The 56,472-nt window shown below is 69.8% G+C and carries 58 protein-coding genes (1 of these 58 only partly in view); 19 read left to right on the top strand and 39 right to left on the bottom strand.

The features are described from left to right. On the top strand, positions 1-285 hold the final stretch of the coding sequence (locus FB561_RS23950) for a hypothetical protein (protein WP_145810447.1). The gene continues 720 nt to the left of window position 1, outside the view; the window shows 285 of its 1,005 coding nt (coding positions 721-1,005); the start codon falls outside the window, past its left edge; its stop codon occupies positions 283-285. A gap of 1,258 nt (positions 286-1,543) precedes the next feature. Continuing rightward, positions 1,544-1,864, top strand: a complete 321-nt coding sequence (locus tag FB561_RS23940) for a Fe-S cluster assembly protein HesB (protein WP_145810442.1) — start codon at positions 1,544-1,546, stop codon at positions 1,862-1,864. Positions 1,865-2,133: 269 nt separating this feature from the next. Here FB561_RS23940 and FB561_RS23935 read toward each other — a convergent pair whose 3' ends face one another. Then, the gene (locus FB561_RS23935) at positions 2,134-3,930 is read right to left on the bottom strand and encodes an ABC transporter ATP-binding protein (RefSeq protein WP_145810440.1); all 1,797 of its coding nucleotides are present in this window, start codon (positions 3,928-3,930) and stop codon (positions 2,134-2,136) included. Further along, on the bottom strand, positions 3,927-5,780 hold the full coding sequence (locus FB561_RS23930; RefSeq protein WP_145810439.1) for an ABC transporter ATP-binding protein: 1,854 nt from the start codon (positions 5,778-5,780) through the stop codon (positions 3,927-3,929). Before FB561_RS23930 ends, FB561_RS23935 begins: the two co-directional genes overlap by 4 nt. Before the next feature lie 104 nt (positions 5,781-5,884). Here FB561_RS23930 and FB561_RS23925 point away from each other — a divergent pair, with 104 nt between their 5' ends. Then, entirely contained in the window at positions 5,885-6,526 is a 642-nt protein-coding gene (locus tag FB561_RS23925; RefSeq protein ID WP_145810437.1) for a TIGR03085 family metal-binding protein, read from the top strand. A gap of 43 nt (positions 6,527-6,569) precedes the next feature. Here the strand turns inward: FB561_RS23925 and FB561_RS23920 are convergent, their stop codons facing one another. The 4 genes from FB561_RS23920 to FB561_RS23905 all read right to left on the bottom strand — a co-directional run bounded on the left by FB561_RS23920 (position 6,570) and on the right by FB561_RS23905 (position 11,588). After that, positions 6,570-7,187 carry a DedA family protein gene (locus FB561_RS23920; RefSeq protein WP_145810435.1) on the bottom strand — a complete coding sequence of 206 codons (618 nt, stop codon included), beginning with the start codon at positions 7,185-7,187 and terminating at the stop codon, positions 6,570-6,572. Continuing rightward, entirely contained in the window at positions 7,184-7,951 is a 768-nt protein-coding gene (locus FB561_RS23915) for an MBL fold metallo-hydrolase (RefSeq protein WP_145810433.1), read from the bottom strand. The genes FB561_RS23920 and FB561_RS23915 overlap by 4 nt, the downstream gene beginning before the upstream one ends. A 3-nt stretch (positions 7,952-7,954) precedes the next feature. Continuing rightward, positions 7,955-10,129 carry an alkaline phosphatase family protein gene (locus tag FB561_RS23910; protein WP_238335012.1) on the bottom strand — a complete coding sequence of 725 codons (2,175 nt, stop codon included), beginning with the start codon at positions 10,127-10,129 and terminating at the stop codon, positions 7,955-7,957. A gap of 151 nt (positions 10,130-10,280) precedes the next feature. Then, positions 10,281-11,588 carry a family 43 glycosylhydrolase gene (locus FB561_RS23905; protein ID WP_145810431.1) on the bottom strand — a complete coding sequence of 436 codons (1,308 nt, stop codon included), beginning with the start codon at positions 11,586-11,588 and terminating at the stop codon, positions 10,281-10,283. Between the two features lie 161 nt (positions 11,589-11,749). On the opposite strand from FB561_RS23905, the gene dacB reads away from it, so the two are divergent. Together dacB and FB561_RS23895 are read left to right on the top strand one after the other, a co-directional pair. Further along, complete coding sequence (dacB, locus tag FB561_RS23900) at positions 11,750-13,321, top strand: D-alanyl-D-alanine carboxypeptidase/D-alanyl-D-alanine endopeptidase (protein ID WP_238335011.1); 1,572 nt, start codon at positions 11,750-11,752, stop codon at positions 13,319-13,321. A 57-nt stretch (positions 13,322-13,378) separates the two neighbouring features. Then, positions 13,379-14,329 carry a GNAT family N-acetyltransferase gene (locus tag FB561_RS23895; RefSeq protein WP_145810429.1) on the top strand — a complete coding sequence of 317 codons (951 nt, stop codon included), beginning with the start codon at positions 13,379-13,381 and terminating at the stop codon, positions 14,327-14,329. A gap of 45 nt (positions 14,330-14,374) precedes the next feature. On the opposite strand, the gene FB561_RS23890 is transcribed toward FB561_RS23895, so the two are convergent. Further along, entirely contained in the window at positions 14,375-14,971 is a 597-nt protein-coding gene (locus FB561_RS23890; protein WP_145810427.1) for a hypothetical protein, read from the bottom strand. Continuing rightward, positions 14,964-15,479 carry an RNA polymerase sigma factor gene (locus FB561_RS23885; protein WP_170284750.1) on the bottom strand — a complete coding sequence of 172 codons (516 nt, stop codon included), beginning with the start codon at positions 15,477-15,479 and terminating at the stop codon, positions 14,964-14,966. The genes FB561_RS23890 and FB561_RS23885 overlap by 8 nt, the downstream gene beginning before the upstream one ends. Positions 15,480-15,620: 141 nt before the next feature. Here FB561_RS23885 and FB561_RS23880 point away from each other — a divergent pair, with 141 nt between their 5' ends. Both FB561_RS23880 and FB561_RS23875 read left to right on the top strand, forming a co-directional pair. Further along, a complete protein-coding gene (locus FB561_RS23880) occupies positions 15,621-16,208 on the top strand; it encodes an ArsR family transcriptional regulator (RefSeq protein ID WP_145810424.1) in 588 nt (195 codons plus the stop codon). A 16-nt stretch (positions 16,209-16,224) separates the two neighbouring features. Next, positions 16,225-17,493 (top strand): MFS transporter, encoded by a 1,269-nt coding sequence (locus FB561_RS23875; protein WP_145810421.1) that lies wholly within the window; start codon positions 16,225-16,227, stop codon positions 17,491-17,493. 51 nt (positions 17,494-17,544) lie between these two features. Here the strand turns inward: FB561_RS23875 and FB561_RS23870 are convergent, their stop codons facing one another. The 9 genes from FB561_RS23870 to priA form a co-directional block, all read right to left on the bottom strand. Beyond that, on the bottom strand, positions 17,545-19,125 hold the full coding sequence (locus tag FB561_RS23870) for an MDR family MFS transporter (protein ID WP_145810419.1): 1,581 nt from the start codon (positions 19,123-19,125) through the stop codon (positions 17,545-17,547). Next, positions 19,125-19,634: a MarR family winged helix-turn-helix transcriptional regulator gene (locus tag FB561_RS23865; protein ID WP_145810417.1), complete on the bottom strand. Its 510-nt coding sequence runs from the start codon at positions 19,632-19,634 to the stop codon at positions 19,125-19,127. The genes FB561_RS23870 and FB561_RS23865 overlap by 1 nt, the downstream gene beginning before the upstream one ends. A 389-nt stretch (positions 19,635-20,023) precedes the next feature. Continuing rightward, positions 20,024-20,575, bottom strand: a complete 552-nt coding sequence (locus FB561_RS23860; protein WP_145810415.1) for a MarR family winged helix-turn-helix transcriptional regulator — start codon at positions 20,573-20,575, stop codon at positions 20,024-20,026. A gap of 5 nt (positions 20,576-20,580) precedes the next feature. Then, entirely contained in the window at positions 20,581-21,342 is a 762-nt protein-coding gene (gene hisF / locus FB561_RS23855) for an imidazole glycerol phosphate synthase subunit HisF (protein ID WP_145810414.1), read from the bottom strand. A 499-nt stretch (positions 21,343-21,841) separates the two neighbouring features. Next, the gene (locus FB561_RS23850) at positions 21,842-22,774 is read right to left on the bottom strand and encodes a lysophospholipid acyltransferase family protein (protein ID WP_145810412.1); all 933 of its coding nucleotides are present in this window, start codon (positions 22,772-22,774) and stop codon (positions 21,842-21,844) included. Continuing rightward, the gene (larAH, locus tag FB561_RS23845; RefSeq protein WP_238335010.1) at positions 22,774-24,327 is read right to left on the bottom strand and encodes an NPN-dependent hydroxyacid isomerase, LarAH14/15/16 family; all 1,554 of its coding nucleotides are present in this window, start codon (positions 24,325-24,327) and stop codon (positions 22,774-22,776) included. The genes FB561_RS23850 and larAH overlap by 1 nt, the downstream gene beginning before the upstream one ends. Before the next feature lie 63 nt (positions 24,328-24,390). Next, positions 24,391-25,584, bottom strand: a complete 1,194-nt coding sequence (locus FB561_RS23840) for a zinc-dependent alcohol dehydrogenase (RefSeq protein WP_202880905.1) — start codon at positions 25,582-25,584, stop codon at positions 24,391-24,393. Beyond that, positions 25,584-27,875: an HAD-IB family hydrolase gene (locus FB561_RS23835; RefSeq protein WP_145810406.1), complete on the bottom strand. Its 2,292-nt coding sequence runs from the start codon at positions 27,873-27,875 to the stop codon at positions 25,584-25,586. The genes FB561_RS23840 and FB561_RS23835 overlap by 1 nt, the downstream gene beginning before the upstream one ends. After that, complete coding sequence (gene priA, locus FB561_RS23830; RefSeq protein ID WP_145810404.1) at positions 27,872-28,609, bottom strand: bifunctional 1-(5-phosphoribosyl)-5-((5-phosphoribosylamino)methylideneamino)imidazole-4-carboxamide isomerase/phosphoribosylanthranilate isomerase PriA; 738 nt, start codon at positions 28,607-28,609, stop codon at positions 27,872-27,874. The genes FB561_RS23835 and priA overlap by 4 nt, the downstream gene beginning before the upstream one ends. A 123-nt stretch (positions 28,610-28,732) precedes the next feature. Here priA and FB561_RS23825 point away from each other — a divergent pair, with 123 nt between their 5' ends. Beyond that, positions 28,733-29,851 (top strand): cytochrome P450, encoded by a 1,119-nt coding sequence (locus tag FB561_RS23825; RefSeq protein WP_145810402.1) that lies wholly within the window; start codon positions 28,733-28,735, stop codon positions 29,849-29,851. Here the strand turns inward: FB561_RS23825 and FB561_RS23820 are convergent. The 4 genes from FB561_RS23820 to FB561_RS23805 all read right to left on the bottom strand — a co-directional run bounded on the left by FB561_RS23820 (position 29,829) and on the right by FB561_RS23805 (position 32,984). Then, a complete protein-coding gene (locus FB561_RS23820; protein ID WP_145810400.1) occupies positions 29,829-30,596 on the bottom strand; it encodes a class I SAM-dependent methyltransferase in 768 nt (255 codons plus the stop codon). The genes FB561_RS23825 and FB561_RS23820 overlap by 23 nt on opposite strands. Positions 30,597-30,606: 10 nt before the next feature. Next, positions 30,607-31,128, bottom strand: a complete 522-nt coding sequence (locus FB561_RS23815; protein ID WP_145810397.1) for a hypothetical protein — start codon at positions 31,126-31,128, stop codon at positions 30,607-30,609. Positions 31,129-31,194: 66 nt separating this feature from the next. Beyond that, positions 31,195-31,869, bottom strand: a complete 675-nt coding sequence (locus FB561_RS23810) for a slipin family protein (protein WP_145810395.1) — start codon at positions 31,867-31,869, stop codon at positions 31,195-31,197. A gap of 338 nt (positions 31,870-32,207) precedes the next feature. After that, positions 32,208-32,984, bottom strand: coding sequence for a sulfite exporter TauE/SafE family protein (locus FB561_RS23805; RefSeq protein ID WP_145810393.1), 777 nt, complete (start codon positions 32,982-32,984; stop codon positions 32,208-32,210). A 172-nt stretch (positions 32,985-33,156) separates the two neighbouring features. Between FB561_RS23805 and FB561_RS23800 the strand changes: the two genes are divergently transcribed. Then, the gene (locus tag FB561_RS23800) at positions 33,157-33,960 is read left to right on the top strand and encodes a GNAT family N-acetyltransferase (protein WP_145810390.1); all 804 of its coding nucleotides are present in this window, start codon (positions 33,157-33,159) and stop codon (positions 33,958-33,960) included. Between the two features lie 376 nt (positions 33,961-34,336). Here the strand turns inward: FB561_RS23800 and FB561_RS23795 are convergent, their stop codons facing one another. The 8 genes from FB561_RS23795 to FB561_RS23760 form a co-directional block, all read right to left on the bottom strand. After that, the gene (locus FB561_RS23795) at positions 34,337-36,100 is read right to left on the bottom strand and encodes a proline--tRNA ligase (RefSeq protein WP_145810388.1); all 1,764 of its coding nucleotides are present in this window, start codon (positions 36,098-36,100) and stop codon (positions 34,337-34,339) included. Positions 36,101-36,231: 131 nt separating this feature from the next. Beyond that, positions 36,232-36,597: a DoxX family protein gene (locus FB561_RS23790; RefSeq protein ID WP_145810386.1), complete on the bottom strand. Its 366-nt coding sequence runs from the start codon at positions 36,595-36,597 to the stop codon at positions 36,232-36,234. Positions 36,598-36,609: 12 nt separating this feature from the next. Then, complete coding sequence (locus FB561_RS23785) at positions 36,610-37,923, bottom strand: M14 family zinc carboxypeptidase (protein WP_145810385.1); 1,314 nt, start codon at positions 37,921-37,923, stop codon at positions 36,610-36,612. Between the two features lie 91 nt (positions 37,924-38,014). Then, complete coding sequence (locus FB561_RS23780; protein ID WP_145810384.1) at positions 38,015-38,839, bottom strand: GNAT family N-acetyltransferase; 825 nt, start codon at positions 38,837-38,839, stop codon at positions 38,015-38,017. 27 nt (positions 38,840-38,866) lie between these two features. After that, complete coding sequence (locus FB561_RS23775) at positions 38,867-40,111, bottom strand: MFS transporter (RefSeq protein ID WP_170284749.1); 1,245 nt, start codon at positions 40,109-40,111, stop codon at positions 38,867-38,869. 18 nt (positions 40,112-40,129) lie between these two features. Then, positions 40,130-40,618 carry a GNAT family N-acetyltransferase gene (locus FB561_RS23770; protein WP_145810382.1) on the bottom strand — a complete coding sequence of 163 codons (489 nt, stop codon included), beginning with the start codon at positions 40,616-40,618 and terminating at the stop codon, positions 40,130-40,132. Further along, positions 40,615-41,265 carry a VOC family protein gene (locus tag FB561_RS23765; protein ID WP_145810380.1) on the bottom strand — a complete coding sequence of 217 codons (651 nt, stop codon included), beginning with the start codon at positions 41,263-41,265 and terminating at the stop codon, positions 40,615-40,617. Before FB561_RS23765 ends, FB561_RS23770 begins: the two co-directional genes overlap by 4 nt. Continuing rightward, complete coding sequence (locus FB561_RS23760; protein ID WP_145810378.1) at positions 41,262-41,426, bottom strand: ribbon-helix-helix domain-containing protein; 165 nt, start codon at positions 41,424-41,426, stop codon at positions 41,262-41,264. Before FB561_RS23760 ends, FB561_RS23765 begins: the two co-directional genes overlap by 4 nt. A 60-nt stretch (positions 41,427-41,486) precedes the next feature. Between FB561_RS23760 and FB561_RS23755 the strand changes: the two genes are divergently transcribed. Next, a complete protein-coding gene (locus tag FB561_RS23755) occupies positions 41,487-41,858 on the top strand; it encodes a VOC family protein (RefSeq protein WP_170284748.1) in 372 nt (123 codons plus the stop codon). Positions 41,859-42,019: 161 nt separating this feature from the next. Here the strand turns inward: FB561_RS23755 and FB561_RS23750 are convergent, their stop codons facing one another. Then, the gene (locus tag FB561_RS23750) at positions 42,020-42,643 is read right to left on the bottom strand and encodes a CGNR zinc finger domain-containing protein (protein WP_145810374.1); all 624 of its coding nucleotides are present in this window, start codon (positions 42,641-42,643) and stop codon (positions 42,020-42,022) included. Between the two features lie 61 nt (positions 42,644-42,704). On the opposite strand from FB561_RS23750, the gene FB561_RS23745 reads away from it, so the two are divergent. Both FB561_RS23745 and FB561_RS23740 read left to right on the top strand, forming a co-directional pair. Then, complete coding sequence (locus FB561_RS23745; protein ID WP_170284747.1) at positions 42,705-43,070, top strand: nuclear transport factor 2 family protein; 366 nt, start codon at positions 42,705-42,707, stop codon at positions 43,068-43,070. Further along, entirely contained in the window at positions 43,070-43,480 is a 411-nt protein-coding gene (locus FB561_RS23740; RefSeq protein WP_145810371.1) for an SRPBCC domain-containing protein, read from the top strand. Before FB561_RS23745 ends, FB561_RS23740 begins: the two co-directional genes overlap by 1 nt. 3 nt (positions 43,481-43,483) lie before the next feature. Here FB561_RS23740 and trxA read toward each other — a convergent pair whose 3' ends face one another. The 8 genes from trxA to dxr form a co-directional block, all read right to left on the bottom strand. Further along, positions 43,484-43,819: a thioredoxin gene (gene trxA / locus FB561_RS23735; protein ID WP_145810369.1), complete on the bottom strand. Its 336-nt coding sequence runs from the start codon at positions 43,817-43,819 to the stop codon at positions 43,484-43,486. Next, positions 43,816-44,184, bottom strand: coding sequence for a MerR family transcriptional regulator (locus FB561_RS23730; RefSeq protein ID WP_145810366.1), 369 nt, complete (start codon positions 44,182-44,184; stop codon positions 43,816-43,818). Before FB561_RS23730 ends, trxA begins: the two co-directional genes overlap by 4 nt. A 60-nt stretch (positions 44,185-44,244) precedes the next feature. Then, entirely contained in the window at positions 44,245-44,793 is a 549-nt protein-coding gene (locus FB561_RS23725) for a nucleosidase (RefSeq protein ID WP_145810364.1), read from the bottom strand. A gap of 29 nt (positions 44,794-44,822) precedes the next feature. Further along, the gene (locus FB561_RS23720) at positions 44,823-45,245 is read right to left on the bottom strand and encodes a PIN domain nuclease (protein WP_145810362.1); all 423 of its coding nucleotides are present in this window, start codon (positions 45,243-45,245) and stop codon (positions 44,823-44,825) included. Further along, a complete protein-coding gene (locus FB561_RS23715; RefSeq protein WP_145810360.1) occupies positions 45,242-45,496 on the bottom strand; it encodes a type II toxin-antitoxin system VapB family antitoxin in 255 nt (84 codons plus the stop codon). The genes FB561_RS23720 and FB561_RS23715 overlap by 4 nt, the downstream gene beginning before the upstream one ends. A gap of 93 nt (positions 45,497-45,589) precedes the next feature. Next, positions 45,590-46,741, bottom strand: a complete 1,152-nt coding sequence (gene ispG / locus FB561_RS23710) for a flavodoxin-dependent (E)-4-hydroxy-3-methylbut-2-enyl-diphosphate synthase (protein WP_145810358.1) — start codon at positions 46,739-46,741, stop codon at positions 45,590-45,592. 25 nt (positions 46,742-46,766) lie between these two features. After that, positions 46,767-48,077 (bottom strand): M50 family metallopeptidase, encoded by a 1,311-nt coding sequence (locus tag FB561_RS23705; RefSeq protein WP_145810357.1) that lies wholly within the window; start codon positions 48,075-48,077, stop codon positions 46,767-46,769. Beyond that, positions 48,074-49,285 carry a 1-deoxy-D-xylulose-5-phosphate reductoisomerase gene (dxr, locus tag FB561_RS23700; protein ID WP_145810355.1) on the bottom strand — a complete coding sequence of 404 codons (1,212 nt, stop codon included), beginning with the start codon at positions 49,283-49,285 and terminating at the stop codon, positions 48,074-48,076. The genes FB561_RS23705 and dxr overlap by 4 nt, the downstream gene beginning before the upstream one ends. Before the next feature lie 109 nt (positions 49,286-49,394). Here dxr and FB561_RS23695 point away from each other — a divergent pair, with 109 nt between their 5' ends. From FB561_RS23695 to FB561_RS23665, 7 genes are all read left to right on the top strand, one after another. Continuing rightward, positions 49,395-50,153, top strand: coding sequence for a type 1 glutamine amidotransferase (locus FB561_RS23695; RefSeq protein WP_145810353.1), 759 nt, complete (start codon positions 49,395-49,397; stop codon positions 50,151-50,153). After that, a complete protein-coding gene (locus tag FB561_RS23690; RefSeq protein WP_145810351.1) occupies positions 50,150-50,728 on the top strand; it encodes a DUF1707 SHOCT-like domain-containing protein in 579 nt (192 codons plus the stop codon). The genes FB561_RS23695 and FB561_RS23690 overlap by 4 nt, the downstream gene beginning before the upstream one ends. A 101-nt stretch (positions 50,729-50,829) precedes the next feature. Further along, positions 50,830-51,993: an acyl-CoA dehydrogenase family protein gene (locus tag FB561_RS23685; protein WP_145810349.1), complete on the top strand. Its 1,164-nt coding sequence runs from the start codon at positions 50,830-50,832 to the stop codon at positions 51,991-51,993. 112 nt (positions 51,994-52,105) lie between these two features. Further along, complete coding sequence (locus FB561_RS23680; RefSeq protein ID WP_145810347.1) at positions 52,106-52,465, top strand: ArsR/SmtB family transcription factor; 360 nt, start codon at positions 52,106-52,108, stop codon at positions 52,463-52,465. Position 52,466: 1 nt separating this feature from the next. Then, complete coding sequence (locus tag FB561_RS23675) at positions 52,467-52,958, top strand: SRPBCC domain-containing protein (RefSeq protein ID WP_145810345.1); 492 nt, start codon at positions 52,467-52,469, stop codon at positions 52,956-52,958. An 81-nt stretch (positions 52,959-53,039) separates the two neighbouring features. After that, positions 53,040-53,711 (top strand): dihydrofolate reductase family protein, encoded by a 672-nt coding sequence (locus FB561_RS23670; protein WP_145810343.1) that lies wholly within the window; start codon positions 53,040-53,042, stop codon positions 53,709-53,711. A 97-nt stretch (positions 53,712-53,808) separates the two neighbouring features. Beyond that, positions 53,809-54,105 (top strand): DUF6458 family protein, encoded by a 297-nt coding sequence (locus FB561_RS23665; RefSeq protein WP_145810340.1) that lies wholly within the window; start codon positions 53,809-53,811, stop codon positions 54,103-54,105. Between the two features lie 77 nt (positions 54,106-54,182). Here the strand turns inward: FB561_RS23665 and rny are convergent, their stop codons facing one another. Next, positions 54,183-55,934: a ribonuclease Y gene (gene rny, locus FB561_RS23660; RefSeq protein WP_145810337.1), complete on the bottom strand. Its 1,752-nt coding sequence runs from the start codon at positions 55,932-55,934 to the stop codon at positions 54,183-54,185. Between the last annotated feature and the right edge of the window lie 538 nt (positions 55,935-56,472).

The following is a 56,472-nucleotide window of genomic DNA, read 5'->3' as shown; positions in this document are numbered from 1 at the left end:
GACTTCTGGTGGCCCCAGTTCCGCACCATCGCCGAGGCGGACGGCCTGGCGAAGTACGAAGCCGAGACCGCACCCGAAAGACGAGCCCTCCTCCGCCGCGCCCATCTCCGCGACCAACGCCTCGCCGACCTCGGCGTGGAACTCCTCCACTTCGGCTGGGAAGACCTCGTCAACGAACCCCACCACCTCGTCCACCGCCTCAAAGCAGCCTTCACCCGAGGCCAGAACCGCCCCGACCCCCAACCCCACTGGACCACCGCACCCCCACCCGTCCCCCGCCCCTAGCTCCTCACCTACCCCGCCCATAGCCCGACCTCCACGCGTAGCTCTTTATCTCCACGCAGCTCGCCGCCTCCACACGAGTCCGCCAACGTCCGTCCAACCCAGCCGCGTAGCTCTCCACCCTCGGGCCACCTCCCAGAGACCACCCGCACCCGACACCTCCCTCGCGCCGCTCGTCCCTCGGCCCGCCAACCCCGGCCCCGCTCGTCCCTCGGTCCGCGCATCCCCCGGCCCCGCCCGTCCCTCGGCCCTCGCATCCCTCGGCCCCGCTCGTCCCTCGGCCCGCGCATCCAGCGGCCCGCTCCCCCCGGCCCGCCCGGCCGACGCTCCGCTTGCCCCAATCGACTTTGTGCACGCACCACACACCACCAGCAGCCCACCGCAACCAGCACGCGCACAAAGTCGCCGACCAACGCGACCTCGTGCACCCACCGACCACGACGTACACGCTCACCTGACCGAGACGTACACAAGGTCCACCAGCCGGCCGGGGATGCCGACCGAGCCCCGGGGCAGCAAGACGCCCAAGCGAGGAGCGACTTTGTGCACACGCCGCCCAGCGCCAATGGCCCCTAGCGACCAATCGGCGCACAAGGTCGCAGGCCGGCGCGACTTTGTGCGGCCACCGACCGCGGGGTACGCGATCACGTGGCTGATGGGCGCACAAAGACCGACCGCACCGGCGGGCATCGCGCTGCCGGAAACACCGTTCGACGGACAGTCCCCGCTGCCGGCCTCGTCGCCGCATGAGGCCTTCAGTCGCGCAGGTGACCACGTCGTTGGCGGGGCGTCCGCCCGCTTCAGGAGTGACTTTGTGCGCGTACTGGTCAGTGGCTGGGGTGGTGCGGTGGCTGGAGTGCACGAAGTCGGCTGGGGCGCGGGAGCGGTGGTTGGCGTGCGCACAAAGTCGGCTGGGGCGCGGGAGCGGTGGTTGGCGTGCGCACAAAGTCGGCTGGGGCGCGGGAGCGGTGGTTGGCGTGTGCACAAAGTCACTCGGGGCGGTCTCAGGTGGTCCGGGGGCGGGCCGTGGAGCGGGGCCCGGATGGCGTGAGACGCGGGGTGGATGGGTCGGTGATGCGGGGTGGATGGGTTGGTGATGCGGGGTGGATGGGTCGGTGATGCGGGGTGGGGTTGGGGTGAGGCCGGGGCGGGTTCAGTGCGTTCGGACCGGGCTGTGTCGAGGGTTGGGATGGGGACGTTTGGGGGTTGGGGGATCGGGCACGGGGCTGGCTCACCGTGTTGATCGATACGAGGAGTAGTTGTGCTGACGTTGACGGAGAACGCGACTCTGGTGATCAAGAGCATCACGGGCGTCGACGGGGCGCCGGAAGGAGCTGGGGTGCGGATCTCGCAGGAGAATCCGGCCGACCCGGCGCTGGCGGTGACCACGACCGAGGCGCCGAAGCCGGGCGACCAGGTGGTCGAGGAGGCCGGGGCCCGGGTGTTCCTGGAGCAGAACGCCGCCCAGACCCTGGACGACAAGATCCTGGACGCGGCGGTGGACGACAAGGGTGGTGTCGAGTTCCTCCTCGTGCCGCAGCCCGGCGCCGGTCAGGAGAACGGAGCCGCACCGACTCCGTGAGTTCGGCCTGACGTGACCGCGCGGCGCCGCCGGGCGGTTACTCCGTGGTGATGCCTTGAGCAATCGCTGCGTGATGGCGTGAAGCGTTCGGCGCAGCTGGGTTCCTAGTTGCACAGGCTGGGCGCGCTGCCTCACCAGTGCGCCCTTGCGAGGCTGACAGGCGGGTCGGGGCCCCTTTCCTCCCTCCCCGGCCCGCCTGTTGCCTGTCCGCTCTCAGCCCGCACAACGCCGGGCTCCGCGGTCAACCCGCACAACGCCGGGCTCAGATGTCAACCCGCGGAGCGCTGGGCGATCCAGGATGCGTGGAGTCTGGTGTAGACGCCGCCCTGGTTGACCAGGTCGGCGTGCGTACCTCTCTCGACGACCCGGCCCTGGTCGAACACGAGCACCTCGTCGGCGGCCTCGGCCGTGGACAGCCGGTGCGCGATCGTGACCGACGTACGCCCTGCCATCAGCCGTTCGAGGGCGGCGTTCACGCGGACCTCGGTGCCCGGGTCGACCGCGGAGGTGGCCTCGTCGAGGACCAGCAGATCCGGGTCGGCGATGTTCGCGCGGACCAGGGCGACCAGCTGCCGTTCGCCGGCCGACAGAGACTCGCCGCGCTGGCCGACCGGGGAGTTCAGGCCGTCGGGCAGTGACTCCAGCCAATCGGTCAGGCCGAGCGACTCGAACGCGGTGAGCAACTCCTCGTCGGTCACCTCGGGCCGGCCGAAGCGGACGTTCTCGGCCAGCGTCGAGTCGAACAGGTACCCGTCCTGCGGCACCATCACGACGCGTTCCCGCAACGAGCTGAACGCGATCCGCCGGGCATCGACTCCGTCCAGCAGCACCGCCCCCGTACTCGGATCCATCAACCGGGTCAGCAGCTTCGCGAACGTGGTCTTGCCCGAACCCGTCTCCCCGACCACGGCGACGCGGCGATGGGGTTCGAGCCGGACGTCGACCTCTCGCAGGACGAGCTCGCCCTCCGGGTACGCGAAGTGCACGTCGTCGAACTCGACCGTGATCGGGCCGCGGTCCTGCACCGTCCCGTCCTTGCCCGGGTCGACCACGTCGGCCGGGGTCGCGATCACCCCGAGGACGCGGCGCCAGCCGGCGAAGGCGCTCTGCGCGTCGGTGAGGACCTGGGTCGCGATCTGCACCGGGTCGGAGAACAACGCGACCAGGAACATGAAGGCCAGGATCTCGCCGAGCGTCGCGTTACCGTCCACACCGAGCAGGACGCCGGCCGTGAGGACGCCCGCGTTCGCCAGGCCCGCGGCGAGACCGCCGATCGAGAAGGTGATCCCGGTGATCGCCTGGGCCCGGGTCGCGGTCCGGCGGTAGTCCTCGATCGAGGCGTCGATCCGCTGCTGGGTGCGCCGCTCGATCGCGTACGCCCGGACCACCTGCGCGCCGACGACCGGCTCGGCGATCGCGGACAGCATCTCGCCGACCTTCGCCCGGACCACGCCGTACGCGGCGGACATCTTGCGCTGCAGGAACCGCAGACTGGCGAACAACGGCACGAAGCACAGCAGGACGACCAGGGCGAGCTGCCAGGAGTAGATGAACATCACCACGGTCGCCAGCAGCATCTGCCCGAGGCTGACCAGGAAGATGAACCCGCCGAACTGCAGGAACTGCGACACCGTGTCGACATCCGACGTCACCCGGCTGACCAGCGCACCCCGGCGCTCGGTGCTCTGGGTCAGCACCGGCAGGTCGTGGACGTGCCGGAACGCCTTGATCCGCATCGTCGCCAGGCCGCTCTCGGAGTTGATCGCGAGCCGCACGGTGGTGAGATACGAGGCGACGCCGGTGACCAGGATCCCGGCCACGCAGGCCAGGCACATCCAGGCGACGAACGCCATGTCCGGGCCGCCGGGACCCGACAGCCCCTTGTCGATGGTCTGCTGGACCGCGATCGGGATGACGATCCGGCCGGCCGTCATGGTCAGCGCGAGCAGGCCGGTGACGACCCAGCCGCGGCCGAGTTCGGGCGAGACCCGCAGGCCCTGCCGTAGCGTCTCCATCCCACCGGCGTCGTCACCGTGGTCGAGCCGGGTGGCCTCTGCGGCGCTCACGCGGACGCTCCTTCCGAGTCGAGGTCGTCGAGTTCGGCGGCCAGGTCGGCCTCCTCCTCGCGGCGGGCCGCGTCCTTCTCGTACGCGTCGACGAGATCGCGGTACGCCGGGGTGGACCGCTGCAGGTCGAGGTGGGTCCCCTGCGCCGCGATCCGGCCCTCGTCGACGAACAGCACCTCGTCGGCGAGCGAGATGGTCGCCTTCCGGTACGCGATCACCAGGACGGTCGTGGCCGCGTCCTCGCCCTGGACCGCGCTGCGCAGGCCGGCCAGGATCCGGGCCTCGACCTGCGGGTCCACGGCGCTGGTCGCGTCGTCGAGGATGAGCAGCCGTGGCCGCCGGACCAGGGCCCGGGCGAGCGCGATCCGCTGCCGCTGGCCGCCGGACAGCGACGTACCGCGCTCCCCCACCTTGGTGTCCAGGCCGTCCGGCAGCGTCTTCACGAAGCCGTCGCCCTGCGCGACCCGGAGGGCGTCCCAGACCTCGTCGTCGCTGTAGTCGGCGCCGAGCGTGACGTTGCCGCGGATCGTGTCGTCGAACAGGAACGCGGTCTGCGCCACCAGCGCGACCGAGCCGGCCAGCTCGTCCCGGGCCAACTCGCGCAGGTCGAGCCCGTCGACCTTGACGGCGCCCTCCTCCGGGTCGACCAGCCGGGTCAGCAACGTGGTGAGCGTGGACTTGCCGGCCCCGGTCGGACCGACGACGGCGACCGTCCGGCCGGGCTCCACGGTGAAGTCGACCCCGGCGAGTACGTCGCGCTCGGGCAGGTACCCGAACCGCACGTCGGTGACCTCGAGCCGGGCCGCCTTGGCCGAGGTCAGCTTCTCCTCGCCGTACTCCATGCCGCCTTCCGCGGTCAGCACGCGCTGGACCCGGTCCCAGCCGACGACCGAGCGCGGCAGCTCACCGAGGACCCAGCCGAGCGCGCGGATCGGGAAGCCGATCAGCGTGAACAGGAACGCGACCTGGACGACGTCACCGGCCTCGGCATCGCCCGACTTCACCCGGGCGACACCGACCAGCAGCACGATCAGGATGCCGATCCGGGGCAGGCTGTCGATCACCGGGTCGAAGACGCCGCGGGCCTTGTTCACCGCGATGTTGGCCTCGCGCAGCTCGTGGGTCGGGACCGTGAAGCGCTCGGTCTCGGCGGCTTCCCGGCCCAGCGTCTTCACCACCAGGGCGCCGTCGAACGACTCGTGCGCGACCTCGGACACATCCGCGCGCAACTCCTGAGCACGGGTGGCCAGCGGCTGGAGAACGCGCTGGAAGAACACATTGGCGACGAAGACGAGCGGGAAGATCAGGCAGCCGACCAGGGCCAGCCAGACATCGGCCGCGAACATCGCGACGGTGGCGAAGGCAAGCATCGCGATCACGCCGACCGCCATCGGCAGCGGGGCGATCGGGTACCAGGTCGACTCGACGTCGGCGTTCGCGTTGGACAGCAGCATCCCGGTCGGGTGCTTGTGGTGCCACTCCAGCGGGAGTTTCAGGTACTGCCGGGTGACGCGGCGGCGGTACGTGGCCTGCAGCCGGAACTGCATCACGCCGGCCCCGATCCGCCGGCCGACCACGCCGATCGCGCGCAGCACGGCGATGCCGAGGAACAGCGAGATCAGCCCCGCGACCGCGCCGAAGGTGGTATCACCCCGCTCCAGCGCCGGCCGGATCACATGGTCGGTCGCCCAGCCGAGCGCCCAGCCGTCGGCCACCGTCATCGCGCCGTACAGCATGCTCGCGAGCACCGACAGCGCGAAGATCCAGGGTTCCTCGTAGATCGCGACCCGCAGGACAGCGAACCCGCGCCGGGTCACGCTCCCCTTGCTGGGAACTTTCGGCAGCGGCACGCGGCGCACATCCTTCGAAGACGAACCTGTCAGGGGCGAGAGCCAGGCACGAGCCTGACAACGCTGACATTCTGCCATTCGACTCCGACAACTACGATCGAGTTGTGACCGACTACAGCCGGGTAGAACGTCTTGCTCTTTGTGACCTCTTCGAGAGGCTCGGGCCTGACCAGCCGACACTGTGCGAGGGGTGGACCACGTACGACCTCGCGGTGCATCTGCAGGTCCGGGAGGCGGATCCACTGGCCGGGCCGGGGATCATGATTCCGGCTCTGTCGGACACCACCGAGCGGCGGATGGCGCAGGCCAAGGCGCGGTACTCGTTCGCCGAGATCGTCGAGAAGGTCCGCACCGGGCCGCCGACGTTCTCGATCTACTCGTTCCCGAAGCTCGGTCACCAGCTGAACACCACCGAGTACTTCGTGCACCACGAGGACGTCCGCCGGGCGCAGCCCGAGTACGAGCCGCGCGCGCTGCCCGCCGACCAGCAGGACGCGCTGTGGAAGCAGGTCCGGCTGGCCGCGAAGTCGATGACCCGGAAGGCGCCGAGCGGACTGGTCCTGCGGACACCGGACGGCCGCGAATCGGTCGCGAAGAAGCCGACCGCGGCCGGGTCCGTCACGGTGACCGGTGAACCGGCCGAGCTGCTGCTGTTCTGCTTCGGCCGGCAGACGGTCGCCCAGGTCGACCTGGACGGCGACGCCGAGATCGTCGAGCGACTGAGGTCCACCTCGTTCGGCGTCTGAGGCCGGCTCCGAAGCTCCACGTCCGGGGCCGGCTCCGCAAGCTCTACTCCGTGTCGGTGACCGGCTCGTCGGTCGGGTTCGGTCCGCCGGCCCGCCGCTTCCGGGCGCGCTGGACCAGGCTGCTGATCAGCGTCACCAGCAGCACCAGCACGATCGCCGCCACCACGCCCTGCCACGGGTCGTCGAACAGCGCGTACCCGAGCAGCCCGATCGCCATGTAGACCGCCGCCCACAACGCCGACGCGGTCAGGTCGACCACAGCGAACCGGCGCCACGGGTACCCCGCGAGCCCGGCCGCGAGCAGGACGGGCACCCGGCCGCCAGGGATCAGCCGGGACGTCAGCAACACGGTGACCTCGTGATCGGCCAGGCGCAGGCGCAGACTCTCCAGCGACGCGTTCTCCCGGAGCCAGCCGACCCGCTTGGCCAGCGTCTCCCCGCCCGCCCGGCACCCGGCGTACACGATCAGGTCGCCGAGGTACGCCCCGAAGGCGCCCGCGATCAGTACGCCGACGAGACCGATCGGGTTGTGGTGGGACGCGAGCACCGCACCCGCCGAGACGGCCGCCCCGGTCGGCAGGACCGGCAGGACCGCACCGACCAGGACCGCTCCCGCCAACACGATCAGGTACCACAGGTCGAAGCGTGGCTCACCGGTCATCGGTGCACCACCTCGGTCGATTCGCCGGGCACCAGCAACTCCACTCTCACGGCGGGATCCACCGCGGTCATCTCCTCCTTGAACCGCTCCCCCGGCGGCAGGAACAACTCCGGCTTCAGCCAGTCGCACCCGATCGGCCAGAACGTCCCGAAGTGCACCGGGACCGCGACCCGCGCACCGACCCGGCTGACGGCCTCGGCCGCCCGCGGCGGATCCAGGTGGCCCGGACCGAGCGACGGCCCCCAGCCACCGACCGGGACCAGCGCGAGGTCGACCGGACCCACCTCGGCCGCGAGCCCGTCGAACAACCCGGTGTCCCCGGCGAACCAGACACTCGGCGACCCCTCGACCCGGTACCCGAGCGCGGGCCCGGCGTAGGAGGACCAGGGCAGCCGGCGGCCGTCGTGCTGCGCGGTCACCGCGGTCAGCTCGAGCCCGCCGATCCGTACTTGGTTGCCGGGAGCAACCTCGATGCAGCGGTCCGCGATCGCCTTGCCGCAGTCGTTCTCGATCAGCTTGGCGGCGCCCCGGGGGACGATCAACGCGGCACCCGGCGCGACCAGCGGCAGCGAGGTGAGGTGCAGGTGGTCGGCGTGCAGGTGCGAGACCAGGACGGCGTCGCACTCGGCCGCTTCGGGCAGCGGGGCCGGACCGCGACGGCGGCGCAGGTGGGCGATCCGCGAGGTCAGTACGGGGTCGGTGAGCAGCCTGGTGCCGTTCTCCTCGATCGTGGTCGTGCTGTGCCCCCACCAGGTGATCCGCACGCCTCAGGCCTCCACACTCGCGTCCGACGGGCTGCCCACCCGCTGCTCCTCGTCCCCGGCCGGCCGGTCCCCCACCGGCTGGTCCTTGGTCAGCTCGTCCGGGTGCCGGCGCTGGCCGAGCTGGTCGAGCCAGCCGATCAGCAGCTCGTGCACCGCATCCGAACCGACCGGTGGCTCGTCGACCACGAAGCGGCGCGGGTGGACCAGTACCGCGTCGGTCTGCCAGCCGCCGATCCCGCCGTGGCAGCCGACCAGTTCCTCGAACGCGGCCACCTCGTGGGTGTGCTCGTCCAGCCGGCTGACCACCACGATGTCGCCGTTGTGCGGAATGTCCGACTGCCGCAGCATCGACGCCGGCGCGTACGGCCCGAACGCCTCCAGCGGGTCGACGCCTTCGATCCGGCCGCTCCGCAGCACGTGGACACCGGCCCGCCCGATCACCACCGGGCCTTCGGCCAGCGAGTCGACCATGACGAACCCGATCCCGGGATGCGTCGCGAGCCCTGGGATCAGCCGGGGATGCAGCAGCTCGATCTCCTCCAGCGGCACCCGGCCGGGCGTGGTCGCGAGGTAGATCAGCGCCAGGTTGCCGGACGAGGTGACGACCATCTGCTCGTCGGGAGCGACCGGTGGTTCGCAGTCGGCCGGGCCGAGCTCGACCTCACCGCGCCCCACCTTGCCGTGAAGGGCCTTCCGGGTGACCGTGCCGGCCACGCTGCGGCGCAGGCTCAGCTCGGTCAGGAACGCGTTCACCGGGCCCCAGCCCTCGGACTTGCCGGTCGCGGCCACCGGCTCCTTGGTGGTGTCGACCAGGTCGTCGACCACCTGGGTCAGGGTCCGGCCGTAGCGCTGCAGGAAGGTCGAGCCCTGGCTCTGGCCGTGGTCGGACAGCACCACGATCTCGTACGAGTGCGGCAGCGTGTCGATGATCCGGCGCAGCGACCCGATCACCCGGTCCAGGCCCTCCAGCGTCTGCAGCGACTCCGGCCGGGTCGGCCCGGCGTGGTGGGCGACCTCGTCGTAGTCGACGAAGTCGCAGTAGATCACCGGGGTGCCCTTGACCAGCTCGTCGGTGATCAGCGAGACGTTGAGGTCGCGGAGCAGCACGTTCGAGATCGCGCGCAGGAAGATGTACGAGCCGCCGCGCTTGACCCGCGGGACCAGGTTCCGCCGGCGTTGCCGCCGGGCCTGGTGCAACTCCTTGACCATCTCGGCGACGCACAGCACCAGTCCACGGGCGGCACCCTGCGGACTCGAGAAGAAGCGGACGTACCCGCGGCTGCGGTAGTTCGGCAGGGCGGCGCGGCTGAAGACGAGGACGGACTGCTGGGCGTCCCCGGACCAGTTGTTGCTGATACTCGCGCCGCCGTCGGCGAGCAGGCCGCGGCCGGTCGACATCCGGGCCTCGATCTCGGCGGCGTCCCGGGCCCGGTTGGTCACCATCACCCGGCCGGTCTCCTTCTCGTACCACCGGAAGGCCGGGATCTGGCCGGAACCACCGTGCAGGATGCCCGCCTGACTGGCCGGCGTGGTCGCCGGGACCCCGGTGTGCCAGCCGACGAGCGAGTGGCTGCCGTCCCGGATCCAGCCGCCGATGGTGGGCAGGTTGCCGGACAGCACCATCCAGTTCAGCAGCGGCGCCGACAGGCCGTCCAGCTGAATGATCAGCAGCCCGGTCTTCGGCGCGGGCTCGATCCGGCGCGCCCTCCGGCGGACCCCGCGCATCACCTCGGCGACGTACGCGTCGTCACTGCCGGCGTACGCGATCCAGCCGACGAAGGCGCTGATCGACGACATCACGATCGAGACCAGCAGCGCCGCCTCGGGGCCGCCGTGCAGGTTGACGCCGGGATCGACGCTGACGCCCAGGTACACGACGCCGAACTGGGACAGCAGACCGCCGATCAGGACGCCGATCGAGCCGATCAGGATCGCCACGCCGGCCAGCACCCAGCGCATCAGCAGGCCGATGATCGCGAGCAGCACGACCAGCCGCAGCACCGGCAGCGGTCCGTCGCTGCTGATCTGCGGCAGGGTCCAGAACGTGATGACCAGCGAGATCAGCGACGCGAGGCCGCCGAAGAAGATGGCCTGCAGACCGCCGGCGGTGCGGCGCAGGTCCAGCCACATCGGTAGCCGGCGCCGATCGCCGGAGACCTGTTCAGGTGGTTTCGCCAACCTTCGGACTCCCCGTTGCGTGCGTTTGTGCTGCTCCGAGCCTACGAGGCCGGGGCGACATCGACGGTACGGCGCGACGCACGGACGGGACGAATGCGGGTCGGCGGCCGGGCCGTCCCGGGGTCAACCCTGACCCCGGGACGGCCCGGTCCTACTGGACCTCGAGGTAGTCGACCTCGGCGTAGGAGTTGCCCTTGGTCAGCCGGATCGTGTTCCAGCCCGCGGTGAGCGTGACCGAGGTGGATGCCTGCCGCCAGTTGTCCCAGCCGGTGACCGGGTAGCTGACCGACCCCTGGCTGTTGCCATTGACAACGACACCGTGGGACCCGGTACTGCCGGTGCCGTTGGCGTAGCCGACATGCAGCGTGTAACTGCCCGAGCGTGGTGCGTACACGGTGTTCTCGACCCACGAGTCGGCGAAGTCGATGTACGCCGCGACCGCGCCCTGCGACGCCCCGGCCGCGCCGGTCCGGACCCGGCAATTGTTCAGCGTGCCGCGTTCGGCCTCGTACCGGACCCGGCTGCCGCGGACCACCGGGTAGTCGTTGGCCCAGCCGAGATCCGCGACATACAGATGGCGGGATCCGTTCACCCAGCCGTGCAGGAAGACCTTGTCCCCGGTGAAGTCGGCGCCACCAGGTCCGCAGACGTGGTTGTCGAACGAGGCCGTGGTCATCAACGGCCGGTACGCGATCGTCCACGGGCCGTTGAGCGAGGGCGCCGTCGCGTACGAGGTGAGGTAGTTGCAGTCGACGTACCCGCCGCCGGAGTAGAACAGCACGTACTGGCTGCCGCGCTGGACCAGGTCGGGGGCCTCGATCACGCCGCTCGACGAGATCAGCGCGGTGTTGCCGCCGGACAGCGTGGTGCCGTTGTTCGTCGTGCGGGTGAGCCACAGGGTGGAGTTCACGCCGATCGCGTTGCCGTCGTTCTTCCACAGCAGATACCGGGTGCCGTCGTTCCCGACGAACGTGTTCGCGTCGATCGCGCCGCCGAGCTCCAACGGGCAGATCATCGGCTGGCTGCCGAGCGGCGTGAACGGGCCGAGCGGCGAGCTCGCGGTCGCGACGCCGACGCACTGCCGGCCGGACGCCTTGTGCCACGCGGTGTAGGTGAGGGTGAAACTGCCGTCGGGGTTCGGGTGCACGTCGGGTGCCCAGGTCCGGCCGGACTGGGCCCAGCCGGCCGAGGGACCGCCGGGCATCGCGTCGCCGCGGATCGTCCACGGGCCGTTCGGCGCCGGGGCGCTGGCGACCGGGACGTGGCCGCGGCCGTTGTTGGTGGAGTAGGCGTACCAGGTGCCGTTGACCTCGATCACGTCCGGATCGGGGAAGTCCTCGCCGATCACCGCGCTCGGGAAGACCGCGGCCTCGGCTCGCTGTTCGCCGGCCGCGGCCGGGGTGACCGGGGCGGCCAGCGCGACCAGAACGGTCAGCACCGCCAGGATTCGTCTGCGCATCACAACACTCCTCAGGTGGGGCGGAACCTGTGGAACCAACTTTTCCATCGATTCACCTGGAGGGCGAGACCTGAAACTTCTTTCGAATCATCACTGGACCGCTGCCCCGGCCAGGTGTTGACTGCTCGCAGTTGGTTTCCGCCTGGGAGGTTGATGATCCGGTGAGAATTTTTCCTAAGGTCGTGGCGATCGCCGCGACGGTGGCGGCCGGTGCTGGGCTGGTCAGCCAGTCCGTCGGCGCGCCCCAGCAGGCGCAGGCGACGGGGTTGCAGCAGCGGCTGGACACCCTGCTCGGCGACTCCAGGTTCCAGGGGTCGCAGGTGGCGTTGGTGGTCCGCGACGCGACCACGGGCGAGACCTTGTACGACCGCGCCGGTGGTACTCGTCTGCTGCCCGCCTCGAACACCAAGCTGTTCAGCTCGACGGCCGCGATGCACACGCTCGGCCCGGACTTCCGGTTCCACACCGACGTCCTCGCGACGGCCCCGGTCCGCGGCGGCAAGCTGGACGGCGACCTGTACCTCAAGGGGTACGGCGACCCGACCGCACTCGAGGCCGACTACGTGGCCCTGGCCAAGCAGGTCGCCAAGAGCGGGATCCGCCGGATCGACGGTGACCTGGTCGCCGACGACACGTACTTCGACAAGGCCCGGCTCGGCGACACCTGGTCCTGGGACGACGAGCCGTTCTACTACTCGGCCCAGATCTCGGCGCTGACGCTGGCCCCGAACACCGACTACGACTCGGGCACCGCGATCGTCGAGAGCCGCCCCGGGACCGCGGCCGGCGCACCGGTGAAGCTGAGCCTCGTCCCCGCCAACGACACGATCAAGCTGGTCAGTACGGCGACGACGGGCGCGGCCGGTTCGGCGAACACGCTCAGCATCGAGCGGGACCACGGCACCAACGTCGTCCGGATCACCGGTTCGGTCCCGCTGGGTGCCGCGGTCGGCCAGGAATGGGTGACCGTCTGGGAGCCTGAGCTGTACGCGGCCGACGTCTTCAAGCGCGCCCTGGCCGCGCAGGGCGTTCGCGTGGACGGCCGGATCAAGGCCGCGGCGACTCCGGTCGACAAGGCCCGGCAGCTCGCCCGGGACGAGTCGATGACGGTCGGCGAGCTGATGAACCCGTTCCTCAAGCTCTCCAACAACATGCACGCCGAGCACCTGGTCAAGGCGATGGGCGCGGTCGCCGAAGCCGACGGCAGCTGGTCCGCCGGGCTCGGCCTGGTCACCCAGTACGCCAAGAGCGCCGGCGTGGACACGAGCACGATCCGGCTCTCGGACGGGTCCGGGCTGTCCCGCAAGGTCAACGTCACCGCGAAGAGCGTGACCGACCTCCTGATCGGCGCGCAGCGGGAGCCGTGGTTCCAGCAGTGGTACGACGCGCTGCCGATCGCGGGGAACCCGGACCGCTTCACCGGCGGCACCCTGCGCAGCCGGATGGCGAACACCCCGGCCGCCAACAACCTGCACGGCAAGACCGGGTCGCTCACCGGGGTGACCGCGCTGTCCGGGTACGTGACGGACCAGGACGGCCGCAAGCTGGTCTTCTCGATGATCAGCAACAACTACCTGACCAGCCCGCGCTCGGTGGAGGACGCGGTCGGCGTCACCCTCGCATCGTGGACCGAGCAGGGCCAGGTCGCCGCGATCGCGCCCGGCAACGCCCGGACGGCGCAGACCGCGGACGCCTGCGGTGACTGGGACCAGGCGAAGGGCGTGGCCTGCTAAGAGCGTTCGCCTGCTAAAGGGTTCGACAGTGCGGCGGTCACTCACCACAATGCGGAGATGACCGCCGCACTGCTCCCGGACGGGCTGACTGTTCGCCCCATCGGTCCCGACGACGCCGAGCTCGTGACCGCGCAGCTCGGGGCGTACACGAATGCGCTGATCGGGTACGCGAAGTACAGCCTCGAGGACGTCGCGAACTACCAGCGGGATCCGCAGCTCGACCTGGCGAACGACAGCTGGCTCGTGTTCGACGGCGAGAAGCTGGTCGGTACCGGGACGACCCTCGCCCACCTCGGGACCGGACGGGTGAGCCACGACGCCTTCGCGGCGGATCCGCGGATCGCCGGGTGGCTCCTGGATCGCGGGGCCGAGCGGGCCGTCGAGGTGGCGTCCGGCGGCGACCAGGTGACGTTGAGCGTGAGCCTGCTGGGCGAAGACCGGCAGCTGCAGTCCTTGCTCGGCGAACGCGGGTACGCCTTCGAGACGTCGATCCAGCGGATGCGCATCGACCACGACGGGTCCGTGCCGACCCCGGAGGTTCCCGCCGGCGTGGTGATCCGACGGGGCGCGTACGACGAGGCCGCGCGGCGGGCCGGGCACGCGGTGATCACGGCCGCCTTCGCCGACCAGCCGTCCGCCGTACCGCGGCCGTACGACGAGTGGGTGGCTTCGCGGGAGGCGCGGTCCACGTTCCACTGGTCCGACGTGACCCTGCTCGAGCTCGACGGCAGGGTGGTCGGTTATCGGGACTGCAGCGACCACTTCGTGGAGTCGGACGGCTGCGGGTACATCAGCCGGCTCGCCGTCCTCGACGAGGCACGGGGCCGCGGGTTGGCGAAGTACCTGCTGCGCGACCAGTTCGCGCTGGACGCCGCGGCCGGGCGGAGCGGGACGATCCTGCACGTGGACAGCTCGAACCCGACCCCGGCGGTCGGTCTCTACCTGGGCGTCGGGATGGCGCCGACGTTGGTCAGCGAGGTCTGGACCAGGACGGTCGCGCCGCGCTGATCGACGTCCTCGCCAGGGCGGTCGCGGTCCACCCCGGCGAGGACGTCAGTTCAGCACCACCTGGCGACCCGTACTCCCGGCCAGTACCGTCCGGCCGGCGAGTGCGGAGCGGAGATCCAGGTGGATCCGGACCGGCCCCGTCTGCGGCTTCCCGCAGGTCTGGGCCTCGGGCTGGTCCGGTGCCACCGAGTACCGGTACGCGGCGATCCGGACCTCGGCCACGTCCTGGGAGAGGATCCGGACCATGGTGTGCGGCAGGCAGGTACTGCCCGTCGCGTCCCGGCCCGTCTCGACCACCAGCACGGAGGAGTTCCCCGGATCGGGCCGCACAGCCGTTACCGGGATCTCCTTCTGCAGCACCAGCAAGGTGGTGCCGATCCTGAACCGCTCGGGTGGCGGTCCGTCGTCGAGCACGCCGACGGTGGGCGACTTCGTCGGCGCCGCCGGCTCCCCGGCGTGCGGCAGGTTCGTCGTGACCAGGGCCGCGCCGGCGGCGAACACCACCACGGCACCGACCGAGGCCAGGGCGCGCCGGCGCTTCTTCCGGCGGACCACCCGCTCGACCCCGCCGAACGGCGGCGCCTCGCCGGGCGTCTGCTCGTCGACGTACTCGATCAGCAGATCGGTCCTCAGTTCAGGCATGGTCCGGCACCTCCTCCTGGACGGCGAGCAGCGGAGCCAGCGCCTGCCGGGCGCGGGCCAGCCGGGACTTCACGGTGCCCGGCGGTAGCTGGAGTTCGTCGGCGATCTGTTCGATCGGTAGATCCATCACGTGGTGCAGCACCACCACGGCGCGCTGGGCCGGCGTGATCCGCGCCAGCGCGGCGGCCACGTCGAGCGCGTCCCCGTCGGGCTCACGTACCTCTCCTGTCCGTCCGAGCAACTTGGCCGAGGCCCGCGCCGCCACCTGCTGACGGCGCAACCGGCTGATCAGGGTCCGGACGGCGACCGCCCGTACCCAGGCCTCGGGATCGTCGTACCGGCGGATGCTGTTCCACCGGCCGAGCAGTTTCACGTACGCGTCCTGGGCGACCTCCTCCGCGTCCGCCCGGGACCCGCCGATCGAGATCAGCACACCGATCAGCCGCGGCCAGGTCCGGGCGTAGAGCGCCGCGACCTCCGCGTTCGGATCCGGTTCGCTGTCCCTCACATCGCTAACACGCGCTGGCACCGGATCAGGTTCCACTCGATTTCGGATGGATGGAACGGTGCGTGCCGACCCGGTCCCGGACGGTGGGGTTTTCCCGCGCGTCTCTTGCCTGCCGGAGATATGAGAGATTACTCTCGAAACATGTCTCTCAGAAATCCCTACGGCGACTTCGAGGTCACCGACCCGCAGGCGATGCGGGCGCTCGCCCATCCCGTCCGGCTGGCCGCGCTCAGTTATCTGCAGAAGCACGGCCCGGCCACGGCGACCCAGCTGTCCGAGCACGTCGGCGCTTCGCCGTCGGTGACCAGCTGGCACCTGCGGCACCTCGCGTCGTTCGGGCTGGTGTCCGACGGACCGCCGCCGGACGGCGTCCAGGACCGGCGGCAGCGCTGGTGGCAGGCGGTCGCGCGCGGGTTCCGGTTCGAGATGCCGGACACCCCGGAGGGCGCCGAGGCCGGCCGGCTGCTGCGCGCCGAAATGATGAACCAGGCGTTGGAGGCCGCCCAGCACTGGCTGGCCGAGACCGAGCCGGGCCTGTCCGCCGACTGGAGCCGGCACGCCGGATCGGCGAACACGCTGCTGTTCGTCACCGGCGACGAGCTGGAGCAGCTGGAAGAGGCGATCGAGAACCTGATCGCGCCGTACGTCCAGCGCGGCGAGGAGGGCGCGCCGGCCGACGCCGGCCCGGTCCGGACGCTGCGCATGGTGTTGCCCGAGGCAAGCAACTGACCGAGCTGGGGGGACGATGACCACCACCACTTCCACACCGGCGCGGAGCCTGTGGCGGGACCGCCGGTTCCGTACCTTCTGGTCGGCGCAGGGCGTGTCCGAGTTCGGCGACCGGGTCACCGAGCTGGCGATCCCGCTGATCGCGATCACGCTGCTCGACGCCTCACCGAGCCAGGTCGGCTTCCTGACCGCCGCGGTCTGGCTGCCGAACCTGGCGTCGCTGTTCATCGGCACCTGGGTCGACCAGCGCCGGGACAAACGCCCGCTGATGATCGCGGCCGACCTGGCCCGGACCGTCGTCCTGCTCTCGCTGCCGATCGCGTACTGGCTGGACGTGCTCACGATGGCGCAGCTCTTCGTGATCGCGATCCTGGCCGGGACCGCCCACGTCCTGTTCATCACCGCCAACGCGGCGTTCTTCGTGACGATCGTGACCCGGGAGCAGTTCCTCGAAGCGAACAGCAAGCTCTCGGCGACCCGGTCCGTCTCGTTCATGGCCGGACCGGCGATCGGCGGCGCCCTGGTCCAGTGGCTCACCGCGCCGATCGCGATCCTGGTCGACGCGCTGTCGTTCCTGTTCTCGGCGCTCCAGCTGATGCGGGTGAAGGCGGAGCCGGCCGAGCCGGAGGAGTCGTCGGAGCCGCTGTTGCGCCGGGCCCGCGCGGGCATGTCGTACCTGCTCCGGCATCCGTACCTGCGCAGCAGCCTGGCCTGCGCGACCACGGTGAACTTCTTCAACCTGATGGAGACGGCGCTGCTGGTGTTGTTCGCGAGCCGGCACCTCGAACTGTCCGCGGGGACGATCGGCCTGGCGCTCGGGATCGGCGCGTCGGGCGGTTTCCTCGGCGCGGTCGCGGCAGCCCCGTTGACCCGGTGGCTGGGGGCCGGCCGGCTGATCGCACTCGGGGCCGTCGTGTTCCCGGGAGCGGTGGCGATCGCGGCGTTCGCGACCGGCCCGGTCTGGGTCAAGGCGTCGGCGCTCGCGCTGGCCGAGTTCGTCGGCGCGTTCGCGGTGATGTGCTTCGACGTCCCGCTGAACTCGTTGCAGGCGGCCGTGATCCACGACCACATGCGCAGCCGGGTGGTCGGCGCGTTCTCGAGCATCAACTACGGCGTCCGCCCGCTGGGTGCCGTGGTCGGCGGTCTGCTCGGCACCTGGATCGGTGTCCGGGAGACGCTGCTGATCTCGGCGTGCGGCGGACTGGTCGCGGTGCTGTGGCTGCTCGGCTCCCCCATCCTCAAGACGAAGTCGCTGGACGGACTGGAGCCACCCGAGCTGAAATGACAGAACCGGCGGTACCCCGCGTGAGGGGTACCGCCGGTGCTTGTTCCGGTGTCAGTCCAGCTCGACCGGTTCGTCGAGCTTGGCGACGGTCCGGCGGAGCGGGACCTCCTTGATGAAGAGGACCGCGATCAGGCTGACCACGGCACACGCGGCCGCGATCAGGAAGATGCGCCCGGTGGCGTCGCCGTACGACTGACGGACCAGCTCGGCCAGCTGCGGCGGCAGGTGCTTGACGTCCAGCAGGCTGGTGCCGTCGCCGCCCTCCTGCAGCTTGCGGGCCGCTTCGGCGCCGCCCGGGGTGGCGAGTACGCCCTCGATCAGCAGGTCCTTCACCCGGACCGCGAGCACCGCGCCGAGAGCGGAGACGCCGACCGCACCGCCGAGGCTGCGGAAGAACGACACCGTGGCGCTGGAAGCACCGATCTCACTGACGTCGACGGTGTTCTGCACCGCGAGGACCAGGTTCTGCATCGTCATGCCCATGCCCAGACCCATCGCCAGCATGCCGGTGCCGACGTACCAGTACGGGCTGGTGTGGTCGATCGTGCCGAGCACCACGAGCCCCGCGACCAGCAGGATGCCGCCGGCGACCAGGTACCGCTTCCACTTGCCGTAGCGGGTGATCATCTGGCCGGAACCGACCGAGCCGAGGAACGAGCCGAGCATCATCGGGATGGTGAGCAGGCCGGCCTCGGTCGGGCTGTACCCGCGAGCGACCTGGAAGTACTGGCCGAGGAACAGCGCGCTGCCGAACATCGCGACGCCGACGGCGAGGCTGGCGATGATGGCCAGCGCGGTGGTGCGCTCCCTGACGACCTTCAGCGGGACCAGCGGCTCGGCCGCCCGGTTCTCCACGATCACGGCCAGCACACCGAACAGCACCGTGCCGCCGACGAACAGTGCGGACTGCCAGGACATCCAAGCGAAGTCGTGACCGGCGAACGTGACCCAGATCAGCGGCAAGCTCGCCGCGGCGCTGATCAGTACGGCGCCGAGGTAGTCCATCTTGACCCTGCGCTTGACCACCGGCAGGCGCAGGTAGCGCTGCAGCATCACCAGGCTGACCACGGCCAGCGGGACGCAGACGTAGAAGCACCAGCGCCAGCCGAGCCAGGAGGTGTCGACGATGACGCCACCGATGAGCGGGCCGCTCACGGTCGCGACCGCCATCACGGCACCCATGTACCCCGAGTACCGGCCGCGGCTGCGCGGCGGGATCGCGGCGCCGATGATCGCCTGGGCGAGCGCCATCAGACCGCCCATCGCGAGCCCCTGCAGCACCCGGGCGCCGATCAGGAACGGCACGTTGTGCGCCATCCCGGCCAGCGCCGAGCCGACCACGAACAGCACGATCGCCAGCTGGACGAGCAGCTTCTTGCTCATCAGGTCCGACAGCTTGCCCCAGATCGGGGTGGACACCGTCGTGGCCAGCAGGCTGGCGGTCAGTACCCAGGTGTACTGCGTCTGGGAACCCTGCAGGTCGGCGATGATCGTCGGCAGGGCGTTGCTGACGATCGTCGAGCTGAGCATCGCCGTGAACAGCGCGGCGAGCAGCCCGATCAGGATCTCGAGGATCTCGCGGTGGGTGAGTTCCGGCGCGGCATCCGCCGGCCGGGTCTCGGTGACAGTCATCAGTCTCCAGTCGAAGTGGTGGTGCGCCTCACGGACTCAGCGGACCGGGCGACCGCGTCGGCGACCCGCCGCAGCGTTTCGGCGGCCGCCGTCATGGCGTCGTCGTCCCAGTCCGCCAGAGCGGCACGAAGTTGCTGGGTGTAGTTCGCGTAGAGGGCCTCCAGCCGGGCCCGGCCGAGCGGCGAAAGCTCGACCAGGGACACCCGGGCGTCCGCCGGATCGGGCCGACGGCTCACCAGACCGTCGCCCTCCAGGTTCGTCAGCTGCCGGCTGACCACGGACGCGTCGACCCCCAGCTTCGCGGCGATCTCCCCGCCGCGTTGCTCGCCGCCCTTGGCCAGCACCTTGAGCACGCTGGCGTCGGCACGACGAAGCCCCGCATCGGGCCAGAGCTGCCGATGCTCGATACACCGCACGGCCCGGATCAGCGAGCTGACCCCTTCGAGGACGTCCTGGGCCGGCGTGTCCCGCTCCACCTCCGGGACAGAGGGTTGCTGGGCTAGTTGCATAACCCAACTATATACCCGATTAGTTGGTTTCTGCAACCATATGCTCAAGGGGTGGGGATATGGTGACTTTGGTGATCTCAGCCTGGACCTTGGGTGCGCACTGTAGCCGCCACCCGCGTCGATGACCGCGGTCGACGGCCAGGGATATTGACGGATGGCAGGTTGTTGGCGGGCTACAACACGGCAGTCCCCCAACAAGGCGCCAGCCAGCTGCACGCCAGTCGTTGCAGTGGGTGCCCGGTCAGCTGACCAGCCGGTTGTTGGGCGACCAGCCGGTTGTTGGGCGACCAGCCGGTTGTTGGGCGACTGGCGGGTTGTTGGACGACTGGCGGGCTACAACACGACAGTCGCCCAACAAGGCGCCACATGGCCGACTGCGGGCGTACAGATCAGCTGAAGTCGGTGTTGAGGCGGCTGAGCAGGCGGGCCAGGTCGGTCAGGTCCGGGGTGTCCCAGCGGTCCAGGATCTCGCGGAACTCGGCCCGCCGCTGGTCGCGCATCGCGCCGAACCGCTCCGCGCCGGTCTCCGTCAGGCGCAGCAACCGGGCCCGACCGTCGTCCGGGTCGCCCACGCGCTCGATCAGGCCGAGGGTCTCGAGCTGGGTCAGTCCACGGCTGACGGTCGACTTGTCGAGGCCGAGCGCCTGCGCCACGTCGGACGCCCGTACCCCCGGACCGCCGGACGCGGTGCCGAGGTCGATCTGCGAGATCAACGCGTACCCCGCGGCGTCCATCTCCGGGTGCACCCGCCGCGCGAGCAGCATCGAAGCCGACCGCGACCGGCGGAGCAGCATCGACAGCTCCTGCTCGACGTCAGCGATCAACCGACCGGCTTGCTCAGCTCCCCGCGTACGCCCTGCTTGCTCGGCTTGCTCTGCGCTCTTGGTACCAGGTGCTGGGGTGCCCGCCTTGTCGTCCTGGTCCGGGCGCTGGACCACCATGCCGCTCACCGGACCACGACGCCGGCGTCGCGCAGCGCCTTCTTGACATCGGCGATGCGGAAGTCGCCGAAGTGGAAGACACTCGCCGCGAGCACCGCGTCGGCGCCTGCCTCGACCGCCGGCGGGAAGTGTTCGGGTGCGCCCGCTCCCCCGCTGGCGATCAGCGGGATGTCGACGACGGCGCGGACGGCGTGGATCAGGTCCAGGTCGAACCCCTGTTTGGTGCCGTCGGCATCCATCGAGTTGAGCAGGATCTCGCCCGCGCCGAGCTCGGTGCCCCGCCGGGCCCACTCGATCGCGTCCAGGCCGGCGGACCTGCGACCACCGTGCGTGGTCACCTCGAACCCGCTCGGCTGGTCCGCCGAACGACGCACGTCCAGCGACAGCACCAGCACCTGGTTGCCGAACCGCTGGGCGATCTCGGAGATCACCTCGGGCCGGGCGATCGCGCCGGTGTTGATACCGACCTTGTCCGCGCCCGACCGAAGCAACCGGTCGACGTCGCCGACCTCCCGCACACCGCCACCGACCGTGAGCGGGATGAACACCTGCTCGGCCGTCCGGCGGACCACCTCGTACGTCGTCTCCCGGGAACCCGAGGACGCGGTGATGTCGAGGAACGTCAGCTCGTCGGCGCCCTCCGCGTCGTACAACTCGGCCATCTCGACCGGGTCGCCGGCGTCGCGCACGTCGACGAAGTTGACACCCTTGACCACCCGCCCGGCATCCACGTCCAGGCAGGGGATCACACGCACGGCAAGACTCACGCGGCCAAGCGTACCCAGCCGACCGGCCCGACCCAGGACACCGGTCCCCTTCAACTCGAACGACCCAAGACACCGCCTGGTCCGCCCGCCACACAAGCCCGCCACCCCGGGGTACACACCTTGTGCGCCCACCAACCACGCCCCACCGACTCTGTGCGCCCACCAGCCGTTCTCGGCAGGGGTGAATGCCTGGCCCGCGCACAAAGTCCGAGTACCACGGCCAGGCAGGCGAGACGACCCACCGGGACGAACGCCTGGGACACACCCGCCCGCCACCCCGGGTACACCTTGTGCGCCCACCAACCACGCCCCACCGACTCTGTGCGCCCACCAGCCGTACTCGGCAAGGCTAAATGACTAGCCCGCGCACAAAGTCGGCGGCGGCGCGGCGGGGTCGAGGCGGGACTAGGGCGAGGGCGAGGCGAGGGCGAAGGGGCGAGGCGAGGGCGAAGGGGGCGAGACGAGGCCCCGGCTGCGGGGTGCGGCCGGGGCTTCTCGGTTACTTCCAGGCGCGGCGCTTCGACTCGGGGGCCTCGACCGGCGCGGTCGACTCCCAGACTCGGCGCCAGCGGGCTGCTTGGGGGCCTGACTGGGAGGGGGATGCGCCTGCTGCTACCCGGCGGCGGGCTTCCCACCAGGTGGTGGATTCTTCGTCCAGGAGGGCGGAGACCGCGGCCGAGATCTTCGGGGCGAACTCGCGGGCGCTCTCCCCCTCGGCCGGGTGCAGCGGGTCGCCGTAGCGGACCGCAACCGTCGGGCGGCCCGGGATCGGCCAGCCTCGGCCTCGGGGCATGGCCGCGAAGGAGCCCTTGATGCCGACGGGGACGACCGGGACGCCGTGCTCGACGGCGAGGTAGGCCGCGCCCATCCGGAAGCGTTCCATCCAGCCGTCGGGTGAGCGGGTGCCTTCGGGGAAGACGACCACGTTCCAGCCATCGGCGAGGAGGTCACCCGGGGTCGAGCTGAGTTTGCCGCCGCGGCGCTCGATCGGGAACGTGTTGAACACGATCGCCGACGCCGTCGCCCGCCACCAGGTGTCGAAGAAGTAGTCCGCCGCCGCGGCCACCGCGGTCCGCCGGCGCATCGCGTCCGGCAGCGTGCAGAGCAGCAACGGGGTGTCCAGGTGGGACGAGTGGTTCGCCACGATCAGCGCCGGACCGTCCAGCTTCAGCAACGAGTCCAGCCCGCTCACCCGCGGGTTCACCTCCCACCGCAGGACCGAATTGAGCGCGCCCTTCTGCAGCACCTCTCGGACCGCCATGGCCGCCGGCGTCCGGGCCCACTTGGTCGGGAAGACCGTGGTCTCCTTCGGCACCACGTACGGCTCGGCGGACCGCGGAACCTGCGGACGGCGGCCCCAGCGCCAGCCGCGGGCGACCTGCTTCACGTCCCGCGCGGTGTCCCGGCTGAACTTGACCAGGTTGGCACCCATCAGCGCACGTCCGCGAGCAGGTGCGGCGGGTTGTGCAGGTAGGTGATCGACGGCGACCGGCCGACCGAGTGGCTCACCATCTCCAGCGCGTCCTGCAGGGTCGACGCGGACCGGAAGCCCATCCGCTCGACGGCCTTGCGGTTCGCCCCGACCCAGACGATGTCGCCGCAGTGGTCCAGCGCGTGCGAGATCCAGTACCACATGTAGAACGGGTGCACGCCGTGGTACGCGTACGACGTCCGGTACAGGTGGATGTACCACGGGTCCTCGGCGTACTGCTTCTCGAACTTCGCCTCGATGGTGGCCGGGTCGGTCGACTCCGACAGCACCTCCTCGAAGAAGTCCACGTACGACGGGTGGTGCAGCTGGCTGAACTCGTAGTCCACCGGGTGGTACAGGATGACCGCGCCGTCCTTGCGGACCACGGGGTTGCCCCGGTACGAGTTGAAGTAGTACCCGAGTCCCATGCAGGCGGCGAGGATCGGGTTCATCACCGAGTTCACGTTGTACGGGCCGACGAACGGCACGCCCATGATCGCGACGTCGGACTGACCCTGCACCTCGACCAGGTGCTGGCGGTGCACGTTCTCGATCGTCTTCTCGTGCACCGGCTCGATCTTGCCGGCATGGATCCCGGTCAGGCCGTAGTTCGACCGGACGTCGGTGAAGATCCGGTGCCGCATCTTGGCCGGGGCCAGGTCGAGCCCGCGCTTGGCGGCGAGCATCGCGGCCTGGTCCTTGATCGACCACTCCCACTCGCGCTTCTGCAGGAACTCCAGCGGCCCGCCGAAGATGTCGTTGTTCAGCGTGGTCTCGATCTGGAACACCTTGACGTGCTCGGTCAGCACCGCGCCCATCCGCCAGGCCGAGTGGTGCATCTTCGAGGCCTTGTGGTCCATGAAGGACCGCGAGTGGATCATCGTGTGGCTGTTGTGGTGGTGCTTCAGCGACTTGTACGACGCCAGCCCGATCGACGTCGACTTGTGGCCGCCGTCCATCGCCACCAGGTTCACGTTCACGTAGACCAGCAGGTCGGACTCGGCCGCCCGCTTGGAGATCTCGACGTCCTCACCGTGCTTGGTCTGGCCCAGGTGGGTCAGGTTCTCGGTGTCCTCGGCGTCGAAGTTGTACAGCTTGCCGTCGGGGAAGAACGACCGGAAGACGCGCTCGCCGACGATCTCGCGCAGCTCGTTCGGGGTGAGCCGGCGGTGCAGCGCGTTGGCGGAGATCAGCTCGACGTCGTCGACGCCGGCGTCCGCCGCCATCGTCAGCACGGCCTCGATGATGCGCTGCCGGATGTCCGGCTTCTTCATCGGCGGCAGCGGCAGCGAGATGTCGTCGAACGCGATGGTCAGCCGCATCCCGGGCCGCAGCAGTTCGGGCAGCGGCTCCGACTCGAGCGGGTTCAGCAACGCGTTCTGGATCGCCTCCTCCACGTCGCGGACCGGCGGCAGCGCCTCCGGCGGGTACACCACCCGGGTACCGAGCGGGAACCGCTCCAGCAGGAAGCCCTCGCCGTTGTGCACGAGCAGCGGGGGCGTGCGGTCGTCCACCTCAAGCACAAACCCTGGCCGGGACATGTCAGAACCTCTCTCGTCGTACGTTCAGCGGCCCCGTCATGAAGCCCTCACATCGAAGGCGACCTTGACGGTCCCCAAGCGGCCGGCGGACTGTGCGTGGTCCAGTGCCTCACGCCACCGGTACAGCGGATAACGCGCCCCGACGATCCCGTCCAGCGGGGCCTTCGCGGCAATCTCCAGCGCGGTCTCGAAGGCCGGCTTGTCGTTCGGTTCGGCCAGCGCCGACGCGTACGTCCCGGTCAGCTCCAGCTCGCGGAACCAGACCGGCGACAGGTCCGCCCCGGTGGACGGCATCCCCGACAGCACGACCCGGCCACCGGCCTTGGTGACCCGCAGCACGGTGTCGATCGAGTCCTTGCTGCCGACCGCGTCCACGGCGACGTCGACGCCGCCGAGCAGGAACTCGCGGCCCATCTCCGGGGTCAACCGGAACGCGCCGGTCGCCCGGCGGACGCCACGGAACACCTCGTCCGGCGCCACCACGTCGCTGGCGCCGAACGCCCGGGCCAGCTCGCGCTGCCGGGCGTGCTTGGCGACGACGGTGATCCGGCCGGCCTGGGTCAGCTCACGCAACGCCAGTGTCGCGAACAGGCCGACCGCGCCGGCGCCGCTCACCAGCACCGACTGGCCCGGCTCGACCTTGGCCTTGAGCGCGGTGTGGACCGCGCACGCGAGCGGCTCGGTGAGTACCGCGCGCTCGTCCGACAGCCCGTCCGGTACGGCGTACAACTGGCTGCGGTGGGCGACCATCACGTTGCCCCAGCCGCCGCCGGTGTCGTGGCAGAACCCGGTCTGCAGCCCCGGCGCGACGTGGCCGACCGTGATCCGGTCGCATCGGTTCGTGTTGCCGGACGAGCAACCGACGCACGGCTCGACGCCGCGGGCCGCGCAGGTGAGGACGGAGTCCATCACGACGCGGGTGCCCTTGGGCAGGTCCTCGCAGTCGTCGAGCAGTTCGCCGACCACCTCGTGGCCGGGGACGAACGGCATCGACACCATCGCGGAGAAGTACAGCTTGGTACTGCCGGTGACCATGCCGAGGTCCGAACCGCAGATGCCGGACAGGATCGGGCGGATCCGCGCCCAGCCGTCCCGGTCGGCCTTCGGTTCGTTGATCGTGACCAGGCGGAGCGGGGCCGCCGGGCCGGTCAGGATGCCGGGGATCCGGCCGCCGACCGCCTTCGCCGCGAGGTACTTGGCGGGCGACCGGTACATCTCGAGCGCGAGCATCATCGGGCGTTCACCCCGGGGATCTCCAGTCGGGACGAAGTGGACGGGGTCTTCCAGTCGACGATCTGCCAGCGCGCGGCCCGGGCGGCCCGGAACAGCGGCACGTCCGGCGAGACGGCGACCGGATTGCCGACCGTGGTCAGCATCGGCAGGTCGGAGTGGCTGTCGGCGTACGCGAACGACCGGGACAGGTCGATCGACGTACCGCGGGCGCGGTGCTTGATCCACGCGGCCCGGGACTCGCCGACCAACGGCGGGCCGGTCAGGAACCCGGTACAGCGGCCGCGGTCGTCGACGGCCAGCTCGGCCGCCACGATCTCGTCGAACAACGGCTCCAGCGGCCGGGTCAGCGGGCGCACCGCACCGGTGATCAGGATGGTCCGGTGCCCGGCCGCCTTGTGCTCGCGGATCCGCCGGACGGCCGCTCCGCTGAGGCGTTCCAGCACGTGCTCGGCGAGGATCTCGTCGACGATCCGGTTCAGCTCTTCCAGGTCGGCGCCCTGGTAGCGGCGGTAGATCGTCCGCAGGAAGGTACCGCGGTCCTTGCGCTCGGCGGCGATCAGCTTCGGCAGCTTGCGTAGCATCGCGCCGATCTCACCGACCCGCTGGTGGCTGTCCAGCTCGGGCAGCCGCATCCACAGGTAGGTCTCGATCACGTTCGACGACAGCAACGTGCCGTCCATGTCGAAAGCGGCGATGATCTCACCGTCCTCCGACGGCGTCGCCTTCTTCAGGGTGCCGGCCGACTCGGCCAGCGCCTTGTTCCGCTTCTTCCGGACCACGTCCAGCCGGCGCAGCGAGTCCGTCACGCTCGGGCAGTGCGTTTCCTGCAGGTAGTACTGCCAGTCCACGATCGAGGTGTCGCACCAGAACTTCTCCCGGTCGTCCCCCTCGAGCGCGTTGTGCAGGGCGAGCACGTTGTCGTCGATGAACTGCAGCTCGGCCTGGGCGTACTCGGAGTACAGGTCCATGTAGCGGCGGAGGAAGTCGATCCGGCGCTTCTGCACGTCCAGCTCGCGCGCGTACTTGCGGGTGCGCTCGCCGCGCGGCACGTGGGTGATGATCTGGTCGGCGATCTTGTGGGCGCGCTCGCCGTACCGCAGCATGCTCTCCACCGAGTCCCCGCCGGGGAACTTCCAGACCGGCAGCCGGACCGCGCCGCGCTCGCCCAGGTCGAAGGGATGCTTGGAGAAGTACGCGCGGACGCCGGCGTACAGCTGCTCGAAGGTCAGCGGGTTCCGGGCGCCGGAGCTGACGTGGTAGTACTCCGGCTTCGACAGCTCGGGCTCGGTCGCCATCACGGCGCAGATGGCGCCGACGACGTGGTCGACCGGGATGATCTCGACCACCGAGTCCGGGCTGGCCGGGAACTCGGGCAGTTCGCCGCGGCCGTAGGCCAGGATCAGCGGCTCGGCCATCTTGAAGCCCTCGATCCAGCCCGGGTGCGGGCTCTGCACCGCGGACTCGATGATGGCCGGCCGGACGATCGAGGTCGGCAGCGTCGCCGCGAACTCCTCGACGACGCGCTCGCCGAGCGCCTTGGTGAACGTGTAGCAGTCGGTCCAGCCGAGGCTGCGGGCCCGCTCGGTGCCGGTCTCGACCAGCTTCTTCGCGACCCACTCGGTCCGCCGCCGCTCGGTGTCCGCGGCCGCGGTCAGGTGCCCGGCCCGGCGGTGCAGCTTCTCGGACTCCTTGCGGAACTTCGCCAGCATCGCGGCCGACCGGGAGGCCTCCTCGACCCGGGCCTTCATCGCCATCCCGGCCTCGGCCTCGGACCGCCAGTCGACGGTGTGGTCGACCGGGGCCTCGGGGATCGCGCCGCGCCGGCGGCCCGCGGTGTATGCGGTGGAGATGTGCACGTAGTGCACCGGGCGCTCGGTCTCGACGATGCGCTCGAGCAGGCTCTTGGTACCGAGCACGTTGGTCGTGAACGCCTCGTGGATCGGCGGGTCGAAGCTGACGTCACCGGCGCAGTGCACGACGATGTCGAGGTCCCGCGGCAGCGCCGGGACGTCGGCCAGGTCGCCCTCGACGACCTCGACCCGGGCCGCCGACAGCGCCTCGGCGTCGGCGTACGGGGTGCCCTCGCCGTAGAAAGGCTTGAAGATGTCCTTCTTCAACAGCTGGGCCATCCGGTCGGCGCCCTTGAGCGAGCCCTTCGGCCGGATGATCGCGACGACGGTGGTGTCCGGCAGCTCGCCGATGATCCGGTGCAGCAGGGCCTCGCCGACGAAACCGGTGACCCCGGTGACGAGGACCTTCTTGCCCTTGAGCTTCTCGGCCAGCCTCACTGGTCCCCTCCACGGGTGAGTTCGAGTGCCTCGGTCAGGGTGAACGCGCCGGCGTACAGGGCCTTGCCGACGATGACGCCCTCGACGCCGTCCGGGACCAGCGTCGCCAGCGCCCGGAGGTCGTCCAGGCTGGAAACGCCACCGGAGGCGATGATCGGCTTGTCGGTGCGCGCGCACAGGTCGCGGTACAGGTCCAGGTTCGGGCCTTGCAGCATGCCGTCCTTGGTCACGTCGGTGACGACGTACCGCTCGCAGCCGGCCGCCTCGAGCCGCGCCAGCACCTCGTACAGGTCGCCGCCCTCCTTGGTCCAGCCGCGCGCGGCCAGGGTCCGGCCGCGGACGTCCAGGCCGATCGCGACCCGGTCGCCGTACGCCTGGATGATCCGGTCGCACCACTCGGGGTCCTCGAGCGCGGCGGTGCCGATGTTCACCCGGCGCGCACCGGTCGCCAGGGCGGCCTCCAGCGACGCGTCGTCGCGGATGCCGCCGGACAGCTCCACCTGCACGTCGAGCTTGCCGGTCACCTCGGCCAGCAACTCCCGGTTGCTGCCGCGGCCGAAGGCCGCGTCGAGGTCGACCAGGTGAATCCACTCGGCACCGGCCTCCTGCCAGGCCAGCGCGGCGGCCAGCGGCTCGCCGTACGAGGTCTCGCTGCCGGCCTCGCCCTGCACCAGCCGGACAGCCTGCCCGTCCGCCACATCCACGGCAGGGAGCAGCACCAGGTTCTCAGACATGGCCCACACCCTAGATGCCCACGGATCCTCAGTTGTAACCCAGTGCCTCGCTGAGTCGTTGGGATCCGATCTGTCTCAGCAATACCACTCATATCTGTGGTCTGCATCGTACGCTCGGTCCCGATGGTGACTCTGGTGGAACTCGAGAACGACCCGCACGCGGCGCTGGCGGCGCTGCGGCCGGTGGGCTGGGTGGACGCGCTCGGTGGCTGGGTGGTCACCAGTCGCGAGCTGGCGATGCGGGTGATGCGGGACCCGGACACCTTCACGGTGGACGATCCGCGGTTCTCGACGGCCCAGGTGGTGGGTCCGTCGATGCTGTCGCTCGACGGCGCCGCGCACGCCGCGCACCGGGCACCGTTCGAGAAGGCGTTCGGGCTCGCCGAGACGCGGGCCCGGTTCGGCGACCTGGTGGCGTCGACCGTCGACGACCTGGTCGGCGCGATCGCGTCTTCGGGCGCGTCCGATCTGCGGCGGACGGTCGCGGGGCCGTTGTCGGTCGCGGTGGTGGCGTACTCGCTCGGCCTCCCGCCCGCTTCGGCGGACACGGTGCTCGGCTGGTACGAGGCGATCTCGGCGTCGGTGTCCGGGATCCCGGCCGGGCGGCCGGCCACGCCCGAAGGCGCCGAGGCGTTCGCGCTGCTGCACAAACACGTTGCCTCGGGCATCGCGTCGTCGGACTCGCTGGTGGCCGAGGCGGCCCGGGCCGGACTCGGGATCGACGACGTGGTGGCGAACGCGGCCGTGCTGATGTTCGGCGGGATCGAGACGACCGAGGGCATGATCACCAACGCCCTCTGGCAGCTGCTGAACCACCGCGACCAGCTCGACCTGGTCCGGGCGGACCCGACCCTGCTGCCGAACGCGCTGGAGGAGTCGCTCCGGCTCGAACCGGCCGCGGCCGTCGTCGATCGGTACGCCACTCGCGAGGCCGTCCTCGGCCCCGTGACGATCAACCGCGGCGACCTCGTCACCGTCTCGCTCGCGGGCGCCGGCCGGGATCCCGAGGTCTTCCCCGACCCAGACCGGTACGACGTCCGCCGCCCGAACGCGCGTCGCCATCTGGCGTTCGCGAGTGGGCCGCACATCTGCCTCGGGATGCACCTGGCCCGGCTCGAAGGGCTCGCGGCCCTGTCGGCGATCCTCGCGTTCCCGGGTCTACGGCTCGACCCCGACTCCCCCGCGCCTCAGGGTCTGGTCTTCCGCAAACCGTCGGCGCTCAAGGTGCACTGGGACGGGTGAGCCGCAGCACCGCCCCGGGGTAGGACGGGACCGGTTCGTCCGGCCGGTCGGCGGCGTCCCTCGCGAACTCGGCGAGGCCGCGCTCGATCTCGTCCTCAGGGAGGTGCTCGAACGTGGACAGCGCCCGATGCCGCAGCCGCTCGTACGCCGCCCGCAGGGTCCGCGGCTCGTCGGCATCGACCCAGACGGGTTCGTCGTCGGGCTCGAGGCCGGCGTTCTTGGCCAGCGCCTTGGTCTCCGCGAGAGTCCGGTACATCCCGGCGTCGACGGCGCGCCCCGACGGGAAGTACGCGTACCAGAACAGGTCCGGCATGACGTCCCGGAACTGGGTCCGCAGCAAGGCGACTCCACCAGGCCTCAGCACCCTGAACACCTCTCGGAGCCCGCGTTGCTGGTCGGGGAAATGGTGGAACGACAGGAACATCACCACGACGTCGCAAGCCTGATCCGGCAACGGAATCGCCTCGGCCGCACCGTCCAGGTAGGTGACCCGGTCATGCGTCGCGTTCGCCTCGGCGGTCCCCCGCATCCGCGCCGACGGCTCGACCCCGTACACCGGCCCGCCGAACGCCTCGGCCAAAGCGGGCGTGAACCGCCCGACTCCGGACCCGAGATCAACCACCCCCAACGGCCGCTGCTTCGGAGCCAGTCCCGCGAATGCGTTCATCCAGCTCCGGACGGTCTCCCCCGAAACCCGCCGCCCCTCGGCATAAACAGAGGACAACCGCCCGTCGTAATCGACCATGCACCCGACCCTAATCCCGGCCGTTCGGGTTGTGTTCCAGCTGGGCGTAGGCGCTGGTCTGCTTGACGATCACGTCGGCCGCGCGCTTGGCCGGCCAGAACTGCAACAGGTACCGATCGACCACCGGTTCGTCCTCGCCCACGACGTCCGCCGCGCGACCGGCATCCAGGTTCGTCCCGCAGTACCGAACCCGGTAGCCCGCCTCCGGCAGCTCGAACCTCACCAGCGGTCCACTGTCCAAGCCGTGCATCCGGATATCCAGCCCGTGCGGCACGAACGAGACCTCGACGATCTCCTCCCACTGCTCGTCGATCGGCGGCTCCTCACCCCAGACCTCGACCCGGAAGCCAACGTCCCCCGTGTGCAGTGCGGTCGCCAGGAACAACCGCCCGGCCTCCGCCGCACCACACAGCTTGTTGACCTGACCCCGCCGCGAAGCGTCGAAGTCGGGCCAGTCCAGGCCGCCGCTCATCAGGTAGATCTGCCCGAACGTAAGGCCGACCCTGCCGTCGAAGATCTCCGTCATTCCCATGGCCGGAGCCTAAGGGCGGCAGAGCCGGTTCGGTCGTCGGTTGCAGCTTCTGACAGGCCTGATCCGCTAGCGGCGCGGCGGGAGGCCGTCGGGGGTGAGGACGACGGTGGCGCCGGAGTCGGCGGCGGTCTGGACCAGGCGGAGGGTTGCCAGGGCCGGGTGGTCGTCGAGGAGCTTGGCGCTGTTGGCCAGGGAGCGGAGGGCGGCCGCTTCGCCCCGGGCGCGTTCGAGGGCCGCCTTGCCGCGCTGGCGTTCGAGGGCGGTCTCGCCCAGCGCCGTCCGCAGTTCGCCGACGAGTACGAGGTCGCGTACGGCAGCGCTCTGCACCGCGATCCCGAGCTCGGCCGCTTCCGCGCGGACGGGGTCGGCCAGCTCGGCGGTCACGGCGTCACGGCCTTCCGCGCGAAGCAGCTCGTCCAGTTCGCGTCGACCGACCGCGTCACGGACCGCGAGCTGGAGGGCCACGTGCAGGAGTTCGGTCGGGTCCTCGGCGCGTTCCACGAACGCGCGCGGATCCGCCACCTGCCAGCGCAGTACCGCGGTCACTCGTACGGGAACACCGTCGGCGGTGAAGATCTCCTGACCCGCGACCGCGAGCTGCCGCAGGCGCGGATCGACGGGCTCACGGCGAACCCGCCAGATCCGGCGAACGGTGTGGCGTCCCGGCTCCAGCTCGCGTTCGAAAGCCCCGTCGCGATACAGCAGGACCCGCTCGTACGCCTGCACGGTGACCTTCGCCATTTCCCCACTCCCCTCGCCCGGATCGTCCTTCTGCTGCCGCGGTGACGGCAGGATCCGTCCCGGTCCGCACCCCGAACCAGCGGCGGAGGTACCGGCTCTGTCCGAGCAGCCAGGCCCGCAGAGCCGTGGTTCGGGACCGCGTGCCGACCGGGACGGACATGGTGCCCTTTGTCCGTCGCAGAACGGCTGATGCACCGCGCCGGGTACGACGCGCAGGACGGTCCCGGCGAACGCCGATGCCGCTGCTGATCCGGCCGTGCGTGCACCAGTGTGCGGCCGCGAACTTGCCGCCTGCAACCGAATTCCCGCCAATTAGTTGCTTGCGGCATCTAGTGGGGTCAGGCGAGGAAGACGTCGTAGCCGAGCCGGAGGATCAGGGCGGACACGACGACGAGGAAGATGATCCGGACGAACCGGCTGCCGCGGGCGACCGCGGTCCGGGCGCCGAGCAGGCCGCCGAGCATGTTGGCCAGACCCATCGTCACCCCGAGCGCCCACAACGGCGCCCCGTGCGCGGCGAACACCAGGATCGCGCCGACGTTGGTGGCCACGTTCGCGATCTTCGCCTTCGCGCTCGCCTGCAGGAAGTTGTAGCCGAGCAACCCGACCAGCGCGAAGATCAGGAACGACCCCGTCCCCGGCCCCACCGCGCCGTCGTAGAAGCCGATCAGGATACCGACGGCGCCGGCCGCGACGTAGTGGTTCCGCCCATCGAAGCGGAGCGCGGTGCGGGCCCCGAGCGACGGCTTCATCGCGGTGTAGATCGCGACCACGACGAGCAGGACCAGCACGATCGGCTTGAACCACGTCATCGGGATCTTCGTCGCCACCAACGCGCCCGCGGCCGCCCCGAGCCCGGCCAGGATCGCTAGCGGCAGCACGGTCCGCCGGTCCGGCCGCACCTTGACGCCGAACGTCACCGCGCTCGTCGACGTACCGAACAACGAGGAGATCTTGTTCGTGGACAGGATCTGGGCCGGTGACGCGGACGGCAGACCGAGCAGCATCGCGGGGAGCTGGATGAGGCCACCGCCACCGACGACGGCGTCGATCCAGCCGGCCGAGAAGGCCGCGATCACGAGGAAGACGAGGGTCCAGAGCGACACGTCAGGCACAGCGGCACCGCGGGCAGAAAGTACTCACAAACCCATGATCAGGTAATGACCTTGTACAGCAAAACCATTACCGCGGCCCAGGTGACGGACCGCACATCGCCGTCATCGGTGGGCTTGGTGGTCCCGGCGCCCGACCGGAGACAAATCGGCGCCGCGATGGAACAGTGAGGCAATGGGAGCCTCGATCCTGCCACCCGAGGGTGAGCACCTCGCGACCGGCTGGGAAGCCGATCTGCCGGCCGACGACTCGCTCGTCCGCCAAGCCGTTCTCGCCCACGCCTCCTGGGCCACCGACGCGGCCCGCCGGACCGGCAACCCGTGGTACGACGGCGAGACGTGGGCAGCCGGATTCCTCGGCGACCGCGGCGCCCTGACGAACTGGGTGGTGCTGAAGCAACCGGTCGACCCCGGCGAGGTGATCGCCGCCGTGGATCGCGAGTTCCCGCGCGATGCGCCGTACCTCTTCGTCAGCGCCTGGCCCACCGGCAACCTCAAACACCTCGGCCTCGGTCTCGCCGGCCATCCCCCGCTGATGGTCCGCTTCCCGTCCACGACCACAACGCCGCCGACCACCGACCTGGAGATCCGCCCGGCCACCGACCTCGACATCCTGGCCGACGCCGAACGCGTGCTGATCGAGGGCTACCCGCTGCCCGAACTGCAGCCGTACCAACCGGGCTCGCTCTACGACCCGACGTTCCTCGAAGGCCCGAGCACGGTCTGGGTCGGCTACGACGGCAAGGTCCCGCTCGCCACCTCGGTCGCCCACCACGCATTTGGCCTGACCGTCGTCGAGAACGTCGCCGTCCTCCCCCAAGCCCGCGGCCGAGGCGCCGGTGCCGCCGTCACCTGGGCAGCCACCACCCAGTACGCCGACAGCCCGGCTGCCCTCATCGCCAGCGACGACGGCCAACCGGTGTACCAACGCCTCGACTATCTCCGCCTCGAACGCTGGACCGTCTGGGTCCGCCCCTGACGCGCTGGGTCAGGCTCCCGGCTTGGTCGCCTTGATCACGTAGATCGCCGGCACGCCAGTACTCCGAGCAAGCTCGGTCCTCACTCTTGCCGTGAGGATCTCAGCGCGGTCGACTGGCAGGTTGTTGAGCGGATAGCGCGTTGCAACACGCCATCCGCGCAACAAACCGCTATGGACCACAGAACCCGCCAAGGATCAGCGATCCGCGGACTGGAGCTTGCTGGCAGGTTGCCGGATGGATGACGGGTTGTTGAGTGGATGGCATGTTGTAACTCGCTAGTCGTGCAACAACGCGGTAGTGGGCGCAAAAGCCTCGCGGTCGCAGAACGGCAGCAGCCCCGCCCCCTTCGGGAGGGCGGGGCTGCTGAGCGACTGATCAGGCGCGGACTGCTGCGACCAACTGGTCGACGATGTCCGCGACCGGGACGTCCTCGCGGGTGCCGGTGCGGCGGTCCTTGAGCTCGATGGTGCCTTCGGCGAGGCCCTTGCCGACGATGGCGATGGTGGGGACGCCGAGGAGCTCGGCGTCCTTGAACTTCACGCCCGGCGAGACCTTCTCCCGGTCGTCGTACAGGACCGTCAGACCACGCGACTCCAGCTCCCCGGCCAGCTCGGCGGCCTTCTCGAAGACGGCCGCGTCCTTGCCGGTGGCAACCAGGTGGACGTCGGCCGGGGCGATCTCGCGGGGCCAGATCAGGCCGAGCTCGTCGTGGTTGCCTTCGGCGATGGCGGCCACCGCGCGGGTGACGCCGACACCGTACGAGCCCATGGTGACCGTGACGAGCTTGCCGTTCTGGTCCAGGACCTTGAGGTCGAGGGCTTCGGCGTACTTCCTGCCCAGCTGGAAGATGTGGCCCATCTCGATCCCACGCGCGGTGGCGAGCGCGCCGGAGCCGTCGGGAGCCGGGTCACCGTCCCGGACCTCGGCCGCCTGGATCGTGCCGTCGGCGGTGAAGTCGCGGCCGTACACCAGGTCGACGACGTGGAAGCCGGACTTGTCCGCGCCGGTCACCCAGGCCGAGCCCTCGGCGATCCGGGGGTCGAGCAGGTACCGGATCCCGGAGGTGTTCTCCTTGCCGAGCACGCCCGGGCCGATGTACCCCTTCGCCAGCGTGGGGTGCTTCGCGAAGTCGGCGTCCTCGAACGCGACCACCTCGGCCGGCTCGACCTGCGCGCCGAGCCGCTTCTCGTCGATCGCCCGGTCGCCGGGGATGCCGATCGCCAGCGGCTCGCGGCTCCCGTCGGGGTGCACCAGGGTGACGAGCACGTTCTTCAGCGTGTCGGCGGCCGTCCACTCGCGGCCGTCGGTGCGGGCGTGCTTCGCGTTCAGCGCGTCCACCAGGGTGTCGATGGTGGGCGTGTCCGGGGTGTCGACCACCTCGGCGGCCGGCACCGCGGCGGCGTCGACCTGCTCCGCCTGCGGGACGACGACGGCCTCGACGTTCGCCGCGTACCCACCGGGTGAGCGGACGAACGTGTCCTCACCGTTCTTCGCGATCGCCAGGAACTCCTCCGACCGCGAACCACCCATCGCGCCGGACATCGCCTTGACGATCACGTAGTCGAAGCCGAGCCGGTCGAAGATCCGGATGTAGGCCTTGCGGTGCAGCTCGTAGGAGTTCTCCAGCCCCGCGTCGTCGATGTCGAACGAGTACGAGTCCTTCATCACGAACTCGCGCCCGCGCAGCACGCCGGCCCGCGGCCGCGCCTCGTCGCGGTACTTGTTCTGGATCTGGTAGATCGACAGCGGCAGGTCCTTGTACGACGAGTACAGATCCTTCACCACCAGGGTGAACATCTCCTCGTGGGTGGGACCGAGCAGCATGTCGGCGCCCTTGCGGTCCTTCAGCCGGAACAGGTTCGGCCCGTACTCGGTCCAGCGGTTGGTCGCCTCGTAGGGCTCCCGGGGCAGCAGCGCCGGGAACACCAGCTCCTGCGCGCCGATCGCGTCCATCTCCTCGCGGACGATCTTCTCCACGTTGCGCAGCACCCGCAGCCCCAGCGGCAGCCAGGTGTAGATCCCCGGCGCGGTCCGGCGGATGTAGCCGGCGCGGACGAGCAACTTGTGGCTCGGGACCTCCGCGTCCGCCGGGTCCTCGCGAAGGGTGCGGAGGAACAGCGACGACATACGCAGAATCACGGGAATCTCCAAGGCGGAACCAGTAGGAAGAAAACAACGGACGCCCAAGAGGATATCCGCCCCGGGCGTGTACTCTCACCACTTTTCCACAGCCCCACCCCGGCCGGCTCAGCGGGGCGGCGGCCCGGCTTTCATTGCTCCCGGGCCGCTTTCAGTGCCGCCCGGATCAACGGAACCTGCAACGGCAGCCGGGCGAACGCGACCGCCTTCGCCGCCGGCGAGCCTTTTCTGTTCAGATCAAGGGCCATCTGGACATTCGCGGGAAACACGGCGACCAGCAACCCGGCACTGGCCACTCCCGCCGCTCGCCGGGTCCGAGGGTGCAACAAGCCGGCCGCACACGCCAGCTCCACCGCCCCCGACGCGTACACGAGCTCCTTCTTCCGCGGCAGGGCGTGCGGCACGATCCGCTCGAACGGCCGCGGCTTCGCGAAGTGCAGCACCCCCAGGACAGCGAACAGCGCGGCCAATCCCGTCGTACTCCTGCTCCGGCTCATACGAGCACCTTATTACCTGCGGGTAGGAAGTTCCCCGTACGGCGCGGCCGCCGCCTGCGCCGCGTACACGAACGCGTCCTTGTTCTTCGGCCAGAAGGTCGAGTCCAGGCACGCGTACGCCGGGAAGAAGCCGGCGCAGGACCCCGAGTCCGGCCCCACCTCGAACGTGTACGACGGGACCCCGCGAGTGCCGTACAGCCAGTCGTCGGTCGCCCCGGGCGCGAAGTACCCGACCCCGCCGTCGCCTGTGCTCACCGGATACTCGGTGAAGTCACCCATCTTCTTGCCCAGAGCAACCAGTTTCGCCTGGTCCGGCGCGGGCGTGTTCGTGTACCCGTAGGGCGCGAGGATGTCGTTCCCGAAACTGTGCAACGTGAGGAAGACGCCCGTGGTCCCCGGCAGGGCCGGCGAGGAGACGTCGCCCTTGGTGTCGCGGAAGATCTTGTCCAGCAGCCCCTGGATCGCGAGCGTCTCCGGCTCCGACTCCGCCCGGGCGCCCGGGTACGTCTCGTCGCACGGACCGCCCTGGTCGGCGTCCCACTGGAAGCCCGAGTTCCGGTTCAGGTCCACGCCGGCGGTGCTCGCCGGGCAAGCACCCGCGGTGTCGTTCACGTTCTTGCGCTGCATCACCGGCCGTGACGGCGACGAGGCGACCACGTCCACGCCGTCCGGGTTCGCCATCGGGACGACCCAGAGCTCGCGGGTGTCGAGCAACGCGGTGAGCTCCGGGTCCTTGCCGTACGACGAGGTGAGCAGGTCGATCCAGCGGTACGCGAGTTCCCCGGTGACCAGTTCGCGGGCGTGGATCTGCGCGTGCAGGACGAACTTCGGCTTCTTGCCGGTGCTGTCCAACGCGCAGCCGCCGGCCACGAGCTTGCTGATGCAGAGCGCCTGGATGTCGTGACCACCCTGGCCCTTCGCCTTCTTCCACGAGTCGCCGATGTCGTACAGCCGGACCAGCTCGGGATGCGCCGCCGCCACCTCCGCGTTGTGCTGCTCGTGACCGACCGCGGTGTGATAGCCGCCGTAGTACGTCGTACCGTCAGCCGCGGCGTCGCGGAGGACGGGTTGGTAGACGGCGCCGATCTTGCCGAGGACCACACCGCGATCCCGTAAGCCGCGGACCTCGTCGGGGGTCGCGACCAGGACCGGGCGGGACGAGTGGGCGTGGCTGATGTCGTAGCCCTCGTTCAGCAAGGTGGCGACCGACAGGCCGTCCGGAAGGCGCAGGGAGTAGTACGCCGGTTCGGCGGCGGCGGTTGCGGGCTGAAGAAGAACGGCGCAGAGCAAGGTCAGGCAGGCCAGGACAGCAGCGATCCGACGCATCAGAGATCCTTCCGCGGGGCGGGGCGGGGCGGCGCTGCGGTTCAGCCAACCTCACCAGCGGTCGGCACACCATCACGGTGAGCGCTCAGCCTCAGAACAGGATCGTCGCGAACGTCTCCACGGTCCGGAAGCCGACCCGCTCGTATGCCCTGCGCGCGGGTGTGTTGAACGCGTTCACGTACAACGTGACGACCGGCGCGATCTGGCGCGCCAGCTCGACCACCGCGGCCATCCCGGGTGCCGCCAGCCCTTCGCCCCGGCGCTCGGGATCGACCCAGACCCCCTGGATCTGGCACACCCCGGTCCCCACCGAACCGACCTCGGCCTTGAACACGACCTTGCCGTCCTCGATCCGCGCGAACGCCCGGCCGGCCCGGATCAGCTCGGCCACCCGGGACCGGTAGAACGTGCCGTCCGGCCCGGTCTGCGGGGGGACGCCGACCTCCTCGGTGTACATCGCGACGCAGGCCGGGTAGAGGACCGACAGCTCGACCGGCTCGACCGCGCGGACCAGCGGATCCGGGGCGATCGCCGGCGAGCCTTCGATCACCATGAACGGCTGCTCGTCACGGATCTCGCGGGCCGGGCCCCAGTGCGGCTCGAGCGCGGTCCACAGCTGGTCGACCGCGCGGGCCGGACCGAGGATCTGGAAGCAGTTCCGGCCACGGCGCAGGGCGTACCCGGCGAAGGCGCGCAACGCGGCCTCCCCCGCGCCGACCGGGACCATGTTGCCGCCGGCGTGGCAGAGCGCCTCGATCTCGCCCTGCGCCACGTAGCCCCACACCTCGGCGCCGCGGCGTGGATCGAGCCCGGACGCCTGCACCAGGCTGTCCACGAACACGTTCACGACCGGATCGCGGGCGATGACGGCCCTCGCTGCTGGCAGGTCGCGAGGACCCAGTACCCGTACGCCCACGGGCAGAACCTAGCCGATTCCGCCAGGTCAGGCCTGCAGCGGGTCGGGCGCGGCCGCGAGTCGGCGCAGCGGCGAGGTCCACGCGACCAGTACCGCGCCGAAGCCGGCCACACCGAGGACGACCATCGCGGCCCGGACCCCGAGGTGACCGCCGAGCACGCCGCCGACGATCGCGCCGAGGGTCCAGCCGACGCCCCAGGACAGCATCCGGCCGGCTGTGTTCACCCGGCCGAGCAGGTGCTCCGGCGTCACCTGCTGGCGGTACGTGATCGAGTTGACGATCACCAACATGTACGCCGAACCCCAGGTGAGCAAGGCGATCGCGGCCAGCGGCCAGGTCGGGACGAGCGCGGTGACGATCCCGAGCACCGCGGACACCGGCAACGCGAACAACGTGATCGCGGCCGGCCGCACCCGCCGGAGCAACCGCGGCAGACCGACCGCGGCCGCCATTCCCCCGATCCCCCAGGCACCGAAGACCAGGCCGAACCGCAGTCCCGAGGTGCCGATGTGCAGCACGCGGTCGCACCACACCACCATCAACGCGACGAACCCGCCGCCCGCGAACGACTGCAGGGCGCCCACGATCGTCATCGTCCGGACCCCGGGATGCCGGACGAGGAAACGGATCCCCTCACCGATGTCGGCGAACAGCACCCGCGGCCGCAACGGCGGGCGGCCCTCGCGGACCTGCGACATGGACCGAATGATCCCCCGGACCGCGGCCGCCGACGCGACGAAGCTGAGCGCGTCCAACGCGAGCAACGTGGCCGGGCTGAGAACGGCGAGCACCAACCCGGCCAGCGGCGGGACCATCAACTCGATCAGGCTCGACGCCGTCCAGACCGCCGCGTTCGCCTGCGCGACCCGCTCGCGGCCGACCAGTACCGGCAGGGCGCCGAAGTTGGCCCCGTCGAAGAACGTGTAGATCGACTGGACGAGGCACCCGACCACCAGGACGTGCGCGACGGTGAGAACGCCGAGCCAGTGCGCGAGCGGGATCGACCCGATCACGACCGCGTTGACCAGGTCGGCCGAGATCATCACGCGCCGCCGGTTCCACCGGTCCGACAACGCTCCCGCGAACAGCCCGGCGAGCAGGTACGGCGCGGCCTCCAGCGCACTCACCAACGCGGTGAGGAACGGCGACCCGCTCAGCCGGTAGACGAGGACCGGTAACGCGATCGCGGTGACCATCGACCCGGTGATCGAGAAGGCACGGGCCAGCCAGTACCGGCGGAAGTCTGCGTCGTCGCGAAGGCGTTCAGGCACACCGGCGATCATCGGGCGTCAGGTGCGGTCGAGGTCAAGACCCATCCAGCACTGATGGTCGCCGAGTTCACGGGCCGGGGTCCGCTCGGGCTCACGGAATCCGTGCCGCCGGTAGAACCCGATCGCCTTCTCGTTGCCCACCAGGACGTTGAGCAGCAACTGGTCCGTCCCCGCGGGTAACGCCTCGATCGCGCCGTCGAGCAACGCCTTGCCGACACCGCCGGCCTGGTACCCGGGCAGGACGTACAGCTTCCACATCACCCAGAAGCCGTCCTCCTGACCGAGCCCGGCCATGCCGACGAGCTCGGTACTTCCGGTGTCCACCGCGACCAGGGTGATGCCGTTCCGGATTCCCCACTCGATCGCACCGGCGGACCAGTAGCGAGCGAGCCCGTCCTCGATGAACTCGGGGGTCGCCAGCTCGGCGTACGCGACCGGCCAGGTCCGGTGGCCGATCGCGCGGACGCCTTCGACATCGTCGAGCGTGGCCGGGCGGACGGTGATCATCCGTGCACCCGGATCGGCTGACCGTCGGGATCGATGATGGCGATCCTGGTCCCGGACAGCTCGGCCGAGTAGCCGGCGGCCGTGAGCCGATCGAGCATCTCGGTCAGCGGCTCGGTCGTCCGCAGGTCGAGGCGGACCGCGAACTCGCCGTCGGCCGGGCCGAAGGTGACTGGCTGCCGGCAGCCGACCAGGTCCAGGAAGCGCAGCCAGTCGGCCTGGTTCGCCCCGGACAACTGGGGCGCGACCGTCAGGCGGAGATCGGGCTCGCTCTCGTGCAGCTTGTAGCCGTAGAGGTCCTCGGACCGTTCGTCCACCCAGAACACCGTGCCGCCTGGTCCGCCGACCGACAGCACCCGTCCGTACGCTTCGTCCCAGGTGGTCGCGTCCTCGTAGCCGGCCTCGATCAGCCGGTCCTTCAGCTCGTCGATGTCGTCGGACTCGAAGGTCAGCCGGGTGTCCCCCGGCTGCCCGCCCGTCGAGGACGTCTGGGAGGAATGCAGCGCGACCATGCCGCTGCCCGCCACCAGGTCCACCCAGCCACGGTCCTCGCCGTCGACCCGCGCCTGCAGGCCGAGCGTCTCGAGAAACGCGCGCATCGCCTTCACGTCGGCCGTGAACCGCAACGGCCGGATCACCACGTCGTTCATCCTCGGGCCTCCCCGTGCTTGGTCAGGTACTGGGCCAGCGCCTCCTCGACCAGGGCGGACAAGCTCGTGCCCTCGTCGATCGCCTTGTGCTTGACCCGGCGGATCAGGTCAGGCGGCAGGTAGACGTTGAACTGCGCCTTCTTGGCAGGTTCGTCGGTCATGGTTAGGATGCTAGCATTCTAGATAGCTACCAGGTCAACCAGCGAGCACCGGGAGTCGTCGTGGCACTGAACTTCAACCACCTGAGCCTGATCACGGACACGAACGAGGAGAACCAGGAGATCGCCGATTTCTTCGCCGGCGTGCTCGGCCTGACCGTCCGCGGCAACGCCGGTGAGGGGTACGCGGAGGTCGACGCGGGCGAGATCGTCGTCTCACTGCACCGCGGCGGCCTGATCGACGACATCGCGCCGCACGGTGGGACGTTGCTGCAGTTCGCCTCCGACGACGTCAAGGCCGACATCGAGCAGATCCGTGCCCGCGGCGGCCGGATCGTGCTGGAGCCGATGGAGACCGACTGGGGCACCACCTCTGCCTACGTCGCCGGACCCCACGGCGTCCTGGTGGAGCTCTGCAAGTTCCACACGACCTAGTGCCCCGTGTTGGAAGTTTCTTGAGTGATTGCGGTGGTCAGGTGCGTGCATCGCGGTGCCGGACGAGCGTCCTCGATGCGGTGCCATCGTGGATGATCGGCCGGTGCCGCGAGGTGCGTGCCTGGGCGCCGCAAGCGCCAAGCAACTTCCAACCCGGGGCACTAGTGCCGACTGCGGTAGTTGCCGACCTTGTGGCGGTTGCCGCAGCGTTGCATGGAACACCAGCGCCGGTTGCCGGGTCGCGAGGTGTCGTGGAAGAGCAGGTAGCAGTTGTCGCCCTCGCACATCCGGACCCGCTTGCCGCTGTCGGTCCCGATCAGGTCGATCAGCTCGCGAGCTGCCAGGGACAACACCTGCGCCCCGGTGATCGGCAGCTCCCACACTTTGGTGCCGTCGGCATCCAGCACCGGCCGCGGCACCGGACCGACCGCGGCGTTGACGAGCTCGACGTCGGCCGCCGTCATCGGCCCGACGCCCGGCATCGGCTTGCCCTTGTCGTTGCGCAAGGCAAGCGTCGGCGCGATCCGGAAGAGCGCGTCCCGGAACTTCCGGGCCGCCTCGAGCTCCTCCTCCGTGACGCGCACCTCACCAGTCGCCAGCGGCAGTTCCGCGGCCAGGTGCGAACCGGCCAGCCAGTCGGCCAGGTCGTCCGGGGTATGCCAGAGCTCGTAGCGGTCCCACGGCGGCGGACCGCCGGTGAGCAGCAACTCGAGCGCGAAGCTCCCCGAGTCGAAGGTGTGCCCGACTCCGTCCCGCGAGACCAATCGTCTTGCCCCTGGCGTCATGTAACCACTATATTCGGTGTCGAACACCGGTATAACCAGTTACACGATGAAGGAGTGCGCGATGACTGTCTCCGAGACCCTGCTCGCATTGGAGGAGCGCCTCTGGCAGGCGAACCGGGAGGGCGACGGTCGCTTCTACGCGGAGTACCTGCGCGACGACGCGTACGCGGTGAGCAAGTACGGCCGGATGGACAAGGCCCAGGCGGTCCCGACGATCTCCGCGAACCACAATCCGTACCTCAAGTCGGACCTGACCGAGCAGCGGGTGATCGAGATCGACGCCGACAGCGCGGTCGTGACGTACCGGGTGGATGTCGTGGCGCTTGTCAACGGCAACGAGCTCGAGCTGCCCTCGTACGCGAGCACGGTGTGGAACCGCGTCGACGGTGAGTGGCGGGTCGTGTTCCACCAGCAGACGGCACTCTGATGACACCCGTCGGCCTGACCAAGGACGCCGGCTGGAACATCGGCGTCTCCAAGACCCTCCCGTACTCGGTGCCCGAGCTGTGGGAGTTCGTCACCAGTCCGGCCGGGATCGCGCTGTGGCTCGGCGAAGGGGTCGAGCTCGTGACCGGGGCGGAGTACGAGACCGCGGACGGAACGCGCGGCGAGGTACGGAGTCGGCGTGAGCGGGACCGGGTACGTCTCACGTGGCATCCGGCGGACTGGTCGTACGAGTCGACGGTCCAGGTCGCAGTGGTGGCGGCCGGGGCGAAGTCGGTGCTGCGGTTCCACCAGGAGCGGCTGATGAGCTCGGACGATCGCGAGCGGCAGCGCGCCCATTGGCAGCAGGTGATGGCCGCGGTCGTCGCCCGACTGGCCGACGACCGCGGCTGATGCTCAGACGTTCGCGAGCAGTGCTTCGTCCAGGTCCTTGAGCAGCCGTGCCTTCGGACGGGCGCCGACCACGGACCAGATCTCCTCCCCGCGGTGGAACACCTTCAGCGTCGGCAACGCCATCACGCGGTACCGTGCCGACACCGCCGGGTTCTCGTCGGAGTTCAGTTTCACCACGGTGAGGCGGCCGGCCAGCTCGTCGCCGATCTCCTCCAGCACCCGGACGATCTGGTGACACGGCGGGCACCACTCGGCCCAGAAGTCCACCAGCACCGGTCCGTCCGCCCGCAGTACCGCCTGGTCGAAGGTGCTCTCGTCGACCACCTGCAGCTTCGTCATCTCGCTCCCGTTCTCCAGCTCTCGGCATCGGTGAGGAGATCGGTCAGCTTGGCCCGCAGCTCGGTCAGCTCCGAGATCCTGCGGTCCACGTCGGCGATCCGGGTCCGGTACGCCGTCAACGACGCCGGGCACACGTCGGCCCGCTCGTTGCCGGCCCGCAGGCACTCGATGAAGGGATACGTCTGCTCCGCGGTCAACCCGAGGCTCAGCAACGCCTTCACCTCCCGGACCACGACCACGTCCTGCTCGGTGTAGGTCCGGTACCCGTTCGGCTGCCGCTCCGGCCGGAGCAGCCCCTGCGCCTCGTAGTACCGCACCGCCTTGACCGTCACACCGGCCTGCGCCGCCAGGTCGCTGATGTGCATCCCGCCTCCTCACCACCGACGCTAAACCCTGCCCCTGAGGTCAAGGTCAAGCCAGCATAGTCAGGCGAGTTGCTCCTGCACCCAGGCGCCCAGGACGCGGGCACTGGCGTCCACCATCGCGGGCCAGTCGACCGAAGCCTCGTCGGCCGAATCCGAGACATGCTTCACCACGCGCACCGGTACGCCGAACTCCTGGCACGCGAACACGACGGCGTACGCCTCCATGTCCACCAGTTGCGCGCGCTCCGCCAACCGCGCCCGGGTCGCCGTATCCGTGACGAAGACGTCCCCGGTAGCCAGCACGGTCCCGTCCCCGCCCTCGACACTCAACGTCTCCCGGGGATCGATCCCGAGTGCCCGGATCGCCTCGGCGTTCACGTCGTGGTTGATCACGGTGCTCGGCAGGAACAACCCGCTCAGCCCGTCGTGCAACGCACCGGTGGTCCCGACGTTGAGCACGACGAGGTCGGTGATGTCCATCCCACTCAACGCCCTCGCCGTGGCCACAGCGGCCGCGGTCTTCCCGATCCCGGTCACCACCACCGGAACTCCCTCGGGAACATACCGAGCCTCACCAGCAACAGCACTGACCACCAAGAACCGACTCACCACCGAAGGCTACCGGCGACAACCATCCCTCAGAGCGACCCCTTGGCAGCAACCCACTCGACCGGCTGACCGGTGATCTTCGCGATCCGCTCGTAGTCCTCGTCATAGTGCAAAACAGTGATGCCGTTCACCTCGGCAGTCGCCGCGATGATCAGATCAGGCAGCCGGAAGTGGCGGTGCTGACTTTTCCTCGCCAACTCGCGATGTACCTCCAGTGCACGGTCGAGCGCTGCTGTCGTCACGTCCGCCCATCGCTGGTTGTGCAGCGACGTCCACAGGCGCTCGTAGGAGGTTGGATCGGGCGCATTGTTGAGGCACTCCAGCAGCGCCATCTGACACAGGGCCAGCCGCCCTTCGATGAGCAGCGAGTCGAACCGCTGTCGAACTACCTCGTGCCGCGCTCGCAGGACGAAGACCGACGTGTCGGCCAAGTAGGCGGCGCCGGCCATCATGCGGAGCGCGCCTGCCGGGCGTCTTCGGCGAGCCGACTGAGGTCCCGGCCGCCGCCGTACCCCCAGGCCTCCCCCGACCCTTCGACCTCGAAGTCGGTGTCGTCCAGCGCGGCGATGAGTTCCTTTGCCTGCTTACGAACGGCGAACTCACGGAGGGCGGCATTGATCGTCGCCACCTTGCTGTCGGTCCCCAGCACCTCACGGGCCGCCGCCAGCCACTCGTCGTTCACGTCCACCGAGATGCGCGTCATGCACGCAAGCATACACCAGAAGCTGGCAACAGAGAGCACCACGATATTCCGAATGGCGGCACCAGAGGTCGGCTCTGGTGCGCACCAAGCGGATCAGCTGACGGTGACGGTGGGTTCGCCGGATTCGGTGGATTCGCCCATTTCCTCGGCGATGCGAAGGGCTTCCTCGATCAGGGTCTCGACGATCTTGGACTCGGGCACGGTCTTGATCACCTCGCCCTTGACGAAGATCTGGCCCTTGCCGTTGCCGGACGCAACACCGAGGTCGGCTTCCCGCGCCTCGCCCGGGCCGTTGACGACGCAGCCCATCACGGCGACGCGGAGCGGTACCTCCATGCCCTCGAGGCCGGCGGTGACCTGCTCGGCGAGGGTGTAGACGTCCACCTGCGCGCGGCCGCAGGACGGGCAGGAGACGATCTCCAGCTTGCGCTCGCGCAGGTTCAGCGACTGCAGGATCTGCAGGCCGACCTTGACCTCCTCGACCGGCGGCGCGGACAGCGAGACGCGGATGGTGTCGCCGATGCCCTTCGAGAGCAGGGCGCCGAACGCGACCGACGACTTGATCGTGCCCTGGAACGCGGGCCCGGCCTCGGTGACGCCGAGGTGCAGCGGCCAGTCGCCCCGCTCGGACAGTTGCTCGTACGCCTGCACCATCACGACCGGGTCGTTGTGCTTGACCGAGATCTTGAAGTCGTGGAAGTCGTGCTCCTCGAACAGCGACGCCTCCCAGACCGCGGACTCGACCAGCGCCTCGGGCGTGGCCTTGCCGTACTTCTGCAGCAGCCGCGGGTCGAGCGAACCGGCGTTCACGCCGATCCGGATCGAGGTGCCGTGGTCCTTCGCGGCGGCCGCGATCTCCTTCACCTGGTCGTCGAACTTGCGGATGTTGCCCGGGTTCACCCGGACCGCCGCGCAGCCCGCCTCGATCGCGGCGAACACGTACTTCGGCTGGAAGTGGATGTCCGCGATCACTGGGATCTGCGAGTGCTTCGCGATCTCCGGCAGCGCGTCCGCGTCGTCCTGCGACGGGCAGGCGACCCGGACGATGTCGCAGCCGGCCGCGGTGAGCTCCGCGATCTGCTGCAGCGTGGTGTTGACGTCCGCGGTCAGCGTGGTCGTCATCGACTGCACGGACACCGGCGAGTCACCGCCGACCAGCACCTTGCCCACCTTGATCTGGCGGGTCTTGCGGCGCGGGGCGAGGGTCGGCGGAGGCAGCGCGGGCATGCCCAGGTTGATGCTCATTTGTCCTTTAACCGTTGAGGTGGAGTTATCCGTTGAAGAGCCGGATCGGGTTGACGATGTCGGCGATGACGAGCAGCACACCCATCACCACGATGACGCTGGCCGCCACGTAAGCGATCGGTAGCAGCTTGGCGACGTCGACGTAGCCCGGGTCGGGCCGACCGAGCAGCTTGGCGAAGCCCCGCTTGATGCCCTCCCAGATCGCGCCGACCATGTGGCCGCCGTCCAGCGGCAGCAGCGGGATGAAGTTGAACAGGGCGAGGAAGAGGTTCAGCGAGGCGAGCAGCGAGACCAGGAACGCGATCCGCTCACCGCCGGTCAGCTGGTTGTTGGACGCGACCTCACCGGCGACCCGGCTGGCGCCGACGACACTCATCGGGCTGTCCGCGTCGCGCTCGCCGCCGACGATCGACTTGGCCACGCCGACCAGCTTCTCCGGGAAGCGGCCGAGGGCCTGGACGGTGGCCACGGTCAGCTCGCCCATCTTGTCGACCACGAAGCCGAAGTCCTGCCGGACCACCTTCTGCTCGGGCGAGACGCCGAGGAAGCCGACCGAGACGTACTTGTCCGACCCGGCCTTCTCCTGGACCTGGTTGACGATCGTCTTGGTCTCCAGCGTGGTCTGGGCGCCGTTGCGCTCGACGACGATGGTGGCGGACTTGTCGGTGTTGGCCCGGATCAGCGGGGTGAGCTGGTCCCAGCTGTCGATCGTGGTGCCGTTGAAGGAGACGATCCGGTCCCCCACCTGGAACCCGGCCTGCTTGGCCGGCGACACCTGGTCCCCGTCCTGGCACTTGCGGTCGGTACTGGCCTGCGACGCCGGGATCACGCAGTCGGTGACGGTGGCGACCGTGTTCTGCGCCACGTTCGCGCCGTAGAACATGAACAGCCCGCCGAACAGCACGAACGCGATCAGCACGTTCACCAGCGGCCCCGAGGCCATCACGATGAGCTTCTTCCACCACACCTTCTGGTAGAACAGCCGGCCGTTGTCCGCCGGGTCGATCGTCTCGTACTCCGCGGAGCGCGCGTTCTCGACCATCGACTGGATCGGGCCGGTGTTGGCCTTGCGGACCTTGCTCGGGTCCTGGCCCTTCGCCGGCGGCATCATCCCGATGATCCGGACGAACCCGCCGGCCGGGATGAGCTTGATCCCGTACTCGGTCTCGCCGCGCTTGGTGGACCAGATCGTCCGGCCGAAACCGACGAAGAACTGGGTCACCTTCATCCCGAAGGCCTTCGCGGGCAGCATGTGCCCGAGCTCGTGCAGGCCGACGGAGACGAGGATGCCGACGACGAACAGCACCACGCCGATGAATGTGAGCAGTGCGGTCATGCCTGTGTGGTCTCCTGTACGCCGGTCAGTTCACGCGCCCGCTCGCGGGCCCAGCTGTCCGCGGCGAGCACGTCGTCGATGGACAGTTCCTCGTACGAGGGTACGTCGTGGTCGGTCACCACCCGGGCCACCGTGTCGACGATTCCCAGGAACGGCAGCCGGCCGTCCCGGAACGCCTGCACGCAGACCTCGTTCGCGGCGTTGAAAACCGCCGGCGCCGTCCCGCCCCGCGTCCCCGCCTCGCGGGCCAGCTGGACCGACGGGAAGGCCTCGTTGTCGAGCGGCAGGAACTCCCAGCGGCTCGCCTCGGCCCAGTTCCACGGCGGCGACGCGTCCGGTATCCGTTCGGGCCAGCTCAGCCCGAGCGCGATCGGCAGCGTCATCGTCGGCGGTGACACCTGGGCCAGGGTGGAGCCGTCGAAGAACTCGACCATCGAGTGCACCGCCTGCTGCGGGTGCACCACCACGTCCACCCGGTCCATCGGGATCCCGAAGAGCAGGTGCGCCTCGATCAGCTCGAGCCCCTTGTTGACCAGGGTGGCCGAGTTGATCGTGACCACCGGGCCCATCGCGAAGTTCGGATGCGCGAGCGCCTGCTCGACGGTGACGTCGGCCAGGTCCTCGCGCGGCCGGCCGAGGAACGGGCCGCCGCTCGCGGTGAGCAGCAGCTTGCGGACCTCGTCGGCCGAACCGCCGCGCAGGCACTGGGCGATCGCGCTGTGCTCGGAGTCGACCGGCACGATCTGGCCCGGCTTGACCCGCCGGGTGACCAGCGGGCCGCCGATGACGAGGGACTCCTTGTTGGCCAGCGCGAGGATGTTGCCCGCGTCCAGCGCGGCCAGCGTCGGCCGCAGCCCGACCGAGCCCGTGATCCCGTTCAGGACCACGTCACACTGCGTGGCCGCGAGCTCGCTGGACGCGTCCGGGCCGGTGAGGATCTTCGGGATCCGGAACTCGCCCTGCGCGTACCCCTTGCGCTGCGCCTCGGCGTAGAACGCGAGCTGCAGGTCCTGGGCCACGGTCGCCTTCGACACCGCGACCGCCTCGACCTCGAACTCGAGCGCCTGCCGCGCCAGCAGCTCCACGTTGCCGCCGCCGGCCGAGAGCGCGAGCACCCGGAACAGGTCGCGGTTCCGGCCGATCAGCTCCAGAGCCTGGGTGCCGATGGAGCCGGTCGAGCCGAGGATGACGACGGTACGCGGATTCACGCGGCCATTGTCCCAGGTGGACGGCCCGGCCGAGTACCAGGTGTTACCCCGGGTACACGAGTCGCGGCCCTGTGGTCCGGCGTACCCGGTGGGCGGCTAGCTTGTGCCCATGACGACGACGGTGCTGATCATCGAGAACGATCCGGGCAGCGGGCCGGGCCGCCTGCTCGACTGGATCACGGCGCGCGGCCTCACGCCGGTCGTCGTTCGCGCGCACGCCGGCGAACCGGTGCCCGCAGATCCCGACGGACATGCTGCCCTGATCCTGCTCGGTGGCGGGATGCTGCCGGACGCCGATACCGACTCGCCCTGGTTGCCGGCCGAGCGCGAGCTGCTGCGGACCACGGTCGAGGGCGACCAGGTACCGGTGCTCGGGATCTGCCTGGGCGCGCAGTTGCTGGCGCACACGTTCGGCGGTGAGGTGCTCGGCAAGCACGGGCTCCCGGAGAAGGGGGTCACCGAGCTGACGCTGCTGCCTGACGCGCAGGCGGACCCGCTGCTCGCCGGTCTGCCGTCGACGGTCCCGGCGATCGAGAGCCACCAGGACCAGATCACCCGGCTGCCGGACGAGGCCGTCCTGCTGATGTCCAGCGAGCGCTGTCCGCACCAGATGCTGCGGATCGGTCGGGGCTGGGGGGTGCAGTTCCATCCGGAGGTCGCCGCCGAGCGGGTCCGCACCTGGAAGCCGGACACCTTGCGTGCCTGGGGCTTCGATCCGGACGACGTCGTCGCCGAGGCCGACCGCCGCGCGGACGAGCTGGAGCAGACCTGGTCGGCGGTGTTCGGCCGGTTCCTGGACATCGCCTTGCTGCCGCCTGGCCGGGGACGTCCTGGATGGACGGGCACCGGCGCTACCGTTGACGCATGAGTCTGGAACAGCCGCCGCCCGGCCACCGGGCCTCCGACAACGACCGTGAACGAGCCGCCGCGGTGGTCCAGGAAGCGCACAGCGACGGCCGGCTGGACTTCGAGGAGCTGGACGAGCGGCTCTCCCAGATCTACTCCGCCAAGACCCAGCTGGAGCTGCGCACCGCGACCGCCGACCTGGTACCGGTCGCGCACGGCAGCGACGCCGCCGAGCTGACCATCCGGGCCAAGCACAGCGCCCAGAACCGCCAGGGGCCGTGGCAGGTGCCCGAGCGCCTGACCGCGATCGCCGAGCACGCCTCGGTCCGGCTGGACTTCACCGATGCCGTCGTGCGGTGGCCGCAGATCCACGTGGACGCGCGGGCCAAGCACAGCTCGGTGGTCCTGATCGTGCCGGAGGGCTGGAGCGTCGACATGGACACGGTCGACGTCGTCCACGGCATGGCCAAGAACAAGGCGACCGCGCCGCGCGCCGGTGGGGTCCGGATCCGGGTCACCGGCCAGGCCAAGCACGGCTCGATCGTCGTCCGGCACCCGCGCAAGCGGTACTGGTGGTGGCCCTGGTACCGCAAGTAGCTGCTCGGCGTCGTCGGTGTGGCCGGCTGTGTGGTTTTCCCCACCGAAGAAGTGTGGTTCTCCCCAGCGTGCCCGTCGGCGGCAGCGGCTAGCGTGAGCACATGACGGGTTCGGTGGATCTGCTCGATGTCGACTCCTTGCTGACCGAGGAGGAGGTTGACGTCCGGGCCGCGGCACGGCGGTTCGCTGACGAGCGATTGCGGCCCTCCTTGCCGGAGTGGTTCGAGAGCGGCTCGATCCCGGCGCGGGAGCTGGCGAAGGAGCTCGGTTCGCTCGGCCTGCTCGGGATGCACCTCACCGGGTACGGCTGCGCCGGGCTCGGGCCGGTGGCGTACGGGCTGGCCTGTCTGGAGATCGAGGCGGCCGACTCGGGGATGCGGTCGCTGGTGTCGGTCCAGGGTTCTCTGGCGATGTACGCACTGTGGAAGTACGGGAGCGAGGAGCAGAAGCAGGAGTGGCTCCCCCGGATGGCGGCCGGCGAGGCGATCGGCTGCTTCGGTCTGACCGAGCCCGACTTCGGGTCCAACCCGGCCGGGATGCGGACGGCCGCACGGCGCGACGGTGACGACTGGATCCTCAACGGCTCGAAGATGTGGATCACGAACGGCTCCGTCGCCGACGTCGCGATCGTCTGGGCCCGGACCGACGACGGGGTGCGCGGCTTCGCCGTTCCGACGGACACGCCGGGGTTCTCGGCACCGGAGGTCACCCGGAAGCTGTCGCTGCGCGCGTCGGTGACGTCCGAGCTGGTGTTGTCCGACGTCCGGTTGCCGGCCTCCGCGATGTTGCCAGGGGCAAAGGGTTTGTCGGGTCCGCTGGGCTGTCTGAACGAGGCCCGGTTCGGCATCATCTTCGGCGCGATGGGCGCGGCCCGGGACTGCCTGGAGACCGCGATCGAGTACGCGGGTGAGCGGCAGGTGTTCGACAAGCCGCTGGCCGCGTACCAGTTGACCCAGGCCAAGCTCGCCGACATGGCCGTCGAGTTGACCAAGGGCACCCTGCTCGCGGTCCACCTCGGCCGGCTGAAGGAGAGGGGCGCGCTGCGGCCCGAGCAGGTCAGCGTCGGCAAGCTCAACAACGTGCGCGAGGCGATCGCGATCGCGCGGGAGTGCCGCACGATCCTGGCCGCCAACGGGATCAGCGGGGAGTACCCGATCATGCGGCACGCCAACAACCTGGAGTCCGTGCTGACGTACGAGGGCACCTCCGAGGTCCACCAACTCGTCATCGGCCAGGCCCTGACCGGCCACGCCGCGTTCCGCTGACCGAGCTCGACGTCTCGCCGCCCCTGGCTCCTACCGCAGCAGGCTGACCGGACAGCTGTCCTCGCCGCGAGCGCGGTTGACAAACTATGGCTGCGTGCAGTTACTTAGCAATATGACTAAGTATCTGGACGAGGGCGGCGCTGACGCCGGACTCGACCGGATGTTCCGGGCACTGGCGGACGGCACCCGGCGTGCCATGGTCGCTCGGCTCGTCCACGGACCGGCCTCGGTGAGCCAACTCGCCGAACCATTCGGCATGGCCCTGCCCACCGTCGTCCAGCACCTCCGAGTACTCGAGGAGGCGCAGATCGTTTCGTCGGAGAAGGTCGGCCGGGTGCGTACGTACCAACTCGTGCCGGATGCGATGGTCCCGGCGAATGCCTGGATCGTGGCCCACCGCCGTCCGCAGGAACGGCAGCTCGACCGCCTGGGCGACTACCTCACCAACCATCGCTCCCCAGAGGAGAACTGACATGACCGGTCGTACCCAGACGCACGCCACCTTCGTGCTCGAGCGTGAATACCCAGTACCTGTCGACCGGGTCTGGGCGGCCTTCGCGGATCCCGAGATCAAGCGCAAGTGGTTCGGCAGCGACGCCTTCGTCTACGTCGAGCGCACCGACGACTTCCGGGTCGGCGGCGTGGTGATCGACGACGGGCGACACCGCGAGGGCGGCCCGCTGTCGCGGTACCGCGGCACGTACACCGACATCACGCCCAACCAGCGGATCGTCTACACCTACGACATGTGGCTGGACGGGTTGCACGCTTCGACTTCGATCGCCACCGTCGTGTTCGCTCCTACCGACGACGGCCCGGGCCCGGGAACCCGGCTCACCTACACCGAGCAGGGTGTCCATCTCGACGGCGTGCACGGTCCCGGGCCGGAGGCCGCGGCGGGTCGCGAGTCGGGCACCGCGGGTCTGCTGGACGCGATCGGCAAGCTGTTCGCCGTCACCGGCTGAACCTGTGCGCCGCGACGCCGACGAGGCGGCCGAAACACACCACACCGAACGAGATCGCTCCAAGAGGAATGGAGAAAACTGATGGCCGGAAAGGTGTTCTTCAGCATCACGATGTCGCTGGACGGCTTCATCGCACCCGACGCCGTACCGGTCACTGACCTGTTCGGGCCTGAGAGGAAGCAGGACGACCCGAGCGTGCGGCGCTGGATGGCGCAGTGGGCAGAACTGCACCAGGCGGCGTTCCCACAGCGCTTCTTCCGGGAGAACCTCAAGCTCGGCCAGGGCGGTGACGAGGGACTCGACAACGACATCGCGCGGACGACCCACGAGCGCACCGGCGCGAGCGTCATGGGCAAGAACATGTTCGACGCCGGCGAGTTGTCGTGGCCGGAGGAGGCGCCGTTCCACACCCCCGTCTTCGTCGTGACGCACACCGAGCGGGATCCCTGGCAGCGCCCTGGCGGCACGACGTTTCACTTCGTCAACGACGGCGTCCAGACCGCTCTTGACCAGGCCCGTCAGTCCGCCGGTGACCGAGATGTCCGCATCGCCGGCGGCGCCACGATGGTCCAGGAATGCCTGAACGCCGGTCTCGTCGACGAGTTCACGATCACCGTGTCGCCCGTGCTGTTCGGCTCCGGTATTCGTCTGTTCGACGGCGTCGACGCGGATCGGATTGCCCTGGAACCGGTCCGTACGCAGCCCTCTCCGAAAGGCGTGACCTACCTGACCTACGCGATCGCGCAGCGCTAGGAGCGGCCACGGAAGGGGTGGTCGGCAAGCGGGCCGTGCATGACATTCGGTGACGCTGGGTACTGAGAGTGAGCGTGTGACTCTAAGGAGGTACTCCATGAGAATCGGCGCAGGAATTCTGCTCATCGCTCTCGGCGGCATCATCGCCTTCGCGATCCGGGACACCTCCGGACCGGTGAACTTCACCGTCGTCGGCATCATCATCATGCTCGCCGGTGCCGCCGGAATGTGGCTGTCCTATCGGCTCGCCAACCAGCGCGGCGCCGACGAGAAGCCGATCATCGATCCCGTGGTCGAGGACCAGTACAGCACCGCCCCGCACGAGTACCCGGTCGAGGAGCCGATCGACGTCACGCCGACGCATCTTCGCGAGGAATCACCGCGCCGGTTCTGAGCTCGTCATAGCGGTGATCTGAGCGTCGTCAGCAGGTGGTCGCCCCCATCCCCTAGTGACCTCTTCGGCCGCCTGGGCTACTTGGCGACCTCGGTGGCGCGGGATTCGCGGACGACGGTGACGCGGATCTGACCAGGGTAGGTGAGCTCTTCCTCGACCTGCTTGGCGATGTCGCGCGCCATCACCTGGGCCGCGATGTCGTCGACGGCGTCGGGCAGCACCATCACCCGGATCTCGCGGCCGGCCTGCATCGCGAACACTTTCTCCACGCCGTCGTGGTGCATCGCGATCTCCTCGAGCCGTTCGAGCCGCTGCACATACGCCTCCAGCGATTCACGCCGCGCACCCGGTCGTCCCCCGCTCACCGCGTCGGCGGCCTGGGTGAGGACGGCCTCGACGGTCCGCACCTCGACCTCGTTGTGGTGCGCCTCGATGCAGTGCACGACGTCATCGGTCTCGCCGTACTTGCGGGCCAGGTCGGCGCCGACAATCGCGTGGCTGCCCTCGGACTCGTGGGTGAGCGCCTTGCCGATGTCGTGCAGGAACGCGCCCCGTTTGCACAGTTTCGGGTCCAGCCCGAGTTCGGCGGCCATCATCCCGGCGATGTGCGCGGACTCGATCAGATGCTTGAGCACGTTCTGCCCGTACGACGTGCGGTACCGGAGCAGGCCCATCGTCCGGATCAGCTCGGGGTGCAGGTCGGTGATCCCCACCTCGGCCATCGCGTCCTCGGCGGCCCGCTCGCACAACTCGGCCACCTCGCCGCGGCTGCGCTCGTAGATCTCCTCGATCCGGCTCGGGTGGATCCGGCCGTCCAGTACCAGCGAGTCCAGGGTGAGCCGCGCGGTCTCCCGGCGTACCGGGTCGAAGCAGGACAGCAGCACCGCTTCGGGGGTGTCGTCGATGATCAGGTTGACGCCGGTGGTCTGCTCGAACGACCGGATGTTCCGGCCTTCGCGCCCGATGATCCGGCCCTTCATGTCGTCACTCGGCAGGTGCACGACGGAGACGACCGACTCGCTGGTCTGCTCGGACGCGAGCCGCTGGACGGCACCGGTGATGATCTTGCGGGCCTTGGTCTCGCCCTCGTCCAGCGCCTGCCGCTCGATCTCACGGACGATGGTGTGCGCGTGCCGCTTCGCCTCGGTCTCGATGGCCGCGATCAGCTCGGTCTTCGCCTGCTCGGCGGTCAGGTTGGCGACGCCTTCGAGGATCCGCCGGCGCTCTTCCTCGAGATCGCGGATCTCGGCCCGCTGCCGGTCGATCTCGGCGAGCTGGGTGGTCAGCTCCGCCTTGCGCTCGTCCAGTCCCACGTTCAGCTCGTCGAGACGCTCCTCGCGCTCGGTCAGCCGGTGCTCGCGGCGCTCCATCTCCAGCCGCTGCTCGCGCAGGTCCTCCCGGATCGACTGCGCCTCCGCCTCGGCCTCGCGGCGTACCGCGGACGCCCGCTGCTCCGCCTCACGACGGATCTCGGACCCACGATCCTCAGCCTGCCGACGCTGCTCCTCGGCCTGCCGACGCGACTCGTCCGCCCGCTGCTCGGCCTCCTTCGCCCGGGCCCGTACCGCGGTCGCCTCGTCCTCGGCCTCGCGCCTGATCCGATCCCCCGCGGACTTCGCCTCGGAGATCGCGGTCGCGGCTTCCAGCTTGGCGTTCGCCTCGGCAGCGGTCGCGGCCGCGGTGGCGTCGGCGACCTTCCGGCGTGACAGGCTGAGACCGATCCAGGCCAGCAGGACGGCGATCAGCGACCCGACCAGGACCAGCCCGATCGACGCCGCCGTGGGCATCGCCGCGAACGAAACCGCCGACAGGGCCGAAAGCTGCTGCATCGGCGTCTCCCCTTCTTCGAGCCACGCCCAGGCGTGACCAGCTCTTGGTCGAAGGGATCACCACACAGCGATCGAGAAAACGGTACGCCGCAGCACGCCGTCCAGGTGCGGTCGTACGCCGATACACCCGGTGGGCACCGGGTTCCGTTCCTATGGGACGGCGTTCGGTCGCCGCCTCGGTCCAGCTCGGTCGAGCGTTGATCTCGAAATCCCCGGATCACGACGAGTCGCGGATCCGGCGAGCCGTCCGGCCGGTCACGACCAGCCCTCCGACTGCTATGTCATCAACCGTCCGGGTGGACAGTTCCCTTACTTATCCCGAGGCTAGGCGCGGCTATCCACAGGGTCAAGAAGACACTCTCCACCCGCCCCGAACCTCACCAACCGCAATCTCCCAACCCTCCCGAGTCACCTGACCACGGCACGTAGCACCCGGTTCACCACCTCTCGTACGCTCCCTGCTCGCCTTTCGATCGGGCTGTTCGCGCGACGCGGCGATCGAACTCGGCCCTCATCCGCTCCCTTTCATGCACGGAGA

The sequence above is a fragment of the Kribbella amoyensis genome (genome assembly GCF_007828865.1).
Taxonomy (GTDB): Bacteria; Actinomycetota; Actinomycetes; order Propionibacteriales; family Kribbellaceae; genus Kribbella; species Kribbella amoyensis.
This window is presented reverse-complemented; position numbering and strand designations above follow the sequence as displayed.

Coding starts and splice junctions, on each gene's coding strand:
- FB561_RS23810 (WP_145810395.1), bottom strand. CDS start 31,869: ATGGCGAAGGTCACCGTGCAGGCGTACGAGCGGGTCCTGCTGTATCGC.
- FB561_RS23905 (WP_145810431.1), bottom strand. CDS start 11,588: ATGCGCAGACGAATCCTGGCGGTGCTGACCGTTCTGGTCGCGCTGGCC.
- FB561_RS23825 (WP_145810402.1), top strand. CDS start 28,733: ATGGTGACTCTGGTGGAACTCGAGAACGACCCGCACGCGGCGCTGGCG.
- FB561_RS23690 (WP_145810351.1), top strand. CDS start 50,150: ATGAGTCTGGAACAGCCGCCGCCCGGCCACCGGGCCTCCGACAACGAC.
- FB561_RS23730 (WP_145810366.1), bottom strand. CDS start 44,184: ATGCACATCAGCGACCTGGCGGCGCAGGCCGGTGTGACGGTCAAGGCG.
- FB561_RS23695 (WP_145810353.1), top strand. CDS start 49,395: ATGACGACGACGGTGCTGATCATCGAGAACGATCCGGGCAGCGGGCCG.
- FB561_RS23665 (WP_145810340.1), top strand. CDS start 53,809: ATGAGAATCGGCGCAGGAATTCTGCTCATCGCTCTCGGCGGCATCATC.
- FB561_RS23760 (WP_145810378.1), bottom strand. CDS start 41,426: ATGACCGACGAACCTGCCAAGAAGGCGCAGTTCAACGTCTACCTGCCG.
- FB561_RS23770 (WP_145810382.1), bottom strand. CDS start 40,618: ATGATCACCGTCCGCCCGGCCACGCTCGACGATGTCGAAGGCGTCCGC.
- FB561_RS23685 (WP_145810349.1), top strand. CDS start 50,830: ATGACGGGTTCGGTGGATCTGCTCGATGTCGACTCCTTGCTGACCGAG.
- FB561_RS23790 (WP_145810386.1), bottom strand. CDS start 36,597: ATGAGCCGGAGCAGGAGTACGACGGGATTGGCCGCGCTGTTCGCTGTC.
- FB561_RS23765 (WP_145810380.1), bottom strand. CDS start 41,265: ATGAACGACGTGGTGATCCGGCCGTTGCGGTTCACGGCCGACGTGAAG.
- FB561_RS23785 (WP_145810385.1), bottom strand. CDS start 37,923: ATGCGTCGGATCGCTGCTGTCCTGGCCTGCCTGACCTTGCTCTGCGCC.
- FB561_RS23715 (WP_145810360.1), bottom strand. CDS start 45,496: ATGACGCGCATCTCGGTGGACGTGAACGACGAGTGGCTGGCGGCGGCC.
- trxA (WP_145810369.1), bottom strand. CDS start 43,819: ATGACGAAGCTGCAGGTGGTCGACGAGAGCACCTTCGACCAGGCGGTA.
- FB561_RS23850 (WP_145810412.1), bottom strand. CDS start 22,774: ATGGGTGCCAACCTGGTCAAGTTCAGCCGGGACACCGCGCGGGACGTG.
- FB561_RS23815 (WP_145810397.1), bottom strand. CDS start 31,128: ATGGGAATGACGGAGATCTTCGACGGCAGGGTCGGCCTTACGTTCGGG.
- FB561_RS23720 (WP_145810362.1), bottom strand. CDS start 45,245: ATGATGGCCGGCGCCGCCTACTTGGCCGACACGTCGGTCTTCGTCCTG.
- FB561_RS23860 (WP_145810415.1), bottom strand. CDS start 20,575: ATGGTGGTCCAGCGCCCGGACCAGGACGACAAGGCGGGCACCCCAGCA.
- FB561_RS23740 (WP_145810371.1), top strand. CDS start 43,070: ATGACACCCGTCGGCCTGACCAAGGACGCCGGCTGGAACATCGGCGTC.
- FB561_RS23875 (WP_145810421.1), top strand. CDS start 16,225: ATGACCACCACCACTTCCACACCGGCGCGGAGCCTGTGGCGGGACCGC.
- FB561_RS23840 (WP_202880905.1), bottom strand. CDS start 25,584: ATGCTCGCGCTCGAGATGTACCGGTCGCCCGCCAAGTACCTCGCGGCG.
- FB561_RS23890 (WP_145810427.1), bottom strand. CDS start 14,971: ATGCCTGAACTGAGGACCGATCTGCTGATCGAGTACGTCGACGAGCAG.
- FB561_RS23745 (WP_170284747.1), top strand. CDS start 42,705: ATGACTGTCTCCGAGACCCTGCTCGCATTGGAGGAGCGCCTCTGGCAG.
- FB561_RS23895 (WP_145810429.1), top strand. CDS start 13,379: ATGACCGCCGCACTGCTCCCGGACGGGCTGACTGTTCGCCCCATCGGT.
- FB561_RS23820 (WP_145810400.1), bottom strand. CDS start 30,596: ATGGTCGATTACGACGGGCGGTTGTCCTCTGTTTATGCCGAGGGGCGG.
- FB561_RS23920 (WP_145810435.1), bottom strand. CDS start 7,187: ATGACCGGTGAGCCACGCTTCGACCTGTGGTACCTGATCGTGTTGGCG.
- FB561_RS23880 (WP_145810424.1), top strand. CDS start 15,621: ATGTCTCTCAGAAATCCCTACGGCGACTTCGAGGTCACCGACCCGCAG.
- FB561_RS23680 (WP_145810347.1), top strand. CDS start 52,106: ATGACTAAGTATCTGGACGAGGGCGGCGCTGACGCCGGACTCGACCGG.
- FB561_RS23750 (WP_145810374.1), bottom strand. CDS start 42,643: ATGACGCCAGGGGCAAGACGATTGGTCTCGCGGGACGGAGTCGGGCAC.
- FB561_RS23670 (WP_145810343.1), top strand. CDS start 53,040: ATGGCCGGAAAGGTGTTCTTCAGCATCACGATGTCGCTGGACGGCTTC.
- priA (WP_145810404.1), bottom strand. CDS start 28,609: ATGTCTGAGAACCTGGTGCTGCTCCCTGCCGTGGATGTGGCGGACGGG.
- FB561_RS23870 (WP_145810419.1), bottom strand. CDS start 19,125: ATGACTGTCACCGAGACCCGGCCGGCGGATGCCGCGCCGGAACTCACC.
- rny (WP_145810337.1), bottom strand. CDS start 55,934: ATGCAGCAGCTTTCGGCCCTGTCGGCGGTTTCGTTCGCGGCGATGCCC.
- FB561_RS23800 (WP_145810390.1), top strand. CDS start 33,157: ATGGGAGCCTCGATCCTGCCACCCGAGGGTGAGCACCTCGCGACCGGC.
- FB561_RS23705 (WP_145810357.1), bottom strand. CDS start 48,077: ATGACCGCACTGCTCACATTCATCGGCGTGGTGCTGTTCGTCGTCGGC.
- FB561_RS23865 (WP_145810417.1), bottom strand. CDS start 19,634: ATGCAACTAGCCCAGCAACCCTCTGTCCCGGAGGTGGAGCGGGACACG.
- ispG (WP_145810358.1), bottom strand. CDS start 46,741: ATGAGCATCAACCTGGGCATGCCCGCGCTGCCTCCGCCGACCCTCGCC.
- FB561_RS23675 (WP_145810345.1), top strand. CDS start 52,467: ATGACCGGTCGTACCCAGACGCACGCCACCTTCGTGCTCGAGCGTGAA.